General features: G+C 47.9%; 47 protein-coding genes and 4 pseudogenes (1 of these 51 only partly in view). 19 read left to right on the top strand and 32 right to left on the bottom strand.

Features of this window, described 5'->3' with window-relative positions; genetic code table 11:
• From rimO to IPG31_01615, 5 genes are all read left to right on the top strand, one after another.
• Positions 1–421, top strand: partial view of a 30S ribosomal protein S12 methylthiotransferase RimO gene (gene rimO, locus IPG31_01635; protein ID MBK6617103.1) — the 3' portion only. 938 nt of this gene lie to the left of the window's left edge; the window shows 421 of its 1359 coding nt (coding positions 939–1359); its start codon lies beyond the left edge, outside the window; it ends in the stop codon at positions 419–421.
• Between the two features lie 220 nt (positions 422–641).
• Positions 642–1073 (top strand): RNA polymerase-binding protein DksA, encoded by a 432-nt coding sequence (gene dksA / locus IPG31_01630; GenBank protein ID MBK6617102.1) that lies wholly within the window; start codon positions 642–644, stop codon positions 1071–1073.
• 224 nt (positions 1074–1297) lie between these two features.
• On the top strand, positions 1298–2680 hold the full coding sequence (gene cobA / locus IPG31_01625) for a uroporphyrinogen-III C-methyltransferase (protein ID MBK6617101.1): 1383 nt from the start codon (positions 1298–1300) through the stop codon (positions 2678–2680).
• A 300-nt stretch (positions 2681–2980) separates the two neighbouring features.
• A complete protein-coding gene (locus IPG31_01620) occupies positions 2981–3856 on the top strand; it encodes an HDOD domain-containing protein (protein MBK6617100.1) in 876 nt (291 codons plus the stop codon).
• The gene (locus IPG31_01615; GenBank protein MBK6617099.1) at positions 3843–5507 is read left to right on the top strand and encodes an adenylate/guanylate cyclase domain-containing protein; all 1665 of its coding nucleotides are present in this window, start codon (positions 3843–3845) and stop codon (positions 5505–5507) included. Before IPG31_01620 ends, IPG31_01615 begins: the two co-directional genes overlap by 14 nt.
• A 313-nt stretch (positions 5508–5820) precedes the next feature.
• Here IPG31_01615 and IPG31_01610 read toward each other — a convergent pair whose 3' ends face one another.
• Positions 5821–7185 carry an IS1182 family transposase gene (locus tag IPG31_01610; GenBank protein ID MBK6617098.1) on the bottom strand — a complete coding sequence of 455 codons (1365 nt, stop codon included), beginning with the start codon at positions 7183–7185 and terminating at the stop codon, positions 5821–5823.
• A 215-nt stretch (positions 7186–7400) separates the two neighbouring features.
• On the opposite strand from IPG31_01610, the gene IPG31_01605 reads away from it, so the two are divergent.
• Entirely contained in the window at positions 7401–7664 is a 264-nt protein-coding gene (locus IPG31_01605) for an AbrB/MazE/SpoVT family DNA-binding domain-containing protein (protein ID MBK6617097.1), read from the top strand.
• A complete protein-coding gene (locus tag IPG31_01600; GenBank protein ID MBK6617096.1) occupies positions 7651–7938 on the top strand; it encodes a hypothetical protein in 288 nt (95 codons plus the stop codon). Before IPG31_01605 ends, IPG31_01600 begins: the two co-directional genes overlap by 14 nt.
• Before the next feature lie 278 nt (positions 7939–8216).
• On the opposite strand, the gene IPG31_01595 is transcribed toward IPG31_01600, so the two are convergent.
• From IPG31_01595 to IPG31_01585, 3 genes are all read right to left on the bottom strand, one after another.
• Positions 8217–9359, bottom strand: coding sequence for a molecular chaperone DnaJ (locus IPG31_01595; protein ID MBK6617095.1), 1143 nt, complete (start codon positions 9357–9359; stop codon positions 8217–8219).
• A 308-nt stretch (positions 9360–9667) separates the two neighbouring features.
• Complete coding sequence (locus IPG31_01590; GenBank protein MBK6617094.1) at positions 9668–10993, bottom strand: PepSY domain-containing protein; 1326 nt, start codon at positions 10991–10993, stop codon at positions 9668–9670.
• An 83-nt stretch (positions 10994–11076) separates the two neighbouring features.
• Positions 11077–13353 carry a TonB-dependent receptor gene (locus tag IPG31_01585; protein ID MBK6617093.1) on the bottom strand — a complete coding sequence of 759 codons (2277 nt, stop codon included), beginning with the start codon at positions 13351–13353 and terminating at the stop codon, positions 11077–11079.
• A 16-nt stretch (positions 13354–13369) separates the two neighbouring features.
• Here IPG31_01585 and IPG31_01580 point away from each other — a divergent pair, with 16 nt between their 5' ends.
• Positions 13370–14350, top strand: coding sequence for an IS5 family transposase (locus tag IPG31_01580; protein ID MBK6617092.1), 981 nt, complete (start codon positions 13370–13372; stop codon positions 14348–14350).
• 80 nt (positions 14351–14430) lie between these two features.
• On the opposite strand, the gene IPG31_01575 is transcribed toward IPG31_01580, so the two are convergent.
• Complete coding sequence (locus tag IPG31_01575) at positions 14431–14718, bottom strand: hypothetical protein (protein MBK6617091.1); 288 nt, start codon at positions 14716–14718, stop codon at positions 14431–14433.
• Positions 14719–15036: 318 nt separating this feature from the next.
• Here IPG31_01575 and IPG31_01570 point away from each other — a divergent pair, with 318 nt between their 5' ends.
• Entirely contained in the window at positions 15037–15546 is a 510-nt protein-coding gene (locus IPG31_01570; protein ID MBK6617090.1) for a heme-binding protein, read from the top strand.
• A 2-nt stretch (positions 15547–15548) separates the two neighbouring features.
• Here IPG31_01570 and IPG31_01565 read toward each other — a convergent pair whose 3' ends face one another.
• Together IPG31_01565 and IPG31_01560 are read right to left on the bottom strand one after the other, a co-directional pair.
• Positions 15549–16451, bottom strand: coding sequence for a FecR domain-containing protein (locus IPG31_01565; GenBank protein MBK6617089.1), 903 nt, complete (start codon positions 16449–16451; stop codon positions 15549–15551).
• A gap of 22 nt (positions 16452–16473) precedes the next feature.
• The gene (locus IPG31_01560; GenBank protein ID MBK6617088.1) at positions 16474–17013 is read right to left on the bottom strand and encodes a sigma-70 family RNA polymerase sigma factor; all 540 of its coding nucleotides are present in this window, start codon (positions 17011–17013) and stop codon (positions 16474–16476) included.
• Positions 17014–17426: 413 nt separating this feature from the next.
• Between IPG31_01560 and IPG31_01555 the strand changes: the two genes are divergently transcribed.
• The 3 genes from IPG31_01555 (at position 17427) to IPG31_01545 (ending at position 21463) form a co-directional block, all read left to right on the top strand.
• Positions 17427–19007, top strand: coding sequence for a polysaccharide deacetylase family protein (locus tag IPG31_01555; protein MBK6617087.1), 1581 nt, complete (start codon positions 17427–17429; stop codon positions 19005–19007).
• 469 nt (positions 19008–19476) lie between these two features.
• Positions 19477–20982 carry an amidohydrolase gene (locus tag IPG31_01550; protein MBK6617086.1) on the top strand — a complete coding sequence of 502 codons (1506 nt, stop codon included), beginning with the start codon at positions 19477–19479 and terminating at the stop codon, positions 20980–20982.
• A gap of 184 nt (positions 20983–21166) precedes the next feature.
• Positions 21167–21463 (top strand): IS66 family insertion sequence element accessory protein TnpB, encoded by a 297-nt coding sequence (locus IPG31_01545; protein ID MBK6617085.1) that lies wholly within the window; start codon positions 21167–21169, stop codon positions 21461–21463.
• A 78-nt stretch (positions 21464–21541) separates the two neighbouring features.
• Here the strand turns inward: IPG31_01545 and IPG31_01540 are convergent.
• The 15 genes and pseudogenes from IPG31_01540 to IPG31_01470 all read right to left on the bottom strand — a co-directional run bounded on the left by IPG31_01540 (position 21542) and on the right by IPG31_01470 (position 35817).
• Positions 21542–23141 (bottom strand): annotated as a pseudogene (locus IPG31_01540) (IS66 family transposase).
• Between the two features lie 63 nt (positions 23142–23204).
• Positions 23205–23555, bottom strand: a complete 351-nt coding sequence (tnpB, locus tag IPG31_01535; GenBank protein MBK6617084.1) for an IS66 family insertion sequence element accessory protein TnpB — start codon at positions 23553–23555, stop codon at positions 23205–23207.
• On the bottom strand, positions 23543–23839 hold the full coding sequence (locus tag IPG31_01530; GenBank protein ID MBK6617083.1) for an IS66 family insertion sequence element accessory protein TnpB: 297 nt from the start codon (positions 23837–23839) through the stop codon (positions 23543–23545). Before IPG31_01530 ends, tnpB begins: the two co-directional genes overlap by 13 nt.
• Before the next feature lie 91 nt (positions 23840–23930).
• Positions 23931–25415 carry a glycerol kinase GlpK gene (glpK, locus tag IPG31_01525; protein MBK6617082.1) on the bottom strand — a complete coding sequence of 495 codons (1485 nt, stop codon included), beginning with the start codon at positions 25413–25415 and terminating at the stop codon, positions 23931–23933.
• 45 nt (positions 25416–25460) lie between these two features.
• Positions 25461–27308 (bottom strand): glutamine--fructose-6-phosphate transaminase (isomerizing), encoded by a 1848-nt coding sequence (gene glmS / locus IPG31_01520; GenBank protein MBK6617081.1) that lies wholly within the window; start codon positions 27306–27308, stop codon positions 25461–25463.
• A gap of 32 nt (positions 27309–27340) precedes the next feature.
• Entirely contained in the window at positions 27341–28714 is a 1374-nt protein-coding gene (gene glmU / locus IPG31_01515; GenBank protein MBK6617080.1) for a bifunctional UDP-N-acetylglucosamine diphosphorylase/glucosamine-1-phosphate N-acetyltransferase GlmU, read from the bottom strand.
• A gap of 215 nt (positions 28715–28929) precedes the next feature.
• Positions 28930–29352, bottom strand: a complete 423-nt coding sequence (locus IPG31_01510) for a F0F1 ATP synthase subunit epsilon (protein ID MBK6617079.1) — start codon at positions 29350–29352, stop codon at positions 28930–28932.
• A gap of 26 nt (positions 29353–29378) precedes the next feature.
• A complete protein-coding gene (gene atpD / locus IPG31_01505; GenBank protein ID MBK6617078.1) occupies positions 29379–30758 on the bottom strand; it encodes a F0F1 ATP synthase subunit beta in 1380 nt (459 codons plus the stop codon).
• A 29-nt stretch (positions 30759–30787) separates the two neighbouring features.
• A complete protein-coding gene (gene atpG / locus IPG31_01500; protein ID MBK6617077.1) occupies positions 30788–31666 on the bottom strand; it encodes a F0F1 ATP synthase subunit gamma in 879 nt (292 codons plus the stop codon).
• Positions 31667–31669: 3 nt separating this feature from the next.
• Positions 31670–33211 carry a F0F1 ATP synthase subunit alpha gene (locus IPG31_01495; protein MBK6617076.1) on the bottom strand — a complete coding sequence of 514 codons (1542 nt, stop codon included), beginning with the start codon at positions 33209–33211 and terminating at the stop codon, positions 31670–31672.
• A gap of 11 nt (positions 33212–33222) precedes the next feature.
• On the bottom strand, positions 33223–33759 hold the full coding sequence (locus tag IPG31_01490; protein ID MBK6617075.1) for a F0F1 ATP synthase subunit delta: 537 nt from the start codon (positions 33757–33759) through the stop codon (positions 33223–33225).
• Between the two features lie 2 nt (positions 33760–33761).
• On the bottom strand, positions 33762–34235 hold the full coding sequence (locus IPG31_01485; protein MBK6617074.1) for a F0F1 ATP synthase subunit B: 474 nt from the start codon (positions 34233–34235) through the stop codon (positions 33762–33764).
• Positions 34236–34273: 38 nt separating this feature from the next.
• Entirely contained in the window at positions 34274–34546 is a 273-nt protein-coding gene (atpE, locus tag IPG31_01480; GenBank protein ID MBK6617073.1) for a F0F1 ATP synthase subunit C, read from the bottom strand.
• Positions 34547–34598: 52 nt separating this feature from the next.
• Complete coding sequence (gene atpB, locus IPG31_01475; GenBank protein MBK6617072.1) at positions 34599–35408, bottom strand: F0F1 ATP synthase subunit A; 810 nt, start codon at positions 35406–35408, stop codon at positions 34599–34601.
• 7 nt (positions 35409–35415) lie between these two features.
• Positions 35416–35817 (bottom strand): ATP synthase subunit I, encoded by a 402-nt coding sequence (locus IPG31_01470; protein MBK6617071.1) that lies wholly within the window; start codon positions 35815–35817, stop codon positions 35416–35418.
• Positions 35818–36510: 693 nt separating this feature from the next.
• On the opposite strand from IPG31_01470, the pseudogene IPG31_01465 reads away from it, so the two are divergent.
• From IPG31_01465 to IPG31_01455, 3 genes and pseudogenes are all read left to right on the top strand, one after another.
• Positions 36511–36675, top strand: a pseudogene (locus IPG31_01465) (transposase).
• A 207-nt stretch (positions 36676–36882) separates the two neighbouring features.
• Positions 36883–38268: an aspartate aminotransferase family protein gene (locus tag IPG31_01460; protein MBK6617070.1), complete on the top strand. Its 1386-nt coding sequence runs from the start codon at positions 36883–36885 to the stop codon at positions 38266–38268.
• Positions 38269–38299: 31 nt separating this feature from the next.
• Positions 38300–38434 (top strand): annotated as a pseudogene (locus IPG31_01455) (IS3 family transposase).
• Here the strand turns inward: IPG31_01455 and IPG31_01450 are convergent.
• Positions 38423–38848, bottom strand: a pseudogene (locus tag IPG31_01450) (transposase). The pseudogenes IPG31_01455 and IPG31_01450 sit on opposite strands and share 12 nt — an antisense overlap.
• A 13-nt stretch (positions 38849–38861) precedes the next feature.
• Complete coding sequence (gene glgB, locus IPG31_01445; protein MBK6617069.1) at positions 38862–41069, bottom strand: 1,4-alpha-glucan branching protein GlgB; 2208 nt, start codon at positions 41067–41069, stop codon at positions 38862–38864.
• A gap of 108 nt (positions 41070–41177) precedes the next feature.
• Here glgB and glgC point away from each other — a divergent pair, with 108 nt between their 5' ends.
• From glgC to IPG31_01430, 3 genes are all read left to right on the top strand, one after another.
• Complete coding sequence (glgC, locus tag IPG31_01440; GenBank protein ID MBK6617068.1) at positions 41178–42473, top strand: glucose-1-phosphate adenylyltransferase; 1296 nt, start codon at positions 41178–41180, stop codon at positions 42471–42473.
• 79 nt (positions 42474–42552) lie between these two features.
• On the top strand, positions 42553–44274 hold the full coding sequence (locus IPG31_01435) for a glycoside hydrolase (GenBank protein ID MBK6617067.1): 1722 nt from the start codon (positions 42553–42555) through the stop codon (positions 44272–44274).
• 77 nt (positions 44275–44351) lie between these two features.
• Positions 44352–46379, top strand: coding sequence for a DUF1926 domain-containing protein (locus IPG31_01430; protein MBK6617066.1), 2028 nt, complete (start codon positions 44352–44354; stop codon positions 46377–46379).
• Positions 46380–46555: 176 nt separating this feature from the next.
• Here the strand turns inward: IPG31_01430 and IPG31_01425 are convergent, their stop codons facing one another.
• Genes IPG31_01425 through efp form a run of 3 tightly spaced genes read right to left on the bottom strand, consistent with a single transcriptional unit; the run spans position 46556 to position 52902 of the window.
• Entirely contained in the window at positions 46556–50560 is a 4005-nt protein-coding gene (locus IPG31_01425; GenBank protein ID MBK6617065.1) for a translocation/assembly module TamB domain-containing protein, read from the bottom strand.
• A gap of 1 nt (position 50561) precedes the next feature.
• A complete protein-coding gene (locus IPG31_01420) occupies positions 50562–52301 on the bottom strand; it encodes a BamA/TamA family outer membrane protein (protein ID MBK6617064.1) in 1740 nt (579 codons plus the stop codon).
• Positions 52302–52335: 34 nt separating this feature from the next.
• Positions 52336–52902, bottom strand: coding sequence for an elongation factor P (gene efp / locus IPG31_01415; GenBank protein ID MBK6617063.1), 567 nt, complete (start codon positions 52900–52902; stop codon positions 52336–52338).
• A 43-nt stretch (positions 52903–52945) separates the two neighbouring features.
• On the opposite strand from efp, the gene IPG31_01410 reads away from it, so the two are divergent.
• On the top strand, positions 52946–53614 hold the full coding sequence (locus IPG31_01410) for a uracil-DNA glycosylase (protein ID MBK6617062.1): 669 nt from the start codon (positions 52946–52948) through the stop codon (positions 53612–53614).
• 11 nt (positions 53615–53625) lie between these two features.
• Here the strand turns inward: IPG31_01410 and IPG31_01405 are convergent, their stop codons facing one another.
• From IPG31_01405 to IPG31_01385, 5 genes are all read right to left on the bottom strand, one after another.
• Complete coding sequence (locus tag IPG31_01405; protein MBK6617061.1) at positions 53626–54315, bottom strand: hypothetical protein; 690 nt, start codon at positions 54313–54315, stop codon at positions 53626–53628.
• Between the two features lie 57 nt (positions 54316–54372).
• A complete protein-coding gene (gene serS, locus IPG31_01400; protein ID MBK6617060.1) occupies positions 54373–55698 on the bottom strand; it encodes a serine--tRNA ligase in 1326 nt (441 codons plus the stop codon).
• A gap of 51 nt (positions 55699–55749) precedes the next feature.
• The gene (locus IPG31_01395) at positions 55750–56274 is read right to left on the bottom strand and encodes an adenine phosphoribosyltransferase (GenBank protein ID MBK6617059.1); all 525 of its coding nucleotides are present in this window, start codon (positions 56272–56274) and stop codon (positions 55750–55752) included.
• 97 nt (positions 56275–56371) lie between these two features.
• The gene (locus tag IPG31_01390) at positions 56372–56854 is read right to left on the bottom strand and encodes a YbhB/YbcL family Raf kinase inhibitor-like protein (protein MBK6617058.1); all 483 of its coding nucleotides are present in this window, start codon (positions 56852–56854) and stop codon (positions 56372–56374) included.
• Positions 56855–56991: 137 nt separating this feature from the next.
• Positions 56992–57630, bottom strand: coding sequence for a hypothetical protein (locus IPG31_01385; protein MBK6617057.1), 639 nt, complete (start codon positions 57628–57630; stop codon positions 56992–56994).
• Positions 57631–57671 lie beyond the last annotated feature (41 nt).

Genomic DNA, 57671 nt, shown 5'->3' with positions numbered 1-57671 from the left:
CTTTCCAGGAGAAACCGAATCAGAATTCAATGAATTGCTGGATTTTCTGACAGAAGCACAGCTTGACCGGGTTGGCGCATTTATGTATTCCCCAGTTGAAGGTGCAGCGGCTAACCACTTGCCAGATCATATTTCCCCGGAATTGCAGCAGGAACGGCTGGCATTGTTCATGCAGCATCAGGAAACAATCAGTCAACAACGACTGACCGCTAAAATTGGTAAGGTACTGCAAGTGTTGGTAGATTCAACTGACGAGCATGGTATGGCGACGGCCAGAAGTTACGCTGACGCGCCAGAAATTGATGGACTGGTTTATATTGACCAGGGACAGGCATTGAAAGCTGGAGATCAGATTGAAGTACGAATTGTCAAAGCGGATACACATGACCTGTGGGGCGAGCAAACGACGACTACGTGCTGAAGCCAGGTTAATCATGCTTTCATGACAATAGATACTTTGCGCTAACGCAGCAAAATCCGCTTGATATCGTCGCGTTTTTCTGGTATTGATCTCTACCTTTTATTTATTCATATGTTGATAACTTAACCTTGGCAGAATCAACTATTCTCACAGGGGATGCTGATTCCTGATCCAACAGGTTTCAAAGACCATTATTTCGTAAAATAGGAGACCCGTAGAAATGGGTACACAATTAGAGCCGTCAAAAAAAGTCACGATATCGTACCAACCCAAAAAAGGTGAAGAATATATGTCCCCGGAACAATTACTGCATTTTCGTCAGATTCTGGAGAAACAACGTGACCAGCTAAGCGAGGAAATTAATCGGGCTGTTCATGTCATGCAGGAAGATGCCACTATTTTCGCCGACCCAAATGACCGGGCCAGTCAGGAATCAGATATGACTCTTGAGCTGCGGAATCGTGACCGTGAGCGTAAATTGATCAAAAAAATTAATGAAACAATTGCTAAAATTGATGCAGATGAATATGGTTATTGTGAAAAATGCGGCGTGGACATTGGTTTGCAACGGCTTGAGGCCAGACCCACGGCTTCACTTTGCATTGATTGCAAAACTTTAGAGGAAATTCGCGAAAAGCAGATGGCAAAATAAACCCATACCTGCCTGCTTCAACCCGCAAGACGCAAGACGTTTAACTGGTTAATGTATAGTGATGGCTATCAGCCCGCTGCTTTTTCTGGTTGATACTTTGCCTGATCATCCTCGCTATATTTTTTCTGTACTCTGATAAATTTTCCCTCACCCCTATTAGAAATCGCTCCTGATAGGGATGAGGGGAAGATATTACGATCACAAGCAAACTTAAAGGATTCGCTATGAATTTTTTGCCCATCTTCATGGTGGTCAAAGACCGTCTGTGTCTGGTAATCGGCGGGGGGGAGGTTGCGCAACGGAAGGCGTCCGTGCTGGTGGATGCGGGGGCGGTGGTCAAGATGGTTGCGCCCGAGTTTTCAGCAGAATTGACAAGTCTAATGGGTATTGAGCGCGTAGCGCAGCGATTTCAACCCGGCCATCTGGATGGCGTCGTTCTGGTTATTGCTGCAACAGATGATCATATGGTTAACCGCGAAGTCTCGGAACTGGCGCGTGCACGAAATATTCCGGTGAATGTGGTTGACCATCCGGATTTATGCACCTTCATCATGCCGTCTATTCTGGATCGTTCACCGTTGATGGTGGCATTTTCCAGCGGCGGCGCTTCACCTGTATTAGCCCGAATGCTGCGCGGCAAGCTGGAAACTCTGATCCCACAGGGTTATAGTCGCCTGACTGTATTTTGCGCACGATTACGTCACGCGGTCAAAACGGGCATTACTGAACCGGCCATGCGGCGCATTTTCTGGGAAAACGTGCTGGAGGGTTCTATCGCCGAGAAAGTACTGGCAGGCGATGAGGTCGGTGCGGAAGCCATGCTGTTCGATCAGTTGAAAAATAGAGATAAACAGCCATGTGGTGAAGTGTATCTGGTAGGCGCGGGACCTGGTGATCCAGATCTGCTGACCTTCCGCGCCTTGCGTCTGATGCAGAAGGCAGACGTCGTGGTTTTTGATAATCTGGTATCCCAACCCATTATCGAAATGACACGGCGTGATGCGACACGTATCTATGTTGGAAAACAGCGCAACAATCATACCCTGCCACAGGAGGAAATCAATGTGCTACTGGTGCGACTGGCACGGGAAGGCAAGCGTGTACTTCGTCTCAAAGGAGGGGATCCATTCATCTTCGGACGCGGTGGCGAGGAAATCGAAACGCTTTCTGCGCATGGCATACCTTTCCAGATCGTACCCGGCATCACCGCCGCATCTGGTGTCGCCAGTTACGCAGGTATTCCACTGACACACCGTGATTACGCGCAGTCGTGCACTTTTGTCACCGGACACCTGAAGGATGGCACAACCCATCTCGATTGGGAAAGGCTCGCGCGCCCCAACCAGACCATCGTGTTCTACATGGGCCTGCATGGTCTTGAAACAATCTGCACCCAGCTTATTTCACATGGTCTGCCGGCAAGCACGCCGGCCGCAATTGTGCAGCAGGGAACCACTCAAAATCAGCGCACTTATACCGGTACATTGGCGACACTGCCCGAAATCGTGCAAATCGAAAAGCCCAACCCCCCCACCCTGATCATTGTCGGCGGAGTAGTCGCCCTCCGTGAGAAACTGAACTGGTTTCATCCGGAAAAGCCTGAATGAACCAACCGGGCAATGCGTTATTCCTGACCAGACTATGCATTAACCCAAGATATCGACACACCAGAGTTATTACCGGTTGACAGTCTGGCATCACTGTTCTGTTGTCATCCAGGCGTTCTCAAGCGTCACGTCCATTTGCCGTTATGTTATCTATCAAGCATTTCCAGAAGCAGCAGCAGGAACAAGAATCATCTGCTTGCTTTCTGGCTCTGGAAAAGTTGCCTGACGTTTAAACATACGTTTCATGCTGATTCAAATTCAGGCATGCAACGGCTGCCTGAATAGGGAAATGGCTCGATAATGATTGCTGCGGATATTCACGAAACCACACATACTCTGATTGATTTCAGGAATATAAAAACAACCCAACCTGAAATTATCGCCAGAATCATCGAAATAGACGAGACTTCACCCAATTGTTTCAGGGAGATGGATTTCCTGTTGCGCGCAGATCAGGCAGTAGCTTCATTTATTTTGCGTGTTGCCAATTCCCCAATCTATAACCGCAGTCAACCTATTCGCACGCTACCAATTGCAATCAGCCTGCTGGGCATCAATATCATTCGCTCACTGGTAATTCTGGCTTTCTCCCGCTCGGTATTTTCCAAAAGTAAAAATACCCTGGTGTGCAAGCACATTTGGCATCATTCATTGCTGACCGCAATCGCCAGTTACAACCTGTGTCTTGAACTGGGTGAAGCAGCACAATGCGAGGAAGCCTTTGTTGCAGGTCTGGTTCATGATATCGGCAAAGTACTGCTTTTCTCACATGCCCGCAAAGCGTATATGCAGGCTCTGGGTTATACACTGGAGCACAATTGTTCCAGTGTAGAGGCGGAGCAGCTATTTCTTGGCACTGACCATCGCCAAATCGGTTTACAGGCAGTACACGAATGGCGATTGCCAGCGCAATTCTCCCTTTATGTAGGCACCAATCTCGATCAACTCTCCAGTCAACAAGCCGAAAACAAGGTTTTGCTCTGCCTGGCGGTTGCCAATACCTATGTCAAGGGAATAGGAATTGGCGCAAATCCGCTGGAGCCGGAAATTTTGAAGGCGCATTTATCAGTTTATGGCCTGATGGAAGAATTAATTGATTCTCTACTTGAGACAACCTATCTACAAACGCTGATGGATAACGAAATTTTTCAGTATTGTGCACATGATCAACACTAAAACCAATGTGAAGGCTATTGATACCTCGTTAGATGAGGCGGATGAATCAATCTTTCCACCGATTGTCATCACGTCATTAAAGCAGAACATCTGGGTCACGCTTGAACAGAATATCGCCTATTCACTCCAGCAACTTAACTGCCCTCGCCTACTCGATTCCACTGTACTGTTACTACACAAACTGGTCACCAATCTGGTTAAAACCATGCACCAGCAGGTATTTCAGCAGGTTATCAAACGTGATCTTGGCATCGATGCTGATATACCAGATGAGCTGACCACATTACTGCAAAATGAACTGAATACACATGGCGACCGCAATCTTGAAAACATTTGTAGAGAAAATAACTTCCAGATTACCGTAACTTTTCCCAAAGCGGCTCATACCCTGGTATCCATCTCTTATCCAGCCTGTTGTGAGCAGGCGGCTTATCTGGATAAAAAGCTGGCTGAGGCCATTGGATTTGTCCTCACCAAACGCGCCTCTGGAGAGGCTGACTCAGCTTATGCAGTCGCTTGCCTGACGCGAAATGATTCGCTTGCGGCACAATCGTTACACGCTGTTCTGCCGGGTTATCCTGAATTACTCGATGCATCCAGTGAATTCGAGAAACTACAAACCATTTTTACCCGGCTAAGCTATGGTCTGATCATTTTTTCCAGCGCGGGTGAAGTGCTGTCAATTTCTCCCAGTTTGTTGCAAGCTTTAAAGCTGGAAACCACCTTTGCCGCTGTCGAAACTTTTGCTACAGTCATTCCTGCGCATTTCTACAATGATGTCATTTGGGGAAGCGTACTTGAATCGACCGATGGCACATTTGAGAATTACCGCGTTCGTATCAAGTTTTCATGCCAATCGGGTATTTTCTTTGTTATGTTTAATGTCAGCGGCTATCGCCACGCAGATTCATCGATTCGCAGTTTGTGGCAGATCGTCTCCCTGGAACAGAAATTCACAGACTCCCTTGCTGAAGGCTCAATATTGAACGAAGCACGGGTGCATAACATCACTCGCAACTATGTACCACAACTGGTCGAGCAAAAAGCTCGCGAAGTTATTCGTCTGGGTGGCAACGAGCTAACCAATGAGGAATGTTTTCTCGCTGTACTGTTTTGCGACATTGTTGGTTTTACGACCTATGTCGAAAACAATGAAAACGAGGAATCCGTCATTCACACCCTGAACTCTATCCTTGGCAGGATTTCCAAAATAACCAACCAGTTTGGTGGACATATTGACAAATTTATGGGGGACTGCGTAATGGCACTTTTCAGGAAACCTCGTAACGCAGTGCTGTGTGCACTGGAAATGCAGAAACACGCAGTGGATATCAATAACATGCGCATGAAAGCCGGTAAAGAATTACTGCTGCTGAGAGTTGGTATTCATTGGGGAAAGGTTGTCATTGGCAATGTTGGCACTCCCGGTCGGCTTGACTGGACAACGATCGGCGATGTAGTCAATACCGCTGCGCGTTTGGAAAAAATTTGCCAGCCCGGAGAAGTACTGATCAGCCAGGAACTCCATGACGCAATTGGCGCAGAAAACCATTCCGAAATTCAATATGGCAGTGTTTTTACCGTCAACCTCAGAGGAAAACGCCGGTTGCAAACGGTCTGCTATGCTCACCCAGCAACCGGCCACACCTAAAAAAGCGTGGAGCGATACGAAATATAAGGGCATCTCTAAAAAATCCAGATTTTGTCACAACACTTTGTTACTCACAAAAAATATTTACTTACATATCAGTTATATGCGGCGTCAACATTTTTTGTTCGCGCCTCGTTTTGTTTAAAACTTTGAATTTCTAGGAGTCTGTCGGATAGGATAAATTAGCGAGGCGTATGCAGAAAACGAGCTTCAATATTTAGTCGCTAAATGTTCTTTGCTGCACATTCGAGTAAAACCGAATATTTATTCACCATTGTTTTTCATTCAATTTCCAGCTGGTCAAAGATTTTCTTTATCCTTTGACCATTGTTGCTGCCATTGTATGTATTCGTTTGAAATTGTAAGCCATAGCAACCAGTTTCCATTCGCCCGTCGCAGCTTGAAATCCCCGCAACAGGAACTGGCGAAAGCCTAATACCTGTTTGATAATACCGAATACCGGTTCGACAGTGCTTTTACGCTTGCCATACAGTTCACGCCCGGATTGTGTTTTGAGTTGATACGCCATTCTTTCCAGGGGGTCGTCTGTCCGAGGTTCAGGAGCATCCGGCTGTAACCGTTGTGCTATGGGCAGATGATGCGCTTCACGTCCCAACGCAATGAGTGGAGTAATGCCATGCTCGGCACACGCCTTGACGTTATCCTGGCTAAAGTAGCCGTTATCGGCCAACAGTGCATCGGGCTTGCCGAATTGGTTTTCCAGCTTTTCCAATGTTTCAAGCATTGGCTTGACGCGTTGCTTGTCATTGGTTTCAGTGGTCAGGTCAGTGGCAACAATGAGCATGCTCTCGGTATCGACAGCAGACTGACTGTTATAGCCCTGTATGAAGCCATCGCCGCTGGGCATGATACGGGACTGTTCATCGGTGAGATTGATTTGATCTTTGGTCCTGGGGCCGGTTTCCGGCGCTTTGGGTTCCCGTCCGTGTGGTTTCTGTCCTGCTTTTCGCAGCGCTTCCCGGCGGGCGACTTTGTCTTCATAGTCTTTCTGTGCCTGACGGTCACGCGCCTGGACGCGCTCGTCTATCTTGGCTTTCGCTGCCGCCAAAGCTTCAAGACGCTGTTCACGGCGCGCAAGTTCTGCTGGCAGATCAAGGTCATTATCAGATTCCTGTTCATCCGTTTGCGCCGCTTTGTTCAATAAAAACTGTACTTCTTCGTGTAACTGCGCTTCGAGTTTCTCAATATGGCCATGCGATAAGGCTTTGTGCTTCGACGCATTCGCTTTTATTTTGGTGCCGTCCAGCGATATATTTCCCAGTTTGAACAGCTTCATCGCCTGTGCGATGACCAATACCTGTACAAACAAGTCTTCCAGTTCCACCAGAAATGTCTTGCGAAAATGGGCAATCGTGTCATGATCCGGATGTTGATTGGCCGCGAGAAATCGAAATGCAACTGAATCATGGGTCGCCTGCTCTATCTTGCGACTGGAAAATGTACCAGTGGCATAACCATACACCAATAGCGACAACATCATGGCCGGATGATACGCAGCAGACCCCTTGCCGGAGTAATGATTCGTCAAGCGAGTGAGATTCATCTTCTCGATGACCTCAACGATAAATCGCGCCAAATGATTCTCCGGCAACCATTCATCTATCGAGGGCGGTAGAAGATATAACTGATCACGATCACAGGTTTTGAATTTGCTCATGAGAGTTGGCTTAAGTTTATCTAAGGCAATATTTTAACATTTAACTCTGGGGACACCTTAAGTCCGACAGACTCCTAGAGACACCCATAAGAATATTCACAAAATGAACAAAAACATCCTGTTGCGATTTGCGCGGTTTCTTGAAAATGCGTTGACAATGATTGTTCTTGTTTCTAATATTCTTACTTATTTCTTACTATATGAAGGGAGTCTTTATGGAGAAAACAAGGCTTTCCAGCAAAGGGCAAGTGATTATCCCCAAGCATTTACGCTCGGCCTATCATTGGCAAGTGGGTCAAGAGCTGTCTGTGATCGATACGGGTGACGGCATTTTGTTTAAGGCGAAAACACCTTTCAGCGAAACGAATCTGGATGACGTGGCGGGTTGCCTGGCTTATCAGGGACAGGCTAAGTCACTTGATGAGATGGCACGTGCGATTAACCAAGGTCTGAAGGCGCAATTGGATGATTGCGATTGATACCGATGTCGTAGTCCGCTTATTGACGCGGGACGATGCGGCTCAGTATGAAAAGGCCTATCAGTTATTCGAGAAACAGAATGTATTTATCGGCGATACCGTCATTCTCGAAACCGAATGGGTGCTGCGGTTTGCGTTTAAGATAATCCAGGTTGCGCCACAGCCGGGAATACTGTTGATATTCCGCGCGATGCGCAAAAACCAGGCTACAGCTTCTTCGGCCAGTACGGTATTTTCTGCGGTAGAACGGGGTTTTCTGGCGGATTGTGGCTGATTCCCGATTGGTCGGTGATTTCGACTGGCGACAGAAAAGTACGCAATTCGTAAATATGCCGAAGATAGCCCTGATATTTAATAAGGCTATGTCATCGTTAGTTAGTGGTTGTCATGTAACCCAATGAATTTAAATAAAAATATCAATTATTGGTTTTTTGGCTAATGGCTTGTTTATAAATGATAAATAGTGTTTATTTGCAGTGACCAACAATTAACGATGACATAGCCTTTAATAAACTGTCGCTGTAATTGTCGCCGTAATTGCAACTGACATGCTTAACGAAACAGCGGAAACCTATTGAGAAGTGGGTCAAACTCGAATTCCGGCTCCGGCAAATGGAAGTTTTTCAGCCATACTTTAAGATTTCTCACATCCTGAAATACCTGTAAATCGTTTTGGATGCACTTAAGTTCTGCCTGCATGGCTTGAATGTCGTGTTTGAGCAGCGTCACAAGGCGATTTGGAGAGAGCGGCTCAAACGGTGAAAGCTGCAACATCATGCGGATTTGCTCTTCTTTAAGCATGACTTCATCTTGCAATTCTGCCAGTTGATCACTGAGGATTTTATTGTAATGTTTGAGCCGTTCGGTACTCAGGCTGCCGAGTTTATTCTGATCGATTTGCTCGACGGCGAGTTGTAATTCCAATAGTTTCAGCAAATCTTTATTGCTGTAAGCGACTGTAACTTGCTGCATGAGCTCGGTTTTGCGTTCACGCTCTACGGGATCCTGCTCACGGTCGGGGTGCAAGGCGCCGGTGAGCTGGCGGTAAACAGCCTGGATAGATTTGCTGACATTAGCAGCTTCTTCCGCTTCCCTGGCTTCTTTTGCCAATTGTTTGGCGGATTTTTTGCGTTGAGGGCGAGCGGCTGCGGCCGCTTCTGCTTCGGCCTCCAGCTGTTTGACTTTTGCAGCGAGACGTTCAGCGGTTGTCTGTGGATTTTGCAGGTCGATATCATCATCGTCTAAATCTACACCGAACTCTTTTTCAAACATGGATTTCATGAACTCGTTTGCCACGCCCTGTTCTTTTGCCGCTTCGTTATCGTAATCGCTTTCCGTGTATTGGTTATACATGGCTTTTAATTCGGCATTATCGTCACCGCATAGTAATTCTTCGCAGAGTTCCACGATGAGGTACGTGAGTTTTTCCTGTTGGATTTTGGTGAATTTATTGCTGGTAAATTGCTGATCCAGCAGTTGCACCATCGCCGTTTGCTGTTCTTTCATGCTTTGTTTTAACGGTGCCAGCTTCTCGATAGCGTCACGACGGCAACGCTCGAACATTTCCTGCCATTCCGCCAATAGTTGTTTTTGCGCATCGATTTTTTTGATCAGATTGTTGAATTTCTTTTGCGCAGGTGACAACACAGCTTGCGCAGGTGCTATTTTGATATGGACGATTTTTTTAGCGGACATAGGGCTTTCCTGACAGGCTTTTGCGGTTAGTGTGACATTAGATGGTTTACAGTAACAGTTTACTACATACAGAATATGCGTGACTTTGAGTGAGTAAACTGGAGATTTTGATATGAACAGCGGCGTACCATTTAGCATGACATCTGGATTGCAAGCGCCGTAGGGAATTATGGACGCAGCCTTCAAAACAAACGATGCAGCAAGACGTGAATTGCGCCTGCGAATTGATTATGCGAGTATCGGTTGCGCTGTACACAAAATTACTGACTTTAGTTATCCGATAACAATACGCACAAACTCCATCTTCATCAATTCTGAGAATGCCCAGAGCCACCAGCCATTTGTTTCCTAATGTCGCTTGGAGAAGCAGGATCCGCTTCTCTAAGTCGTCTTTTTGCGATTATTTGCTGTTGACCGAACCATGCCCGTCGTTTCTTCATCCAAATAAGGATACCGGTCACGGACAGCATAACGATGACCAGACCGAGCACGCAAACAAAAATCCGCCACGGCAGGCCAAATACGTTTGCCATATGCAGCGCATAGAGCCAATGAGTGACGGTATTGCCCGCATACCGTCCGGTTGGCAGCACAAGTAGCCTGAACTCACCGTTATCCGCATCGAAAAGCAGCATTGTTCTGCCTCGCCGGTCGAGAATATCACGCGAACTTCGCACGATATAATTGTATGCACCGCGATCTCGTTCGAGTCGTAATGCCACCACTTGTTCAACAGTAAAATCATGCAGTTTGGCCTGCTCTGCCATCAGTTTCTCGCTAATTTGCTGCGCTTCAGACCAACCCAGTCCGGGTTTATTGAGGGGCTGATCCAGTTTTGGTAATTCCGTCCATCGCTCTTTGTACTCAAACACCGCGCGTGTCGTCCAGGTATAAACCGTATCCCACAGGTTCATATAAACGCTGGACCAAGCAAACATTAACAGCGCTACCCACAACCACAAACCACTGGCGCGATGCAGGTCGAAGTTGAGTTTGTACGCGCTCGACCGCCCACGGATTTTCCAGGCAGGCAACCAGCGCTGCCACCAGTCAGGATCATTTGTTTTCGATAGGGGAAGACATGCTGTTGAAGGGTGTTTACGCCGTTGTGGCAATGTCAGGTAGAAGCCAATAAAACAATCGAATGTCCAGATCAGTGCGCAAATACCCAGCACCCACATGCCAAATGGACCCAGCGCCAGCTCATAATGCAGTTTGTAAATGAACGGCATCAGATTGATGATCCCTTCGGAAATTGCGCCGAACTGACGACGCGCGAGCTCCTCCCCGGTATACGGATCGACGATGATTTGATCGAATCCCAGTGCAGCAGTTTGCCCACTCCCATCTTGACGGAGACGAACACTCACCAATGTCGCGCCCTGATTGGCTTCCATCAGCACAGCATTGACCTGGGCATTGGGCATGCGCTGCTCTACCAGCTCGGCCAATGTGGCAGGGCCAAGTTTGGCTGGCAGAGTCTGCTTCGGATAAAACTGCGGATTAAGCATCCGTTCCAATTCAGGATAAAATGCAAGCAAACTTCCGGTAAATCCCACCACGATCAAAAAAATAGCCATGGCCAATCCGGCCCAGCGGTGCAGCCATACCCAAAAATTACGTCGCATTATCATCCTGTCCAACCCCTTTTGTTACATCGACACAACCCGAATGACATCACGTTATATCCGGGTTGCGCTGCCATCGAGAATTAAATTTAATACTGAAGCCGTATGGAGCCCATCACCATTAATGGTTCGGCAGGTAAATTTGTTCGACGGCTTCTTAAATAATAATATTTCTCATTATTTATATTGTTGAGGTTAAGCTGTGCGGTTAATAAGGTTTTGCCCAGTTTCTTTCTGTAGGCCGCCATCAAATCCAGTTGTGCATACGCCCCGTCAGAAAAACTGTTAGCGGCGTCGCCGAAACGGCGGCTGGCAACAAAAACCCCGCCACCTACAGTGAAACCTTTTAAGAATCCATAGTTGAAGTCATATTTCAACCACAGACTGCCCTGATGCTCAGGAACATAAGGCAATCGATTTCCAACATTGCCCGGGCTGGTTGGGTCATCGAGGACTTTGGTATGGGTATACGCATAAGTTCCGATCATGCTCAGACCTCGATAAATTTGCCCTTGCATGTCGAATTCGACCCCATTGCTTTTGCCACGAACAGGCACCGTTGACAATATGTTCTGACCATTTGGGTCGGTAAAGCGCTGGGTTTTTTGCAGATCAAAATAAGCTGCGTTGGCAATCAGTTTGCCGTCGAAGAATTGAGCTTTCACGCCACCCTCATACTGGGTTGCCGAATCAAACTTGAAAAGCCTTTCCTGGCCACTATCGTAAGCAAACGCAGGGCCAAAAGATTCGGAGAAATTACCGAATACCGATAACCAGCTTGCAGGTTCGTAGAGAATGCCGACTCTGGGACTGACAAAACCATCATTACGAGCATCTTTGTGATTGGGTGCCCACCAGCTCAGATTCTGTCTTCTATCCACCCAATCGTAACGGAATCCCCCCAGAATATGAAAGTTCCCCCCAAACGTTATCTGATCCTGTAGATAAATTGCCTTCGAGGTGCTATCGGTGCTGGCATGAAAACTGTCAGTTGGTAAATTGCTATATTGATCAATCGGTAAATTCGAACGGCGAGGATCAAACGTAAAAATATTGACGGTATCCGCTGCACCATTGGCAATATCATAATTGAAGTGAGCCGTGTAGTACTCTCCGCCAAATAACACTTTGTGCTGGATGCCATAGGTCTCAAAATCAAAGATCCCGTTCATCCAGGCAGTAAGGGTTTCTATTTTTTCAGGGCCAAACCAGAAAAAGCGATCAACGTCCCCGATTTGCCTGCCTGAATTCAGCGGATCCAGTCTTTCAACAACTCGGCCAGTATAGATGGAGTTCCATTGCTTGCTATTTTGCGAGGCAACTGTACCCGCATTGAACCGAATTTTATCGTTTAACCGATGGTCGATCCTGAAGTCAATCAAATGAGTGGTTTGCTTATCCTGCAATCCTCTATTGGTAAAGGTTCTCGAACGTGGAATATCTGCCAATCGGTTACCAAAGGCAGGAGTGCCGTAGTCATAACCACTCTTTTCATCAAAATACTCATATGACAGGATCAGTTTTGTATCAGCAGTTGGCTGCCAGCTTAAAGTAGGCGCAAAAAAGATGCGGTCACTACTGATCAGCTGACGGAACGAATCCGTATCCAGATAGGACAAATCCACACGATAATTTAACCCATGTTCCTTACTCAACGGGCCTGTTGCACTGGCTTCGGTACGGAAAAAATTGTACGAACCAAAACGTTGCTCCACAGAATAATGAGGCTCAGAACTCGGCTGCTTGGTAACCGTACTGATTATGCCACCCGGGTCACCAAAACCGTGCAGCATAGCGGAGGTTCCTTTTAACACCTCAACCCGTTCGACATTCGCCAGATCGAATTTAGTCGCCGGAATACGGATGCCATTACGGTAATTCAACGAGCTTTGCAAAAATCCTCGAACAATGAAGCTTTGCGCACCGCCACCAAAGCCATGGAAAGTCTGGACACCGCTGACATTTTTGATCACATCCTGAAGGCGATAGGCCTGCTGATCATGCATCACACTTTTCGGCACGACCTGGATGGATGCCGGTGTTTTCATGATCGGTGTATCAGTTTTATTGACTGCCGCAGCAGTGGGAAGGGTGTAGCTGGTGTTATAGGGAGAATTCTCTTCCATCATGCCGGTGATTGTCATTTCGGGTAACTTTACCGTTTCCGTATCACGGATAGCCTGACGATTGACGGGTAAAGACTCCAACACGAAGCGACCTGGGGTGGTTTCTGCCGCCATCAGCCCACTGCCGGCAAGCAGCTGCGTAAATGCCTGCTGCGGCGTGTAATAACCATTAAGGAACCTCTGATTAATTCCCCGCAAGTAATATAATTCTGCATCAAACTTTTTCGAGAAGCTATTCATGAAACCTTACCAACAGATGAGTTTTGCTGATGCCGAATACGCCAATAAGGGCAAAGTCACGCGCCGCGAGAAGTTTCTCGATCAACTTGACGGGTTATTGCCTTGGCAGGCTATGATTGATGTTATTGAACCACACTATGCGCCAGGCAATGGGCGTGGCCGCAAACCATTTGCCTTGGAATTGATGCTGCGCGCGCATGTTGCGCAAATTATCTACAACTATTCCGATCCGGGCATGGAAGATGCGCTGTATGAGATTGAATCACTGCGCCGTTTTTGCGGCATTCGTCTGGAAGCCGTGCCGGATGAAAGCACCATTTTGCAATTTCGGCATTTACTGGAAAAACACGGGTTAATGGATCAGATCTTCCAGGTCATCAACCAAACGCTGGGTGAGCGTGGGTTGTTCTTGAAAGCCGGCACCATCGTCGATGCCAGCCTGATTGCCGCGCCGACTTCAACCAAAAATAAGAGCCGGTCGCGTGATCCAGAAATGCATTCCAGCAAAAAGGGCAATCAATGGTTTTTCGGCAGCAAGTTTCATATCGGCGTCGATCATGAAACCGGGTTGGTGCATACGCTCAAAGTAACCTCGGGGCATGTCAGCGACGTTGCCGAAGCCGCCGCCCTGCTGCATGGCGAGGAACAGTTTGTTCATGGCGATGCCGGATATCAGGGGCTGGATAAACGCCCGGAGATGCCGGCGGAAAGCCCTCCAGCCTGCGTGATCGCGATGCGTCCGGGCAAACTGGCCAGGCTCACGAAAGACGATTCCGGGGCGGCTCAACTACTGCGCGGTGCCGCCCGTGAGCTGGCGAAACGCCGCGCCAAAGTCGAACACGTGTTTCGGGATATCAAAATCCGCTTTGGGTATGCTAAAAATCGCTATCGCGGCCTGGCCAAAAATGCGGCCCGTTTGACCTTCCTGACAGCCATTGCCAACGTCATCCGTGGTGATGCTTATGAACGTCGATGTCTTGTTGCGTCTGAAATTTGAAAACAAGCCAGTAAATGAGCTTGTTTCCAGAGAGGAACGGCTGTTTTCATAAAAATCAGCGTCACTATTTGAAGTAGTGGTCAGTTTTTGAGTGACTGCCGTTCAGAATGTTTGTTTTTCAGAGGTTCCTTAACCGATGCTCCTTGCTTGCCCGCGACCAGGCTGGCATCAACTCCGACCAGTACACCAGTCTGGGTGGCCAGTTGCGTCAACGCCGAACCCAATGGTTGCGCGGGAAGATTGATTTCGACATTTTGTGCTGATGCGGATTGCGCCCAGATGAACATAAAACACGCGATGGAAAAGAGCGCACTCAAAATACGACAAATGAGTGAGATAGTTTGCTGCGGAATATCTTTTGCTGTCATGGAATTCCTCTCAGGGAGATCATAATAGAAATAGGTGCTTCTACTATCCATGACACGCGAGAAGAGAAATCGGGTAGCGCTGGCAGCAATTTTTTTTGTGGTTTTCTGGTTTGCTGATGTGAGGCTGCAAATGATGACTTGGGTTTGACCTATGCGTTGACCTATATGCCTGGGCATAGCGCCGCGATACAGGCACAATTCACAAACAATTTTTAAGTTGCAGATGGGCTACTAACAATGCCAGAATAACCCGGCAAAAGTGAAGAAAAGATGATTGCGTGTGCAATTCCAAAATATCTTAAATATGGTTTGGAGGTAATGATGAAGATTAATCCCGTATTGGGTTTTAGTTTGATATGGGTTGCAGGAATCGCGGTAGCCGAACCCCTTCCTCGTGAAGCATTTTTACCGCTTGATTTAGCCTACAAGGCGGTACAAGTGGCAATCCATACCTGCCAGAAAAATGGATACCGGGTAAGCGTATCCGTGGTCGATCGTGCCGGTGTACTGCGAGCCATGGGGCGTGATGATGGCGCGGGGCCCCACACCGTTGACAGCAGTCGGAGAAAAGCCTACACCGCAGCCAGTATGCGCCGGACAACGAGCGAGCTGGCCGGGATGGTCAGCCAGAATCCCACTCTCAAAGGGTTGCACGATATGAATGAGCAGATTCTGATTCTTGGCGGAGGGTTACCCATTGAAATTGCGGGTGAAGTCGTTGGTGGCATTGGTGTCGGAGGTGCACCCGGCACGCAGCTCGATGATGCCTGCGCCCAGGCAGGTCTTCATGCCATTAACGCCACACCTGGCTCATCCAGACAGAAATAAACTCAAACTGGTCGTTTTCTGATCCATACCAGCCAGTCAAAAGGCTGCTGGATGTTGATTGGCAGTGCGTTTTCGAGAATCTCCAATACGGCAGGCAAATCGTTACTCGGCAGCACGCCGGTGAACAGCATTTGCTCGGTCTGTGAATCGATTTTTAGCCAGCCTTTGTGATAGCGTGCCAGCTCAGTAATCACATTCTCTAATGGCACATTTTCAAAGACGAGTTGTGCTTGTGCCCAGCTGGTAGCGTGCGTATCAGCGATTTCCACCGGGTAAATGCGCTTGCTGTCGAATTGGATAGACTGACCGGCTTCAAGCGTAACCCGTTCACCGGGTTTGGCATAGCTTGCGGTCGCAACTCGTGATTCCATGACAGTAACGCGACTGCCACGACTTGACTGTTCGACGCTATAGCGCGTACCCAATGCCTGGGCCGTACCATCACGGTTCTCGATGATAAATGGACGTGGGCTGAATGAATCGTCGACAGTCACTTCCGCGAGCAGCCGTCCACTGTGCAAAATGATGCGCCGCTGCTGTTTATCGAAGGCAATGTCAATTGCGCTGTTGCTGTCAAGCGTGACATGGCTTCCATCTGCCAGTTCGATACGACGAATCTCGCCGGTAGCGGTGCGTTCATCCGCCAGCCACTCGGAAAAGGGTAGCCAGCAAAGACTGCCGAGCAGCAGCAATACCCCCAGCTGGGCATAGGTTTGCGTGGGCGATTTTGGCTGAGATGGCGTCACGCCATTCCAAAGACTACTGACCTGCTCAAAAACCTGGCGATGCGCAGGGGATTGCGCCAGCCATTGCTCGAATGTCTCGCGCTGTTCATGGGTCGTCGATGTATCCGTCATCTGCACCACCCAATAGGCGGCCTGTTCATTCAACAGTTTCCCGTCCATACTGCCGTTCTGAACTCCATTTTTACGCATCGGCCAGCACTTTGATCTGATACAAACGGCTATGACAGTAAGCAAGCGACTTAATAAGATGCTGCTTAACCCGGCTTTCAGAAATCCCCATCATTTTTGCGATTTCGGCATAACGCATGCCGTCGACCCGCGCCAGCAGAAAAGCTTGCCGCGAGTGCGCATCAAGCTCTTCAATGAGCATCAGCAAGACCTGTTCCAGCAACTGGCGCACAGCGCAAACATGAGCGACATCCCCATTGGATTGATCACCAAGCAACGTGGATATACTGGCGAGTACCTCCGTTTCGACCCTACGCTTACGATAAAAATTGAGCATCAAACGATTAGCCGTCACCAACAAATAAGCGCGCGGCTCCCGCAGGCAGGGCAGCACTGGCAAGGATAACAACCGCACAAAGGTATCCTGCGAAAGATCCGCCGCCTGATGCGGGCAGCTCATCTTCTTCTTGAGCCAGGCATAAAGCCAACCATGATGTTCTCGATAAAGCACATCGATAAATGCAACAGCAGCAGTATCTGTAACAGGAGTCATGAATTGAATAATGGTTAGCGAAAGTCTAAAACCCGCAACCGGGAAACAAGTCATATGGGTGCAGTTCTGGTAATTATTACCGAATGATACAAAAGATGGAATGTGACAAATTGTCGCACCATTGTGAAACGTAACTGCCCTGCTTATCTGCAGCATCATTTATAGCAGCAGCCTGGCAGACCAAGTCACGCTGAAATTGAATCTATGTATCCATTGACGGAGAGTATTTCGCTAACTAGACTAGGTAGCCTGGGCCAATCTTAAGAGAAAGAGACGGTCTAATTATGCTCATGGTAAACATCCATGGAACCCAAACATAATTGTCGCTTTTTTGTCTACAGGCTACGGCCAAAGATTAGGATTCACAGCTCAACTTTTTTAAACTATGAACGATCTTATTTGAATACCAGCCTATGTCCAATGCTCGAAAAATTGTCGTTTTTACAGGTGATTTATCCCACGCGGTACGCAGAGGTATCGTCAATATCGATCAGGCAATATCTGATTTATCGTGGCTTGTTGTCGTTCATGCGCCGATCAAAACTCCAAAAATTTTATTGCGCAATCAATGGCGCAACTTACGCTATCACGGCTGGCGCTGGATTCTTTATCAAACACTGGATATTGTGCAACTTCTGTTGAACCGCAGCACTTCAGATATCGCCCCAGCTGCTCCCGGTTATCGCTACACGTTCGCGGCATTAAAGCAGCGCGCTAATGTACAGATTGTGACCGTCGATGACATTCACGCCGACAACAGCTTAAATATAGTTAGGGAATTCTCACCGGATCTGGGTTTGTCACTAGCGGCGCCGATCCTGAAAGGATCGTTGTTTAACATTCCAAGACTGGGCACCTTGAATTTGCATAAAGGCAAAGTACCTGATTTCAAAGGTATGCCGCCTGCGTTCTGGGAGCTACACCACGATGTGCCCAGCGTAGGCTGCACCGTACACTGGGTGGAAGCCAGACTGGATGCCGGTGCGGTGGTCAAGCAAGTCAGCGTGCCACGAGCACCTTATTCCACATTGAAAGGCCTGCAATTAACCCTGGATGAAACCGGCATCGAACTAATGAAACAATCCGTACAGGATGTCCTTAATGGTACCGCCGCCAGCACACCACAGGCTGCTGGTGGTCATACTTATAAAAAACCGACTTTAAGTCAGGTCGCTGCACTCAAACGCAAGCTCGCTCGACAGCAACAGCAAACACGGTTCAGCCCTAAGTTGATTGCTTTTATGGGTTACATTCTGTTAAACAAGCTGTTTCTACATAGATTGATGGCACCGCGTATCACCGTTCTGTTGTACCACCGAGTGACTGATGATGCCCGTGACAACCTGAGCGTAGGCATTGAACAATTCGACCGGCATATGGCATTGATCCGTAAATATTGCACAATTTTGTCTATCGAACAGATCGCCGCAACCAGTACCATCAGCCACAGTGCCAAACCATTGGTGTGCGTAACTTTTGATGACGGCTATCTGGATAACTTTGCCAACGCCGTGCCTATACTTACCAAACACGGTATTCCGGCTGCATTTTTCGTATCAACCGGCATGATCGATAACGATGGTATTTTTCCACATGATATTCGCCGTGGTAACGATAAAATCCCGGTAATGAACTGGTCGCAATTGCAGCAGATGCACGCCGAAGGCTTTGCTATCGGCTCGCATACTGTCAACCATATTGATTGCGCAAAGGAAACCGCAGAGCGGGTATGTGACGAGCTGCGTGTATCCAAAAACCGCTTACAACAACAACTCAAGCTACCGGAAGTGTTGTTTGCCTACCCATACGGTGGTCGTCAACACATGACTGCCGAGCGCCTGGAGCTGGTTAAGCAGGCCGGCTACAGCGCCTGCCTATCAGCATACGGTGGTATCAATGTGAGCAGCATGGATCGCTTCAATATTATGCGCAACGGCATCCATTACGAATTTTCTGATCTGGCTTTACTGTTTAAATGTCAAGGGCTGCGATGAGTTCAGCTAACCTGCTGCTGATCATCGTATGATTCACTATCTGGTGATTCCGGTGATTAGTGGCATAAAAAAATGAGGTTTATCTAATAAATTAAACTTTTTTTCTTACTGGATACAAAAACTGGCAGACGCCAATAACTCATGCAGTTTTACCGAATACGTACATAACCCTTCCAGTCAGCAATGCTGGTCTTCCATTTTCACGCTTGTGCATACCCATTTCCATAAATCACACCGCTGCACTTTGCAGCTTATCCAGATCACCCTGCCCCGCTATGCTTTGTTTGTATTCTGATGTGACAATTTGTCACATTTACAACTGAACTTACTAATTTTACAATTCCCGGCTACTCCAGAAAAAAGCGTAATCATGCATAGTTTTTATTGGTCAGCTTTCATTTTGATGGAGCAGGTTTTCGCTGTATCAATAAAATCCCCTATTAATATTTACAGATATGAGATAGTTAAAATGAAATTAAAAGGTTTTCTACTAAATGAGAAAAGATTATTGATCGTGCTAATTCTTTTATTCGGAGTTAGCCTCAATGTTGATGGGCACGGCGGCGAGGATCATTCCGGGTCTGCAGTTGTGCCTGGTCTTCCGGATTGTCAAATACTTACCGCCACACGGTTATTTGACGGCGTCAATTTTCCTCAGGATAACAAGGCTGTTCTTATCGAAGGAAATATGATTAAGCAAGTCGGTACGTTGGCAGAATTAAGTAGTCAATGCGCAAATCAATTGGATCTCGGTGATTCAACGATATTGCCTGGATTTATCGAACGTCACGGTCATATTACATTTCAGAGTGTCAACAAAAGTATTGTGCTGAAAAATGGCATCACGACAGTGCAGGATGTCGGCGGTCCATTGAAGGCCACGGAAGGCGGCGAAGGAACACTGCGATTATTGAGTGCAGGACCCATTATCCAAGCTGTTAATGGTTATCCACTTAATATTTTCGGCGGCGATAGCGGTCTCGATAAAATTGGTATTGCCGTTTCATCGGTAACCGAAGCTGAATCAGTCGTGCAGAAATTGGTGACAGGTGGCGCATCCGCTATCGTCATTTCGTTAGAACCCGGTGGTGAACCGGGCAGGCATTGGATGACCCATGGCAATCCGATTCCGGATACCCCTTGGCCAATACTGTCTGCAGAAATCACTCAAACGATCGTGACCAAAGCACACGCACTTGGAAAGCGTGTAATGGCATTTGTAGGCGAGGAAACCGGCTTAACCCGGGCTTTGGATGCCAATGTCGATGAATTGGTGCATATACCATGTGCTGAGATCAGCGATGAATTACTACAGCGAGTCGCGGATAACGGCGTAACGGTTGTTACCACGCTCGACACTCATTCAACGTGTGAGCATATATTTGCCAATGCGGCTGGATTGGGTATGAAAGGTGCCCAAGTAGTTTATGGTTCCGAAATCGCACATGATGATGTTCCCTGGGGAATTAATGGGCAGGAGTTGCACACCATGCTACAAGCGCTGAGCGGTGAATCAATCGATTTCACGGATGTTGTCAATATTCTTAAAGCTGCAACGTCAAAATCTGCGGAAGATCTGGGCATTCCGGGTTTAGGCACATTGACAGCGGATGCACCGGCAGATTTGATTGCTGTTCGCGGCAACCCGTTTGAAAAATTCAAGATCCTGGAATACCCGGATTTGGTTTTGTCCGGTGGACGCGCAGTTGTTAACAACTACATCAATCATTATTCTGAGGAAAAGATTAACTGCTTTTTTAATTGGGCGGAAGAGCAATATTCCGGATTCTTGGCACCTGCGGGCACAACCACCGAAACCTTCGGTATTTACAGCTATCGCTATTATCCGAATACCAAGGCTTATTTGGGCGTTTCCTCGGCTGACCACCATCTGTATTACATGAATGAAGAAGATGGCTTACTGCACGATCAGGGTTTGTTGGTTAATTGGCTGCCAGTATCTAAATGTAATTAGCAGGGCAATCCGATATCAGAATTACATACACTATGAGCCGGCACACTCCAAGTCTCAGGTCATACCCGACAAGTATTGAAATTTTATATAGGGTAGAACAATCGTAACCGTCCAACGCTCCCATCTACGCAATCACAATTTTCTGGATTATTCTCCTCTGCATTACCTTACAGGAGGATAAGCCATGGCATTACAGGATGATAAGCAAAAGCATATCAGCAACTGGCAGGCGAGCGGTTTGTCGCAGGCAGCCTATTGTCGGGCGCGGGGGTTGAATGCGAAGACGTTTGGGAATTGGTTGCGCGCTCACCGGCGCGGGCGCGATGATATCAAGCTGCCAGCCTTGATTCCGGTTGCGATCAAGCCGACAGCAGCGTCAGTAGAAGTATTGCAGCTTCGCTGTCGCGGTACGCATGTGCTGGAATTACCACTGAGCGTTTCCCCGCGATGGTTGGGAGAATTGCTGTCATGTCTGGGTTGATTGCGCACGCGGGTAAAATCTGGCTGGCGGTCGATCCGGTGGATATGCGTCGCGGCAGTAACCGTCCAGCGCTCCCATCTATCTTTCCTGCTGTTTAAGTGATTGAATGAACGCTGGTGTAAGCGGCAGCAATTCATCGATGCGGTTATTGGGCCAGGTGGGTAGTTTGGCGAGTGTGTCTGCAAGCCATGCGGCGGGATCGAGTTTGTTGAGTTGCGCGGTACCGAACAAGGTTTGAATGGCAGCGGCGCGTTGACCGGCACGTTCCGATCCGGTGAATAGCCAATTCTTTTTACCGATTGCGATCGGGCGGATGGTGTTCTCCACCGGGTTGTTGTCGATCGGAAGAAAGCCGGTTTGTGCGTAGCGGATGAGGCTTGGCCAGCGTCTGAGGGTATAGTCGAGTGCTTTGGCGGAGCCGCCGCCATTTGCGGTCTGGCTACGGGTTTGCATCAGCCAGTCATGCAATGCATGCAGTGCGGGCAGGCTTCTGTCTGCCCGCAGTTGCAGGCGATCTTCGATGCTCAGGTCTTTGCCTTCTGCTTCGATTGCGTATAAGACGCTGATGCGCTGTATCGCTGCCAATGCCATCGTGCTGGCATTGGCCTGGTGCAGGTCGAAGAATTTGCGTCGCGCATGCGCCCAGCACGCCAATTCGACACAAGGCGATGTGGCTGTGGAAAAAAGTGCTTTATACCCAGCATAGTCATCGACCATCAGGTGTCCTTGCCAATTTTGCAGAAAGTGCCGCGCATGCTGACCGCTACGGCCGGCTTGATAGTCGAAGACGATGATACGCGGCCCGGGCTCAAGATCATTGCTGCGGTAGGCCCACAGGTAGGCTTTACGGGTTTTGCCGCGACCGGGTTCCAATTGTGCAACTGGTGTTTCATCGGCATGCAGCGTGTTGCCCTGCAGTAGATGCCAGGTTAGGCGATCGACCAATGGTTGCAGGGCTACGCCGGTACGGCCTACCCATTCGGCCAGGGTGGAACGGGGCAGCGTGACCTGGTCACGGGCAGCAATCTGCTCCAGGCGATAAAGTGGCAGGTGATTCAGGTATTTGTTTGTCATCACCCAGGCAAGCAAGCCCGGGGCGGCCATGCCGCCATCGATGACTGCCGGTGGCACGGGTTCTGCCGTGATGGTTTCACAGGATTTGCAGGCGTACTGTGGGCGAATGTGGCGATGAACGAAGAATCTGGCGGGTTCCACGTCAAGCTGCTCGGTGATGTCTTCTCTGATGTTCGTCAGATCGCAGCCGCATCGGTCACATTGGCAGGATGCGGGTTCATGCCGGTGTTCGATGCGCGGCAGGTGATCTGGCAGCGGCTGACGACCGGCGCGGGTACGCGGCACTTTGGTGGTATTGGGGGTGGTGTGCTGTTGATCTGTTCGATTTCAGCCTCAATGGCCGTGATATCGGTCAGCGCCGATTCTTCAAACAAAGAAAGCTGCCTGGGTGACAAGGCAGACAACGCTTCATTTTTCCTGCCAATCGGATACGGCGCAGATGCGCCAATTCCAGGGTGAGCGCCTGAATCTTGAGTTCCAGCGCATAAACCGTCTGCTGTGTTTGCTGGGTCAGATCAAGCTGAAATGCCTGAACCAGATTGACCACCTGTTGTTTGGTGGCCGTATCGAGGTTAAGTTGATCCAGTTGCGCCAGTGAATTCATGAGACGAATTATACCACGAACTCACAATCAACCGACTGTTAATAAACAACTATTGCATATTTTCTACACCTGAAAATGCCATTGTGGCAGCGCCGATAAACGCCGCCAGTCTACGCCGGCAATCAACCATTCCCACTGCGATAGCGCTAACTCGACACACGCCGCATCCTGCCTCGGCCAGACAAACCGCCCCTGATGCAGGCGGCGCTGACATAACCACACCCCCGTGCCATCCCACAGCAAGACCTTGATGCGATTGCCCGCGCGATTGCAGAATATGAACGCCGAACCCGCGCAGGGCGGGTGACCCAATACCTGCTGCACAATCATCGATAAGCCATCCATGCCGCGACGCATATCCACCGGGTCGACCGCCAGCCAGATCTTACCCGCGTGCGCAATCAACCCAGACATGACAGCAATTCTCCCAGCCATCGCGGGGAAACGCTCAGTGGTAATTCCAGCACATGCGTACCGCGACAGCGAAGCTGCAATACTTCCACTGACGCCGCTGTCGGCTTGATCGTAACCGGAATCAAGGCTGGCAGCTTGATATCATCGCGCCCACGCCGGTGAGCGCGCAACCAATTCCCAAACGTCTTCGCATTCAACCCGAGCGCCCGGCAATAGGCTGCCTGCGACAAACCGCTCGTTTGCCAGTTGCTGATATGCTTTTGCTTATCATCCTGTAATGCCATGGCTTATCCTCCTGTAAGGTAATGCAGAGGAGAATAATCCAGAAAATTGTGATTGCGTAGATGGGAGCGTTGGACGGTTACGAACAATCGACTATAAAAGCTTTTTAACCGCAGCGCGCCAGCCGTTATAACGCCGCTCCCGTTCATCTTCCAGCATCGTGGGCCGAAACACCTGCTCACAATGCCAATTTTTTTGCATGACTTCAAGTCCCGGCAGCAGACCGGCGGTTATGCCGGCAAGACAGGCTGCACCCAGTACGGTGGCTTCCGTCATGGCTGGTACTTCCACTGGTCGGCCGAGCATGTCCGCAAGAAACTGGCACATGAATTGGTTGGCAACCAGTCCTCCATCAATACGAATAACGGAAGCGACATACCCGCTATCCGCTTCTATGGCCATGATCAGATCACGGGTCTGGAAACCCTGTGTTTCCAGTGCGGCACGAGTGATATGCGCCTTGGTCGTTTCAAGCGTCAGACCATCAATCATGCCGCGTACATCCGATCGCCAGTGTGGTGCACCGAGGCCGGTAAAAGCCGGCACGAAATAGACCTGGTTACTGTCCGGCACACTCAGGGCAAGTGCTTCGCTCATGGCACTATCTGAAAAAAATGTGAGATTATCACGCAGCCACTGGATTGCTGCGCCTGCCACAAAAATGGAACCTTCGATAGCATAAGTCACTTTTCCAGCGAGCCGGTAGGCAGGGGTAGTCAGCAACCGATGTTTGGATGCTCTGAATTCCTGCCCGATGTTCATTAATACGAAACAACCGGTGCCATAGGTGGATTTAACCATGCCAGGTGCAATGCATCCCTGCCCGATCAATGCCGCGTGCTGGTCACCTGCCACACCACCTATCGGAATTTCCCTGCCAAATAATGCTCTGTCAGTCACTCCAAATTCAGCAGCGTTATCCTTAACCTGGGGCAAAATGGCACTTGGAATGTCAAACAGGTCGAGCAGCTCTTCATCCCATTGCTGGATAAGAATATTAAATAACAGAGTGCGTGCGGCGTTGGTGGCGTCTGTAGCATGAACCTTCCCACCGGTAAGATGCCATAACAGATAGCAATCTATCGTGCCGAAGGCTAATTCACCATTTCTGGCCCGATCGCGTACACCTTCGATATGATTGAGTATCCAGGCAATTTTCCCTGCCGAGAAATAAGAATCCAGTAGCAAACCGGTTTTGGCTGCCACCAACGGCTCGCATCCCCGTTGTTTTAGCTGCTCGTAAAAACCGGCAGTGCGGCGATCCTGCCACACGATTGCAGGGTAAACCGGTTTTCCGGTTTCGCGATCCCAGATGATGCTGGTCTCACGCTGATTGGTAATTCCAATGGATGCTACGGATAACGCACCTTCCTGCACCTCATCAAGCACTTTGCGGCAAACTTCGAGCGTATCGTGCCAGATGGTCTCCGGTTTTTGCTCTACCCACCCCTTTTGGGGATATTGCAATACTAATTCTTTCTGGCAGGCCGCAAGCTTATTGAGATTTGAAGTGAATAATACGGCCCGAGTACTGCTGGTTCCCTGGTCAATTGCCAGAATAGTCGATCTACTGTTCATTGAGCGCCGATTCGCTGCAATTCATACCAGGAAGAACCCGTCAGCTTACTCAACCGTTACAGATTTTGCTAGATTTCTGGGTTTATCAACATCAGTTCCCTTTTGTAGGGCGACATGATATGCCAGCAACTGCAGTGGAATTGTATGCAAAATAGGGCTTAATACGCCACGATGTTCCGCCAGTCGGATGATATGCACACCTTCACTTTCCTCAATGTGGGAATCCGCATCGGCAAAGACATACAATTGCCCCCCCCTTGTACGCACTTCTTCCAGATTGGATTTCAACTTCTCCAGCAAAATATCATTGGGTGCAATAACCACTACCGGCATTTCACTATCTACCAGCGCGAGCGGACCATGTTTGAGTTCGCCAGCGGCATAGGCTTCAGCGTGGATATAGGATATTTCCTTGAGTTTGAGTGCACCTTCCATGGCAATCGGATAGTGCATCCCGCGACCCAGAAACAAGGCGTGCTGTTTCTGGGAAAAATCACCAGCCCATTGCTGAATCTGTTTTTCTGTCTCCAGCGCATGCTGAATGGCAACCGGCAAATGCCGTAATTCGGCAATCAGCTTTTGTTCCGTTTCGATTGGCAGTTTACCGCGCAGTTTTGCAAAAACTGCAGTCATGAGTAGTAATACTGCAAGCTGGGTCGTAAATGCTTTGGTTGAGGCAACTCCGATCTCGGGACCGGCTCGAGTAAGAAAGCGCAAGTCGGTCTGGCGTATCAGCGCGCTCTCTGGAACATTACACACTGCAAGACTGTGCGCATGACCGAGCGATTTTGCGTAATTCAGTGCTGCCAATGTATCTGCGGTTTCTCCAGACTGAGAGATACCAATGACGAGAGTATCGGGATAATCGATGGGGTCTCGGTAACGATACTCACTGGCAATTTCGACTTGACAGGGCAATTTCGCAATCGATTCCAGCCAGTATTTGGCGACCAACCCAGCATGAAAACTGGTACCGCATGCCAGTATCAGAATGCCTCGAGTCTTGGCAAAAATATCGACTGCCTGGTTACCAAATAACAGTGGCGAAATGGATTGCGCACCCAGAACCATTTCCAGAGTATTGGCAACAGCTGCAGGTTGCTCAAAAATCTCCTTCTGCATGAAATGTGCATAAGACCCAAGCTCAACCGCGTCTCTCGTGAAATTGATTTCATGAATGGCACGCGTAACAGGCTGCCTACCCTTACCATCAAGATTATTCGTAATCTGATAACGGTCTTGATACAGTTCGGCGACATCGCCTTCTTCCAAATAAATAATACGCTTGGTAATCTGGATCAGCGCGGAAACATCTGAAGCAGCGAAGAAACCGTCATCACTTAAACCCAGCAGCAACGGCGCACCATTCCTCGCCACAATCAACCGTTCAGGATATTGTTCTTCCATCACCGCGATAGCGTAGGCGCCTTTCAATTCTTTGATGGCTTCAGATACAGCCTGTAACAAATCCCCGTCAGCGTGCAGGTAATGTGAAATTAAATGCGCGATGACTTCAGTATCAGTATCCGACAGAAATTCAAATCCGGACTGCTGCAGGTGCCGACGCAAGCTGTCATGATTCTCGATAATACCATTGTGCACAACCGCAATTTTTCTTTTGTCACCTGACAGATGGGGATGAGCATTACGTTCGCTGGGTGCGCCATGTGTCGCCCAGCGAGTATGGGCAATTCCACTCAAACCGGAAGTATTTTGCTGAAATACCAGTCTCCCCAATTCAGCAACACGCTCAGTTGTTCGCAACCGATGCAGCCGTCCATTAGCAACTACGATACCAGCTGAATCATAACCGCGATACTCCAGTCTGGACAGCCCTTCCAACAAAAATGGAACCACATTGTTTCGAGAAACTGCACCAACAATTCCGCACATAGTCAACCTCTCGTAAATTTTTCTACAGTACTTCAGTTATGATCTTTTTGAGGGCGCTTCCAGCTTCCAATACTAGTTTGTCGCGAACGTGACAAGGTAAGCTGCTCTGCCGGGGCATCGCGTGTAATCGTCGATCCAGCACCAATGGTTGCACCCTTAGCGACTCTTACCGGTGCAATCAACTGACAATCAGAACCGATAAAAACATCATCTTCGATGATAGTACGATGTTTATGCGCACCATCATAATTGCAAGTGATCGTACCCGCACCCACATTCACATCTTTACCGATCTGACTATCTCCGATATAGCTGAGATGATTGACTTTGCTACCAGCAGATATCTGGCTATTTTTAATTTCCACAAAGTTGCCAATATGTACCGCCTGATCCAGATGAGTACCGGGACGGATGCGCGCGTAAGGACCAATTCGGCATTTTTGTCCGATCGTAGCATTTTCTATCAATGTAAATGCAGAAACGACTGTTCCAGCGGCAATGGTAGCGTTACGTATTACGCAGTTTCCCTGTATCTTGACGTCATCACCGAGCTGAACATTACCCTCAAATAGACAATTGATATCGATCTCGACATCTTTACCACAACTAAGCTCTCCCCTGATGTCTATTCTTGCAGGATCAGCCAACATCACGCCCTGCAACATCAGTTCATTTGCATAATTGCGCTGATAAATACGCTCAAGCTCAGCAAGCTGGAGCTTATTATTCACACCGCTTGGCTCCCAGCTATTCAATGGGGAAGCAGACATGACACGAACCCCATCTTTGACAGCCATAGCAACAATATCAGTCAGATAATATTCACCCTGAGTATTCACATTATCCAGTCTGGCAAGCCAGCTGGAAAGAAATTTATTGGGAAACAACATGATTCCGGTGTTGATTTCGTTGATGCCACGCTGAGCTGAGGTAGCATCCTTATCTTCAACAATAGCTTCTATATCACCCGTTTTACAATCACGCACAATACGACCATAACCAGACGGATTGTCCAGTTTCATAGTCAACAAAACCAGGCAATTTTCATGTGCTTCCCTGACAAGTAACTCGAGTGTTTCCGATCGCACCAGTGGAACATCACCAAATAGGACCAATGTGGCGCCATCGGCGTGCAGCGCAGGTAACGCCTGCTTCAAGGCATGCCCAGTACCCAGCTGCTGCGCCTGCTCGACCCAAATAAGACCAGGATCATTAATCACTGACCGTACTGAATCACCCCCATGACCATAAACAATACATATTTGACCAGGTAAAAGACGTCGTGCAGTATCGAGCACATGTAACAAAAGTGGTTTACCAGCAAGTTTATGTAATACTTTCGGCAATGCCGAGCACATTCGTTTACCTGTGCCAGCAGCTAGAATAACCACGTCAAGTCCGGTCACGAACAGAACTCCTTTTACTAAAATCTAAAGACACATTCAACCCAAAAAAACTGCAATGAAATTGTTTTTCTGTTTTTAAATAACGGCACTCTATCCAGAAAATCAAGTATCAATCAAAGTAGAAACAATATACTAGCGTAAAGCAGATACAAAAAAAGGCGAACGAATCGCCTTTTTTATCACTTAATTTAATTGAAATTACTTACCAGAGAAAGTCAGTGACTCCGTTTACGTAATTTTTTAATTGCTGCCAGTTGAGCAGTTGCTTCCATCAACTCAGCCTGGGCACGCGCATACTCAAACTCTGAAGATTTATTTTTCATAGCTTCTTCAGCCAGACGCTTTGACTCCAAAGCCTTTGATTCATCAAGATCTTTACCACGCAAAGCTGTGTCAGCCAGTATTGTGACTACATCAGGCTGAATTTCAAGCATTCCACCAGAGACATAAACCTCTTCGTCCTCTTTTAGTGGTGCCTTAATACGAACTACTCCGGATTTAATACGGGTAAGCATCGGCGTATGCTGGGGATAAACACCCACTTCACCCATTATCGCAGGTGCAGTTATAAATTCAGCAGGACCAGAATAGATTGAATCTTCCGCGCTGACAATATCCAGATGAAATACAGTACCCATTAGCACTCCTAAATAATTTTGATCAATTATTGAATGCTTTTAGCCTTTTCCAGCACTTCTTCAATTCCCCCAACCATATAGAAAGCTTGCTCAGGAATATCGTCATACTCACCGTCTACAATTCCTTTAAAGCCTTTAATGGTATCTTTCAGTGATACATATTTTCCAGGAGATCCGGTAAAAACTTCGGCCACAAAGAAAGGTTGTGACAAGAATCTCTGTATTTTGCGAGCGCGGCTGACGGAGAGTTTATCTTCTGGAGAAAGCTCATCCATACCCAGAATGGCAATAATATCGCGTAATTCTTTATAGCGTTGCAAGGTTTGCTGAACGCCACGAGCAGTCTGATAATGATCTTCGCCCACAACCAATGGATCAAGTTGACGAGACGTAGAATCTAAAGGATCAACAGCAGGATATATACCAAGTGACGCAATATCCCTTGACAACACCACAGTTGCATCCAAATGTCCAAAAGTAGTAGCTGGTGAGGGATCGGTCAAGTCATCTGCCGGAACATAAACAGCTTGTATCGAAGTAATTGACCCAGTTTTAGACGATGAAATACGCTCTTGCAAGCGCCCCATTTCTTCTGCCAGCGTTGGCTGATAACCAACCGCTGATGGCATCCTACCGAGTAATGCCGACACTTCTGTTCCAGCAAGGGTGTAACGATAAATATTATCAACAAAAAATAACACATCGCGACCCTCATCCCTGAATGCCTCCGCCATCGTCAAACCAGTTAATGCAACCCGTAGACGATTACCCGGTGGTTCATTCATCTGACCATAAACCAAAGCAACTTTATCCAACACATTGGAGTCTTTCATTTCATGATAGAAATCATTACCTTCTCGCGTACGCTCGCCCACACCTGCAAACACGGAGTAGCCACTGTGCTCAATTGCGATATTTCGTATCAGCTCCATCATATTTACGGTTTTGCCAACACCTGCACCACCAAAGAGACCGACTTTACCACCTTTAGCAAAAGGACAAATAAGGTCGATCACTTTGATGCCCGTTTCAAGTAATTCTGTAGATGCCGATAACTCGTCAAACGGTGGCGCAGTTCGATGGATTGGCTGCAGGGTATCTGATCCAATCTCCCCCATCTCATCAATCGGACGACCTAGAACATCAACAATGCGACCAAGAGTTTTAATACCAACGGGAACCGATATCTGTTTTTCTGTATTCGTCACCATCATGCCACGGCGCAATCCATCGGAAGTTCCCAGCGCAATTGTCCTAACAATACCGTCACCTAACTGTTGTTGAACTTCAAGAGTTAGCTCTGTTCCCTCCATCGTGAGAGCATCATAAACTTTTGGAATTTCTTCACGTGAAAACTCCACATCAACTACAGCCCCAATACACTGAACGATTTTACCTTGACTCATTATTTTGTTCCCTGAATACAAAAAATATGTTAAACAGCCGCCGCACCACCAACAATTTCAGATAATTCTTTTGTAATCGCAGCTTGACGAGTTTTATTATAAATAAGAGTCAATTCATCAATAAGATTACCAGCATTATCCGAAGCTGCTTTCATTGCCACCATTCGTGCCGATTGCTCAGAGGCCATATTTTCTGCAACCGCCTGATAAACGATTGTCTCAATGTATCTAACCATAATATCGTCAATTACCAACTTAGCCTCAGGCTCATAAATATAATCCCACGGTGCACGTTTCTTTTCCATTTCATTTCCCCTGATACGCTCATCCGTCAATGGCAATAATTGCTCCATGACTGATTCCTGTTTCATAGTATTAACGAAACGATTATAGAATATAAATACCTTATCAAATTTTCCCTCAGTATAAGCATCCAGGACTACTTTAATTGCGCCAATCAATTTCTCCATACTAGGAGCATCACCCAAACCGGTAATTTGTGACACAACATTGACGCCCAAGCGACTCATAAATCCCAAACCTTTATTGCCGACACAACAAGCCTCAGTTTCCAATCCATTGGACTGCCATTGCCTGACCTCATTCAGCACCTTCCGCAGCACGTTGGTATTCAATCCACCGCAGAGTCCTTTATCGGAGGTAACTACAATTACACCTATCTTTTTTGTATTCTCATGATTTAACAGAAAAGGGTGGCGATATTCAACACTGGCACGACTCATATGCGCAGCAACATTTCGTATTTTCTCGCCGTAAGGTCGAGCTTTTCTCATACGATCCTGAGCTTTACGCATTTTTGAAGCGGCAACCATTTCCATGGCACGCGTAATCTTCTGTGTATTTTTTACGCTGTGGATTTTATTTCGAATATCTCGACTACTTGCCATAAATTAATAGGCTCCATTTTGCTTAAATTGAATAATAGCAGCCTCGAGAGCCTTTTCTGTTTCTTCATCAAGATTTTTGGAGGATTCAATTTTCTCTAGCACTAGGGGATGATGACTAACTATATAACCTTTAAGTGCACCTTCAAAGGCTAAGGCACGATTAAGTTCAACATCATCAAAGTAACCCTTATTAAGCGCAAAAAGGGTTACTGCCATTTCAGATACCTTTTGTGTAGAATACTGATTTTGCTTCATGAGTTCAGTTGCCATCTTGCCACGCTCCAATTGCTTGCGTGTTGCCTCATCAAGATCTGAAGCAAACTGAGAAAAAGCAGCCAGCTCTCGGTATTGAGCCAGCGCTAATCGAATACCGCCACCAAGTTTCTTTATGACTTTAGTTTGAGCTGCGCCCCCAACACGCGAAACAGAAATACCCGCATTAATCGCTGGTCGTATACCCGCATTAAATAAATCAGTTTCCAAGAAAATCTGACCATCAGTAATAGAAATTACATTGGTTGGAACAAAAGCAGTAACGTCGCCAGCTTGCGTTTCAATAATTGGTAATGCAGTCAGTGATCCCGTTTTTCCTTTGACTTTTCCATTGGTCGCATTTTCCACATAGGCCTCATTAACCCTAGCAGCCCGTTCCAACAAGCGTGAATGCAGATAAAACACATCTCCCGGATAAGCCTCACGACCAGGTGGGCGGCGCAATAGCAATGAGATCTGTCTATATGCCCACGCTTGTTTAGTTAAATCATCATAAACAATCAATGCATCCTGACCCTTATCACGAAAATATTCCCCCATAGTACAGCCGGAATAGGGCGCAATAAATTGCATGGCTGCTGATTCAGAAGCCGTTGCTGCGACAACAATGGTGTATGCCATCGCTCCCACCTCTTCCAACTTCCGCACCACACTTGCAATTGACGAAGCTTTTTGACCGATTGCCACATAGATACAAACCATATTCTCATTCTTCTGATTGATGATTGTATCAATTGCGACCGCTGTTTTACCGGTTTGGCGATCTCCAATAATTAATTCTCTTTGCCCCCTCCCCACCGGAACCATGGCATCAATGGATTTCAAACCAGTTTGTACTGGCTGATCAACAGATTTCCGCCAAATCACGCCTGGCGCAATCTTTTCTATGGGCTCCATTCCCTCCGCTGCGATTGGACCTTTTCCATCTATAGGCTGGCCTAGTGCATTCACTACTCTACCCAGCAATGCTTCGCCTACCGGAACCTCTAAAATCCTTCCGGTACACTTGACAATTTCCCCTTCCTTAAGATGCTCATACGCACCCAGAATAACTGCACCGACGGAATCTCGCTCAAGATTGAGAGCGAGACCAAACGTATTACCCGGAAACTCAAGCATCTCGCCTTGCATCACATCGGACAAACCGTGTACACGAACGATACCGTCCGTGACTGATACAATCGTACCCTGCGTACGAAATTCCGAGGTAACTGCAAGACCCTCTATCTTATTTCTGATTAATTCACTTATTTCTGATGGATTCAACTGCATTCTATTAACTCCTAGCTTTTGAGGACAGCTGTCATTGCAGCCAATTTACCAGATACAGAGCTATCTATTACCTGATCACCTATTTCTATTTTTACGCCACCAATCAAGTCAGCATCCACAGCGCTGGTCACATTAACTTTACGTTGAAATTTGGTTCGTAGCACCGAAACAAGTTTTTCTTCCTGATCAGGCTTGAGGGGAAAAGCTGAAATTATTTTTGCCTCAAGTATATTTTCATGCCGTGCTCTAAGCTGTTCATAAAGTGCTTTTAGCTGAGGAAAAATTTGCAAACGCTTATTATCCGCCATTACGGTAATTAAATTTTTAGCCTGCTTATTTAAGCTCCCCGAACACGAGTCAATAATAACTTCACTCAGTTTGTCTGCTGGTATACGTGGATTATTAAGAATAGCACTTATCTGTTTATCAGAAATTACTAACAAAATCACATCCAACATTTCCGACCATACCGACAACTCTTTTTCCTCTCTTGCCAATTTAAAAACCGCTTCGGCATAAGGTCTAGCAATTGTAATTGCTTCCGCCATAGTTATTTTAGCTCTGTTTGGAGTGATGTCAGCAAATCTGCATGCGCTTTAAGATCTATTTCTCTACGAAGAATTTTAGACGCCCCCTGCACAGCTAAACTCGAAACCTGTTGACGCAATACCTCACGCGCACTAAAAATTTCATGTTCAATTTCAGCCTTTGCACCAGCAACAATCTTTTTTCCTTCTTCCCTCGCCGTGAGCTTTGCCTCTTCAATGATGTCAGATGCTCTTTTTTCAGCCTGGATAACTATCTCATTAGCACGCTGCTTCGCATCTTTCAATGTATCGGATGACCGCTGGCTAGCAAGCTCCAACTCTTTTTTTCCACGCTCGCCAGCAGCCAACCCATCCGCAATCTGCTTCTGCCTATCTTCAATAGCACGCAGCAGTGGCGGCCAGACAAACTTTACGGTAAACCAGATAAAAACCGAGAAAGCAATCGCTTGCGAGACTAGTGTGAAATTTATATTCATGTCTATTTACTCACTCGCCATGTAGAATGAATCCAATCTTATTGAATAACAGCCAGCAACGGATTACCAAAAGCAAACAACATCGCAAGGCCAACTGCAATAATGAAAGAGGCATCTGTCAGACCTAGCAGCAAGAAAACCTTACCTTGCAAGGTCGGAATCATTTCTGGCTGACGCGCAGCTCCCTCAAGAAACCGACTACACATAATCCCCACTCCGATACACGCACCAGCGGAACCCAACCCAATCATTAAACCAATGCCAATACCTGTATATGCTTGAATCATTGCTAAAAATTGCAAATTGTCCATTATGTTCTTCCCTTTATTTATTTCAAGTTAAAAAAACTACTGCTTAATTATTTCAATGAGACTCTTGAGCCATAGACAGATAGACTACTGTTAGCATCATGAAAATGAACGCCTGCAAGGTAACAATCAGTATATGAAAAATCGCCCAACCCGCGCCAAGAATAGCTCCAAAAACCGCTCCTGCCGCACCAGTTGCCGCCCACATTCCGAGCAACAAAAATATAATCTCACCCGCATAAATATTCCCAAAAAGCCGTAGCGAGTGCGAAAGAGGTTTAGATACGTATTCGATAAGATTAAACAACAAGTTGAGTGGCCACAATAGTGGGTTTTTTCCAAATGGGCTAAATATAAGTTCACCGAGCCAGCCCCCCAAACCTTTAACCTTGATTCCGAAGTATATTGTCAGTATCCATATTGACAAAGCCAACGCAAAAGTTGTATTGACGTCTGTCGTTGGCACGCTACGCCAATTATGCAATCCAAATACATTCTCGTATATTGCCGCCATGATATCTATGGGCAACAAATCCATGGCATTTAGCACCAGCACCCATACAAATACCGTCAAAGCCGCAGGTGCAACAAATGAATGTCGATTTCCATGAAACGTATTTTTTACCTGATCATCCACAAACTCTATCAGGAGCTCCACAAAAGCCTGCTTTTTGTCAGGAACGCCACTGGTAGCGGTTCTAACGACCATCCAAATCGCACCCAAACTCAACACTCCCAGCAGAACAGACATTACAAGAGTATCAACGTGCAAGACCCAGAATGGCCCCTCTCCAATACCTGTCGTTAGGTTAGTCAGATGGTGCTGGATATAAGATGTTGGAGTCAATTCAGTTTCAGATGCCATTTTTTCTTTACTTATCGTTTTGCATATTGTTGTTTAACATGGTCCTTGATGGCACGAACAAAGCCATACTGGACAATATCACTGCACCCATAAATGAGCAGATAAATATAACCGGTTTAACACTCTGATAATTCGCAAATACCGCCCAGAGCGCCACGATAATTATTAAAATCTTTAGCAACTCAGCCCGCAGGGCGGTTCGCAGAGTGCCACTAGCAGAAAATCCCTTGTGTCTCGATACCACGATGGCATAAACCGATGCGGCTCCGGCGCTTATTAGAGCACCCAAAAATCCTGAAATCGCTCCGTGCATGCCAACAGTCACACCAAATATAACCAAAACTATCACTGAGAATATTAATTGCCAGCGTATGACTGTACGTAACTGCACGTTCTTAATTAATGCCATTTAGCCGAATCTCATGACTTGATAATTTTTACTTATTTTTGAGTCTTTTTCCTGTGAGCTGCTATATTGACCATAGCCTCTTTAACGGCTGCTGATTTTATCTTGATCAAACACGATAGTCAATGACTTGTGTTGACACTGTAGAGAACAAATAGACTGTTCGGGTTTGTAGCACACGATCTGTCCGGATTATCTTTAGCCCAATGAGGGTTTGAAATGAAACGGACAGAATGGCTACAGAAGACACGAAAGATGAGGCTTGAGGAAGCTTATAAAGGCTGGAGAAGTGGAGGTTTTATACAGGAAGAAGCGGCTATGGGTGCTATTGTGGAGTATGTGATCGTACATTTCTGCGCTACCTGGGCAGATACAACGAAGGGGGACTGGATGCACTGCTGGATAAGCGCCTGACTCAGACTTCGCGTCGTTGTGCGCCCATTGATGAGGTGATGCGGTTAACGGAGCAATATCAAAGTCGGTCGACAGGGGTTTAAGTGTGGTCATTTTTACTCCAAAAATATATAAGCAGTTTCCTACCAAATGACCATTTACACAAAATTATTTATACCCCCATCGCGCTTAAATTATCCCAATTATCCGACATAAATAGTCATTATCCCATCTAGCTTTTAAACGCTTGATTTTGAAGCAAACTTTGGATATTTTTTCGGCCTTAATCAGATTCAGAGCGATATGCCGAAATTTTTATTCCTCATTTGGTGTTCTATGTCCTACGCTCAAACTATCCGACTTTGCCTGTCAAGCGGGATTACCCATTTGCTCACCGCCGTGCCCTTGCGCGCTCACGCCACTTTCGTCGAATTACTGTGCGGCTGTTTGATTTCTCCAGAAGGTTGGGGGCTGGATGCCTAAAATTGAGTTATATTTAACCGCTTAATTTTAAATCAGGCACGCTCAAAATTGGAGCCGGGTCTGTCTCCTCTGTAATCGCGTCTGGGAGCGCCACATGGCCCAATATACCGATAGCGGCCATACATCAGATTCAGGTAGAATAACTCTCATTTATCAGCACTACAGCAGCACCCTCCTCAGGAACCCTCACTCATGAAAATTCGTGATCTGTTACAACAACGTGGCAAGGAAAATTTTTCCCTGCATGATCATTTTTTGAACAGTCAGATGGTCAATGTTCTTAAAACCATCGGTTTTGATCGGCACTATGTAAAAGCCCAAGGTGCTTATCTCTATGATGAAAATGGCAATCGTTACCTGGACCTGCTGAGTGGATTTGGTGTATTCGCATTAGGCCGGAACCATCCAGAAATAGTTGGCACATTAAGGGATGTGCTAGCCGAGGATTTACCTAACCTTGTACAGCTGGATGTCTCTCTTCTGGCTGGCCTGCTGGCAGAAAAACTGGTCGCACTCACTCCCGAAAGTCTAAGCCGTGTATTTTTTGCTAATTCCGGCACTGAAACTATCGAAGCTGCAATCAAATTCAGCCGCTATGCCACCCAGAAATCCAAAATTATCTTCTGTCACGGTTGTTACCACGGATTGAGTCTGGGTTCGCTCTCTGCTACAGGAGATGATCACTACAAAAAAGGATTCGGCCCCATGGTACCGGACTTTGTTGAAATTCCATTTAACGACCTTGCCGCACTGGAACAAGCTTTATCACAAGGAGATGTTGCCGCTTTTATTACCGAACCGGTACAAGGCCATGGCGTATGGATTCCGGACGAAAATTATCTTCCCGAGGCAGCCAGATTGACACAAAAATATGGCGCACTGTTCATCGCCGATGAAATACAGACAGGATTAGGACGCACCGGAAAATGGTGGGCTGTCGAACACTGGGGTGTCGAGCCGGACATACTTTGCATGGCAAAGGCGTTGTCTGGTGGTTTTATACCGGTTGGAGCACTGGTATGCAAAGAATGGATATTTAACCGGGTTTTTAACCGGATGGATCGTGCCGTCGTGCATGGCAGCACCTTCGGTAAAAATAACTTGGCAATGGCGGCCGGGCTTGCCACTCTGGAAGTATTGGAATCAGAAAACCTGATTGAACATGCAGCCCGCACAGGAAAAATGATTGTGGATATACTCCGACCACTGATCGACAAACATGAATGCTTTACTGAAATCCGCGGCCTGGGAATGATGATTGCGTTACAGTTTACTGAACCTCGCAGCTTGTCACTGAAACTTTCCTGGAAAATGCTGGAAGCTGCCAACAAAGGGTTGTTTTCACAAATGATTACCGTACCACTATTTCAGAAACACAAAATATTGTCGCAGGTAGCCGGTCATGGCATGAATATCGTCAAGTTTATTCCCCCGCTTATTCTGACAGAAGATGATGTACGGTGGTTAACGGTTGCTGTCAGCGACGTTATTGCGGATGCCCATCGCGGACCCGCTGCTGTCTGGGATCTCGGAAAAACCCTGGCAACCCAGGCCGTACGCATGAAGACTGGAATTTAGTGAGAGATTTTCGATGCCCCAAGTAATTCTACTTTGTCAGTATGGCAAGCCGGACATCTTCAATACTGACCAAGGGTGCCAATTCACCAGCTTGGAATTCACTGGGCTGCTGAAGGATAACGGTATCCAGATCAGTATGGACGGCAAAGGTAGCTGGCGCGGCAATCAGGCTGGCATCGACGATGGTGCCGGCTTTCAAGAACAACCCACGCTCACCCAGCGTTTGGTTGATGACCTGGAAGATTTGATCCATCAACCCGTGTTTTTCCAGTAAATGCCGAAATTGCAAAATAGTGCTTTCATCCGGCACGGCTTCCAGACGAATGCCGCAAAAGCGGCGCAGTGATTCAATCTCATACAGCGCATCTTCCATGCCCGGATCGGAATAGTTGTAGATAATTTGCGCAACATGCGCGCGCAGCATCGATTCCAGGGCAAATGGTTTGCGGCCACGCCCATTGCCTGGCGCATAGCGTGGTTCAATAACATCAATCATAGTCTGCCAAAGCAATAACCCGTCAAGTTGATCGAGAAACTTCTCGCGGCGCGTGACTTTGCAATTATATTGCTTGCGGGGAATTAATCAGAGGTTCCTAAACGGGTTGAAGCACAATTCCTGCCAGGGGGGGTAAGGTAATTTCTATGGAATCGTTACGTCCGGACCAAGGTATGGGATCTGAAGTGATGATACCGTGATTGCCGACATTACTGCCATCGTAATAGACTGAATCGCTATTGAATATCTCCTGATATTGACCTGCCAAGGGCACACCGGCGCGGTAAGTACGCTGCGGTACCGGTGTAAAATTCAATATTACCAGCAGAAAAGAGCCATCTTCTGCCTGGCGCTGGAAGCAAATCACAGAGTGATCAGCATCGTGACAATCAATCCAGTCGAAACCCTTCTGGAAGAAATCCAGCTGGTGTAATGCTGGCAAGGTCAGATACAGCCGATTCAGGTCTCGCAACAAGGTCTGCACACCTTTATGACTACTCAGCTCGAGCAAATACCAATCTAGTTGATCGCATACCTGCCATTCCCGGCCCTGTCCAAATTCGTTACCCATGAAATTCATTTTTTTTCCAGGACAGGTCATTTGATAGGTAAATAACAAACGCAAGTTGGCGAATTTCTGCCAGGCATCTCCCGGCATTTTATCGAGCAAGGATCCTTTGCCGTGCACAACCTCGTCGTGCGACAAGGGCAGAATAAAGTTTTCCGTATAAGCATAGAGCTGGCTAAAAGTCAGGTTGCTATGATGATAGCGTCGGTAGAGGGGATCATGTTTCATATAGCGCAGCGTGTCGTTCATCCAGCCCATGTTCCACTTAATCGAAAACCCCAGTCCACCCAAGTGAACCGGGCGTGATACCGCCGGCCAAGCAGTGGATTCTTCCGCCAGAGTCAATGCACCAGGAAAAACCCCGTGCACCATGATATTGAGTTCACGCAAAAATTCGATGGCCTCGAGATTTTCACGACCTCCGGAACGATTCGGCAACCATTCTCCCGGTTTGCGCGAGTAATCAAGATAAAGCATCGATGCGACCGCATCGACACGCAAACCATCAAAATGAAACTCTGCCAGCCAGTAGTGAGCGCTTGATAACAGAAAAGATTTCACTTCGTTGCGCCCATAATTGAAGATACAAGTTCCCCAATCCTGGTGGTAGCCTAATCTCGGATCTTCATGTTCATAGAGAGCCGTGCCATCGAAACGCGCCAGGGCAAAATCATCATTCGGAAAATGTGCTGGCACCCAGTCGAGAATGACGCCAATCCCGGCTTGATGACACGTATCTACAAAATATTTGCAATCATCTGGCCAGCCAAAACGGCTGGTTACTGCAAAATAACCAGTTGTTTGATATCCCCATGATTCATCCAGCGGGTGCTCCGAGACAGGCATCAACTCAATATGGGTATATCCCATTTCCAGCAGATAAGGCACTAATTGTACGGCCAACTCCCGGTAAGACAGGAAGGCGCCGTCAGCGTGTCTTTTCCATGATCCGGGGTGAAGTTCATAAATATTGACAGGCGCATGCTGCCAGTCCCAATCTGCGCGTTGCGTCATCCAGTCACTATCCTGCCAGTCAAAATGATCCTTGACAGGTGGTACTCGTGCCGCGTTATTCGGACGCAATTCATAATGATTCGCATAGGGGTCAGTTTTTAACAGGATCTCACCAGTGAAACGGTTACGGATCTCATACTTATACAAGCTGCTTTCCGCCATATCCGGAATAAATAACTCCCATACACCACTTTGCGCATGCGAAATCATGGGATTGACTCTACCATCCCACTGATTGAAATCCCCAACCACGCTCACTCGCTCGGCATTAGGTGCCCATACCGAGAAACGTACCCCCTGGATACCATGATTTCTGGCACGATGTGCGCCCAGCATCACATAAGCCTGATGCAGACGACCTTCGTTGAACAAGTACAAATCATGACCAGATATTTGTAACGAAAATGCATAGGGATCATGGCGCTCTTCAATCTCGCGTGTCGATGTATCTTCCAGACGAAGTAAATAAGGGAACACAGGATTGTTCCCAGTCCACTCGAAAATTCCAGTTCCGTCAATATGCCGCATGGGTTCAAACCCGAGCGAAGTCTGCAACCAAGCATGTGTTGCGTGAGGCTGGTAAATCCTGATCAGCTTGCCGTGAACATGCTCGTGCATTCCCAGATACAGTCGCGGGTTATACAATCTGGCAGCCAGCAGTAACGCGCGCAAATCATTATCTGGAGAAGACAAGTTGGCAGGGAGTGTTTTTCTGATTGACATACGCTTGATTATAACCCTACATAACATGCCAATACAGCCAGAAATGACAGCTGGAAATGACTATGGAAATAACGTAAGATGACTTGACTACTAACCAGGTGAGCGATTATGGACACTCCACAAGCCGAACCATTCAACCATCACCCACGTTTTGTCAGCAAACTTACGCGTAATACTCTGGCGTTGATACTGGCGGGCGGCAGGGGCACGCGGCTGAAAAATCTCACGGACTGGCGCGCTAAACCAGCCGTTCCGTTTGGGGGCAAATTCCGTATTATCGATTTCGCACTGTCCAATTGCGTCAATTCGGGAGTGCGTCGTATCGGCGTAGTGACGCAATACAAGGCGCAGAGCCTGATCCGCCATATTCAACGTGGCTGGAGTTTTCTTGATGGGCGTTTCAAGGAATTTATCGAGTTACTGCCTGCCCAGCAGCGTACTGAAGAAACCTGGTACCAGGGTACGGCGGATGCGGTTTTCCAGAATCTGGACATATTACGCAGCCACGACCCTCAATATGTGCTCATTCTTGGCGGCGACCATATTTACAAGATGGACTATGGTCGTCTACTGGCTGATCATGCAGAAACACAGGCAGATCTGACCGTTGCCTGCATCGAGGTACCCGTCAGTGAGGCCAGTGCATTTGGCGTCATGGCGGTTGATAGCGCCTGGCGCATTATTGACTTCAGCGAGAAGCCAGAGAATCCCTCGCCGATTCCCGGGCAGCCGGATAAAGCGCTCGTTAGCATGGGGATCTATGTATTTAACGCCAGGTTTTTGTACGACCATCTCATTCAGGATCACGATGCCAACGCATCATCTCATGACTTCGGCAGGGATATCATTCCACGGCTAGTCGAAAGTGCGCAGGTTTACGCGCATCGTTTCCAGCGCAGCTGCGTCAGCACTACGCCAGACGCGCCTTACTGGCGGGATGTTGGCACCGTCAATGCCTACTGGGAAGCTAATATCGACCTCACGACCATCACGCCTGATCTGAACCTCTACGATGAGGACTGGCCAATCTGGACTTACCAGGAACAACTGCCTCCAGCCAAGTTTGTATTTGATGACAACGACCGTCGCGGCCAGGCACTGGATTCCATGGTTTCTGGCGGATGCATCATCAGTGGCTCAACGGTTCGCCGCTCGCTGCTCTTTTCTAATGTTCAGGTCAGAAGTTTTAGCGCCATTGAAGATTGTGTCATCTTGCCCAATGTTGATATCGGTCGTCACGCCCGTCTCCGGCGAGTGGTAATTGAAAAAAACTGCATTATCCCAGAAGGACTGGTCGCAGGGTTTGATGCGGATGAGGACAAAAAACGTTTTCTTGTTACCCAGGAAGGCGTGGCATTGATCACGCCCGAAATGCTCGGGCAGAGTTACCATTATGTTCGCTGACCAGTATTTCAGTGGCCATGCCGAGGTATCTAACCAACCGTTTTATTTTTAACCCTTGAACTTCATTGATCACCCTGCCATGAATCATCACTCGTCTACGCTCGATCTGGTCATACTCTGGCACATGCACCAGCCGGATTACCGCGATAGCGAAACGAGAGAATTTATCCTTCCCTGGGTATATCTACATGCCATCAAGGATTACACCGATATGGCGCATCATCTGGAAATGCACCCCGGTATCCGGTTGGTAATTAATTTTGTACCCGTATTGCTGGACCAGCTGGAAGATTATCGCCAGCAATTTGCCGAATCTACAATACGTGACCCGCTATTGCGATTGCTAGCCACACCAGATTTAAACCAGATCTCCATGGAAGACCGCACATTGATTCTTAAAAGCTGTTTTCTGAGCAATCACGAAACCATGCTCAAGCCCTACCCGGCCTACCAGGTATTGCGCAATCTTTATATTGACATGCAGGCACTGGGTGACAAGGAAATGATATATGTTTCCGGTCAATATCTGGCCGATCTGTTGATGTGGTATCACTTGGCGTGGACAGGTGAAAGTGTACGCCGTGCCAACAAGAATGTGATCGAGCTCATGTCAAAGGGTAGACAATTCAGTTTTGAGGATAGACTCAGCCTGTTCAACCTTTTTGGTGAATTGATCAGCAATCTCATCCCTCGTTATCACAAACTGGCAGCATCTGGACAGATCGAGCTTTCCACTACGCCACACCATCATCCGCTGGCACCGTTACTGATTGACTTCAATTCCGCACGCGACAGCCTGCCAGAATCGGTGTTACCTGCCAATATCGACTACCCTGGTGGTCGTGAACGGGTAGCGTTCCATGTAAAATCAGCTGTGGCGAGCCATAGTAAACGTTTCAATATCAAGCCGACAGGTGTCTGGCCAGCTGAAGGCGCGGTATCGGATGTTTTTATACAAACCCTGATTGAAAATAACATGGATTGGTTTGCCAGTGGGCAAGGAGTATTGGCTAACAGTTTGCAAAAATCATATCCCAACCAGCCCCTGCCGGATCATAGCACTTATCTGTACCAGCCCTATCGCTTCGATACCGGAAACGGCAGTACGCTATGTTTTTTCCGGGATGACCAACTATCTGATCTGATTGGCTTCGAATATGCGAAGTGGTTTGGGCGTGATGCTGCCGAAAATTTTATTGACCGGCTTGAACATATCCGGCATACAACAGATAACACTATCAGTCCTGTCGTCAGTGTCATTCTCGATGGAGAAAATGCCTGGGAATCCTACCCTTACAATGGCTATTATTTTCTGAATGATCTTTACGAACTGCTGGAGCAACACAGCACGATTCAAACATTCACCTTTCAGAGTTATATCGATAAGCTGAAAAAAAATAAAACTTCTATCAAACCATTGCCCACTCTATGTGCAGGTAGTTGGGTATACGGCAACTTCTCCACCTGGATTGGCGATCCAGATAAAAATGCTGCATGGAGCCTGCTCTGCGCTGCCAAACGTACCTACGATCTTGTGATACAGAGCCAACGACTGACCAAAAAAGAGAAAGAAGCAGCCAGTCTGCAACTTGCCTCTTGTGAAAGCTCCGACTGGTTCTGGTGGTTTGGTGATTATAATTCACCTACTGCAGTGGAAAGTTTTGACCAACTTTTCCGTAAAAATTTGATTAATCTCTACCAGCTTCTCAAAATTCCTGCGCCAGCCAATCTGCTGGAACCCATCAGCCATGGCAGCGAGACCGCCAGCGGTGCATCCGGAACGATGCGGCGCGCTTTCTGAGGTAATAGCCTGGTCATGAAATTACAGCATGATGAGGCCAGAACGCAACGATTGATTTACAAACCTGGAATAAAATGATGACCCAGCCTGTCTCTTTGCTCTTTGGTGTCCATGCGCACCAGCCAATTGGCAACTTTCCCGAAGTGGTTAAGGATGCACACGAGCGCTGTTATCGCCCATTCATCGAGACATTGTTCCGTTACCCTGAGTTTCACTTTGCGGTGCATTTTTCTGGCTGGCTGCTGGACTTTCTGCTGGAGCATTACCCGCAAGATATGGCCATGCTGAAAGAAATGGTCAAGCGTGGACAAGTCGAACTTTTTGGTGCAGGCGATACTGAGCCGGTGCTTGCTGTTATACCGGAGCAAGATCGTATTGGCCAGATCAAAACATTTTCATCCAAGCTCAAGAAAAATCTGGGAGAGAAACCGCAAGGCGCGTGGTTAACCGAACGTGTCTGGGAAGCAACTGTTGTTCCATCGCTGGTATCTTGTGATATTCGTTATGTCATAGTGGACGATTATCATTTTATCTGCGCAGGCAAGGATCCAGCAGAACTTGATGGCTATTTTTCTACCGAGGAAGACCGGCGCACGCTCGATCTATTTCCCATTTCAGAACAGCTGCGTTACAAACTACCCTTTTCTCCGGCACATGACGCTATTGCCTATCTGGCTTCACTAGCTGATCAGCAGCAGCCAAATCGACAATCAGCTGCCATTTATTTTGATGACATCGAAAAATTTGGTATCTGGCCTGAAACCTATCACTGGGTTTATACACAAGGCTGGCTCGAACAATTTATACAAGGCGTACTCGCGTCATCCCAGATTAAGACTCAGCATTTCCGCGACTATCATTCCCATGAAAAAACACGTGGCATTGTCTATTTACCCACCACTTCCTACATGGAAATGAGCGAATGGGCATTGCCGGCCACGCCAGCCCATACTTATGCAGATCTGGTGCAGCGTGCCAAGTCAGAAGGCTGGTATGAACGCAGCAAATCATTTTTGCGCGGCGGCATCTGGAAAAACTTTTTCTCACGCTACCCTGAATCAAACTGGATGCATAAGCGCATGCTTGGGTTATCTGCGCGTTATGCAGCCTTACCGGCAAAACAGCGTACCCGTGCCATGCAGCAATGCCTGTATGCTTCACAAGCCAATGACGCTTACTGGCACGGCTTGTTTGGGGGGCTGTACCTCCCACATCTGCGGCGTGCCATCTACAACAATCTGATAGAACTGGAAGCGCTGCTGGATCAATGTCAGCCTCGTCCAACTCATTACGAGGAAGATACTGATCTGGATGGAATCAATGAAATATACATAAGAAACAGTCAGTTACAGGCTGTTATCAAGCTGAATGGCTCCGCCAGCCTCTGTGAATTGGACGCTTATGCTCTCAAACATAATTTTGCCGATACACTGACCCGTCAGACTGAGCACTACCACCGCAAAATTCAACCGGAGCTTCAACAGGAATCCAATCACCATCAACCAGGGATTGCCTCGGCACATGACCGGATCAGTTTTAAACATGTCATCAATCAGGTAGACCTGCAACCCGATGCGCACGCACAGCACCTTTTTATCGATCATCTAAATGGCAACTTGCTGACTTACCTGCCACTCCCTTCTGATGACGATAAAATTATCAGTTTTCAATCTACCCATGGTCAAATTCTGATCAATAAACAAATACGTCTGAAGCAGAATCAATTGATTGTCACTTACAGAACCGATGGTGACAGGGATGATAGGGAAAATTTGCACATGCAGACGGAAATCAACCTCGCCATGCCAAGCTGTGATGGACCGGGTGGACGCTATCGTCAACAAAAAAGAAATCTTGCCGGTTTCGGGTTGCCACTTGAAATGAATGGCCTCGAATCGATTACACTTGAGGACGACACGCTGAAAGGTAGCGTCATTCTTCAGACTTCACCAGCAGTTGTATTTCAGGCGCACCCTCATTTTTCCGTTTCTCAATCCGAGGGGGGGTTCGAAAAAATCATGCAAGCGGTGAAAATTACGCTCATCTGGACTTTTGTTACCAGTCAACAGCAAATTTGCCTGCAATTTAACCCAGATCCCCATTAAGTACATTTTCTGACGCAATTGATACCAGGGTGTCTCTAAAAATTCAGGGTGTTAAGCAAAACGAGGTAAGAACAAAAAATATTTGACTCGGCAGGAGATTGATAGACAATGAAACATTTTTTTGAATCGCAACATATTGTAACGAGTCACAAAATGTAGATTTGTAGAAATGTCCATTAATCAAAACCCAGGTTGTAAAAGAGGTCTATCGCGCTATCTTCACCAGCACGCGTAACGAGAGTAATGCTGGGGAACAGGGTATAGGTGAGTTTGGCAACACCAGTAGAAGCGTTGGTTAGGCCGCGTTCATAGCTCAGATAGGCGCGAGAGGAGAGACGTTTACCGACTGTGCCGATCTGGTCGGCAAGCGAACTGCCGCCTTCGCGCCGCCGGATTGAAATATCATCGAAACCCAGTCCTCTGGTAACTTTGTCGAGCATACTTTCATCAGATTGTCCCCCAAGAATAGAGCTGGCGGCGCTGAGCAACATGCCGCCGTCAAAACCACCAGCATCCGGTGCGCGCCCCAGAATCAGCCATGATAGTTTTTCAGAATCCGGAACATTGGGCTCCGAGACCAGTTTAATTTTGGGATTACGCACGGTGCCAGCCACTTCCACACCTGCCTCGACCTGCAGACTGCTACGTGCTGTTGAGTTGTTCCGGGTATTATCCTGATGCGGCAGTTGATCAAAAAATTCAGATCGCTCGACTGCCGGACTGCCAGGCAGTAAATTGCTACGCACAGCAAGAATATTGAGCCCCGGGTTGTCAAGCGGACCATCGAAATTGACAATACCGCGTTTGACGAATAGTTTCTGGCCATAGGCTTCAAAGCGGGTATCGCGGGTAGTAATGCTGCCGATGGCGCTCAGCGGCTGACCCGGTCTGCCACGCAGCCGTAATTGCCCGGCCAGCCGTCCTTCCAGCCCGGAGGTGCGCAGATAAAAGTGATCCCCCAAATCAAGCATGGCATCAACATTAACTGCAAAAGCAGGCGATTTGGACGAGTGTTCAGTTTCACCGATGATCATAACGTCATCATCAAGTGTTGGCCGCCCGGCAACAGGCTGTTTCAGGAAACCGACCTCGGTTAGAATTGTTCCCGTGACGGCAAGTGCGCGCTCCCGGAAATCGATGCGGTTATCGCCAGAGACAACGATCCAGCGATCAGGTTGTTGAATCAGCGGCAAAAAATCAAATATTACGCGTAGCTTGCCCAGCTGATGACGCAGATTGTAGTTGCCATTCATATCGATCTGCCCGCTTTGACGCGCCAGTTCCAGTCCTTTAAGCAGTCGGTCTTTCGATGGCTTTTCCAATGGAGCGACAAAAGACAACGTATCCAGCACGAAGTTATCCCGATCTAAGCGTGCTATTAGTTTGCCATCCTGCAGTTGCAAGCCCTCATCAAGTAGAGCAAAAGCAAGCGCCTGCCCCTGAATCTCCCCCTGCAACCGGGGTATTTCAAGGGTACCTGTGAGCGTTGCGTTACCGACAAGCTTACCGCTGCTGAGAATATTTTCATTAATTGCCGGGCCTATCCACGATAAATCGGGTAGATTGAACTGCAAACTGCCATTCAGCTGGGCATCGGGTTTGATTTGCCAGGTGTGATCCATACGCTGCAGCGGAATCCTGGCGCTGGCCAGTGTCTTGCCGATATGCGTGCCTTCAACGTCGAGATTAACGTTGACAATATTTTCTTCGGCCAGCAATTCGAGTGACAGCGCTTGCAAACCAAGCGCAAATGGGGTATCGAGTGGCAGTACCCAGTCACCATGGGTACGTCGAAGCAGAATATTTCCGCGCAATTGCCGATTGGCGGCAAGCTGCCAATGCCCCCCTACTGTCAATGGTTCGCTGGTTTCTCCGGCCGCCACGACCGCTGGTAATGTGATTTGCTCAAACGTGCCCTGTGTCACCCAGTTTTCAGGTGTCCAGCTGATCTGCTGAATATCGATGTTACCCGATGCCACTGCAAGACGGGTATGCCCCAATGTAAATTGCTCCGCACTAAGCGCCACGGCTGGCTGCGTGATGAGTCTAACTGGCATGGCACCCGTCAGCACAAGCTGCTCAATGGCACCGCGCCATTGAAAAGCAGCATGATTCTTCACATTCTTGACTAGCCCGCCGCTTGTATTGAATTGTAGCTGCCTCGTCTGATCGATATCGGCCTTTAATGACACCTGATGCCGGGATTCCGTACCTGTGACGCTGAGGATCAGTTTGTGAAAATAGGATTGCGAATCCGCGTGGTATTTCCCGGCCTGCAGATCCAGCGCAATGGTTTCACCCTGCCAACTGCCTTTTACTTTAATACTGGCAAGTTGATGTTTATTAAGATAAGAAAATTGTGTTGAGCTGGCTTCAAATATGATGTCAGGCTGATCCAGCCGTCCAGCAAACGTAAGGTGGGCGTTAAGGTCACCCTGCAAATTCTGACCCGCCTGTACCAAATGGGGAGCAGAGAGAGTGAGCCGCAACCGATCACCGGCTTGGCCCAGCTGACCACTGACCTGCAGCAGATTATCGCCAAGGCGTAACTCGGCATCCGCAGCGAGATGCCTTAACTGATTAATCTGGCTAAGTGTAATGACACCCTTACCCATCACCGGCTGTTTATCAAAATGGCTGGGCGTGATGGTATAGTCGATTTTTCCTGCTGGTTGAGGTATCAGGTGGCCATTCAGTTGAAAATTAGCATTCAGATTGGAATGCGGTACATCAATCAGTGCCGACAGGTCGAACTGTTTGAGCATACCCTCAAAAGTGAAGGGCTGATCAGCATCCAACTGTAAATAGCCACGACCGGAAACGCGGGCATTTCCATGAGATAAATCGAGCGATTCGATGGTAATGGTATGGTTACACTGGGATAACATGGCATCAAAAGCAAGCTTTGAAGACTTGTCATGCAGCTGGATCCTGCCCTGCCGCACAGTCTGGTCTCCCTGTAATTCGATCTGCCCTGACAAATTTTCCGGTTGCAGACGCGTATCAAGCAACGCAGGGTTAAGTTGATGAATTTTGAGATCAGCCCAGCCAGAGGCATCACCGATATGCCACTGTATCTCGCCGGCAAGATGAGCGATTGCCTGCTTTGAGCCAGCAGCCAGCCCTATCGCCATATCGTCGAGCACAAGGGTTTCTTCCTTCAGTGAAAGCCTTGTCCGGACATCTTGCAGTGGCAGCCCGCCCCGGTCGAGCGGTTGAGGCTGTGTATTGTGTATTTCGAGATGTCCTTGTAGCACACCCTGCTCAGTCTGCTGTAGCTTCGTGGTCAGACTAAGGCGTGCCGAGGGAAAGCCAGCAGAGAGGCGCTGCGGATCAAGATTATCCAGCTCAAGATTGAGTGCAGTGAGGGGCTGAATGTCAAAAGGTTGCAGAGCGATCATGCCGTGTCCTCGCAGTTCGCCTGCCTGAATTGCCAGTACCGCGCGTGTCTGCTTTAAATCACCTTTTACATGGAGGGAAATGTAACTGGATACCGGATAGTCGACTGCGAGTGCGGCTGGCCAATCATGTAAGACGATCAGACTGGACAGGTCGAATGGCGCATGCGTGGCGATCTGTAGCCTGCCCACGAGCTTGCCCTGTTCGAGGGTGAGCGAAAAAACGGGAAATTGGTACAGCGTGTCGCTACCAATCAGACGTAACACAAGCTGCTGTGCGCTGAAATCAGGGGTATCAATGCCAAGGGTAAATGTGCGTAACGAACGAATCCCTAATTGGTTGATAACGACATTAATGGGTAGCTGCAATGTGTCCGGCAGGCTGAGCGGAGCATCCGATGGCGCACTGGAAAATTCGACGGTATCCATGGTGAATGCTTCGATCAGCAAGGTCCTGTTGAGCAGGTCGCGTGGACGCCAGTCAATCGCCAGTTTTTCGATCTTGACGACATATTCCTCATCCTGATAAATCACTCGACCAATTCGTAAGGATGGCAGACTACCCGTTACATCAGTAAAGACCAGCGCATCGTCGCTTGCCCTGGAAACTGTCGTCAGCAACCACTGCAGACCAGCAGTAGTCGTAGTCAGCCAGTAAACGCCACCGGTCGCCATAAAAAATACTGGCAACAGGATGGCCAATATCCAGGTTTTGAAAGCAGCATAACGACCGGCAGGCTGCGAAGTTGCCGCAATACGAGCGGATGAACTGGTTTCATTCATATCAAAAAGTGACTGCAATCGAAAAATGCACCCGCAAAGTACCCGTATCATGCCGCCTGGCGAGATCGAGCGCAAAGGGCCCTGCAGGACTACGCCAGCGTACTCCTGCGCCATAACCTGGATTCAGTTTGAGTCTGCGTGGATTATCGGCAGCATCACCGGCATCGGCAAATACGGCGGCTCCCCAGTTTTCAGTCAACCAACGAATGTATTCGACCGTTCCGGTTACCATGGTACGCCCACCCACGATCGCATCACCTTCACGAACCCCAAGACTCAGAAAATCATGCCCCCGGATTGACTGAATACCACCGGCACGGAACAGATACTCCTGCGGAATGCCGCTACGCGAAGCAGCAAAGGTATAGCCTGTTTCAGCACGGACATACAACACATCACGATCACCGATTGGCCACCAGTGCATATGACGAGCATAACCGCGCAGAAAGTCACGATCGGATAAAACGTAGCTTGAGCCACCACCCAATCGGATATCAGAAACATGCCCTTTTCTGATGTACACCGGATTATCAATATCCAGATAACGCCACCAAAGATCCAGAGTCAGCGCTTTGACAATGGCACTGGGTGCGCCATCGGGTTGTCGGTTTTCCCGTTGCCAGTTAATTCCATACTGTAATGTTGAATTGGCCGTGATCCGGATTCTGGAAAAATCCGCGCGCTGACTGAAAGTCTGCAAGTTTTTAATATCGGTATGCACAGCTCTGGCGCCGAAGGTGTAGCGATACTGATCGGCGTCCGGCAGCGTGTCCACTCGGGTTGAGAAGGTTTGCTGTTTTTGCTCCAATCTCAGTAGACTGGTAAATTGCCAGGCGCGTTGCAGAAAATTGAAGTCACGATAATTGATTTCACTACGCGCACCGTTGTTTGAACTGTAACCAAGACCGATACCGATACGCTTACTTTTTGCTTCGGTCAACACAACCGAAACCGGTACGGCTGGTGCGAGTGCAGGATCGGTATCGATACTGACATCCACACTGTTAAACAATGAATTGTTTTGCAGCATGGCCTGGAAAGCAAGCAACTGATCGCGGTTATAGGGGTCTCCTTGCCGGAAACCAGCACGCTGTTGCAGTAAGGTGAGTGGATAGCGCGCCAATCCCTTAACCTGCAATTCTCCAAAATGGAATGCTGGGCCGGAATCAATCACGATTTTCAGTTCTGCCCGCGCTTCGTCTGGATTAATTCTTGCCTCGCTCGATTCGATGCGGGCAGCGGCATAATCCTGCGCCATGACGCTGGCAAGCAAAGCTGATTTGGCATCTTCCCAGCGGGAATTCTTAAATATTCTGCCTGTAGTCAGCGGCCATGTGGCCAGCAATTGATCTCTACGCACCTGGTTCCCGGATGTTTCATCAGCAATCGCTCCCTTGAATTCCAGTAAAAAAGCAGCAACACGAGTACGCGGCCCGAGTATGATTTTGAGGTGGTAGTGGAGACTTGCAGCTGCTGGTTCAAAATGAATTTCTGGCGTGAAGTAGCCCTCTGTACGCAAAAGCTCAGCGATTTCCCGAGTAATTCGCCGCTGGAAACTTGCGCGCCTGGCTTCGCTCACAAAAGGTTTGGCAGGAAATTCGATATATTGCTCGATCAGTTTCCGGATCACATGGGGCGCATCAATCGTGATGATTAATTTGTTGGCAGCTTTATCGGGTTTAGGATTGGAAGCGGACGTAGCGGCAAAAGTAGCCAGACTGCAAGCCCAGACCGCTAACATAGTTATCACAGTCCAGGCTGGTATCGCAAATAGCTTACATGCGTTCGATATACTCACCTGTATCGGTATTGATTTTAATTTTTTCTCCCTGCGTAACAAAGGTTGGCACCATCACAACCAACCCAGTCTCAACCGTAGCGGGCTTGAAGGAGCTGGTAGCGGTTCCGCCTTTGATGCTGGGTTCAGTTTCAGTCACGGTCAGAACCACATTGGGTGGCAATTTGACACCGATCGGTCGTTCATGGTGGAAATTAATCTGCAGATCGGAGTTGGGCAACAGATAATCGCTCTGCCCTTCCAGAAAATCCTGCGGCAGGCTGAGCTGCTCATAGGTTTGTTGATCCATAAAAACATACTCACTATCTTCCTGATAAAGATAGGTCATATCACGCGGCTCAACCAGCGTGCGCTCAATTTTTTCATCACTACGGATACGCTGGTTGATCTTGGTACCAGCTTCAATATCCTTCATCTCTACCTGCATAAATGCACCACCACGTCCACCGACATGAACGTGATAACATTTGCTCACGCGCCAGATATGCTTATCCCACTCGATCAGATCTCCCACACGGATTTCAGTTGCCGGAATCTTGGCCATGGTTGTTAGTCCGAATTAAACGCCTATTTTACAATAAACTACTATGCCTGAATCTTCGACGTTTGAACCAGACTGCCGCCGTTGCACACGTCTGGCGCAATACCTTGATGAAGTAAAGACCGCCTATCCAGATTACCACGCGCGACCCGTACCTCCTTTTGGCGCGACTCCAGCGAGATTGCTGATTGTCGGGCTTGCACCAGGGTTACATGGTGCAAGCCGTACCGGTCGGCCTTTTACCGGTGATTTTGCGGGTGTGCTCCTCTACCGGACTTTACATAAATTTGCATGGGCCAACCATCATGAATCGATCGCACTGGATGATGGGTTGATTTTGTCAGACTGTCGTATTACCAATGCAGTTAAATGCCTACCACCCGCAAACAAGCCAGAAACCAGTGAAATCCGGCAATGCAATCAATTTTTGAAAAATGAGTTGGCTCAATTCGTGGAACAAGGTGGCAAGGCAATATTAGCGCTAGGTGGCGTCGCGCATCGTGCCATCGTGATGGCGCTGGAGCTTAAATCAGTAAATTTCCCGTTCAGCCACGGCGCAGCACACGAGCTCGACATCAATCTGCGGCTGTACGACAGTTATCATTGCAGTCGTTACAATACGCAAACCAAGAGACTCACTACAGAAATGTTCGAGCACATATTTGCGCGTATCGGCGCAGATTTAGGCTGGAAACCCGCTAAAACTAATTTCTAATCTGACAGATATTACTTGTCATCATGCTGTCTGATGCGATCCGCAATACCGGTAAGCACGCCGCTGGATATTTTGTGCAACATATCTGCTGTCATTTGCGTCAGTTGCAAGCCTGCTTCGACCTGCGCGCGCCCGGTTGAGGCAACTTGATGCGCCAGAACTGCCAGAGTGTCTTTCAGTTGGGCGCCAACGGCTGTTCCATTACGCACCGCATGTGTATGGACATCCTGTAATGTCTCTGCAATTAATCCCTGCGCTGCTTTGGCGGCATGACTTAAAGTTTCCAGAAAAAGAGTTTCCAAGCTTTCCAGGTCAGCCTGTGTTTTGGTTAACTCCCCTTGCGAGAATTGCCTGGCTTTACTGGCCGCTTCTTCCAGTGCCAGTTTTGAAGCACTTGCTAGCTGGGCAAACGCGGTATCCAGCCCGGCAACTGCCTGAACAATCTGGGTCTGCGCAGCATGGGATTGCTCGGTAGCATGCGCTAGCGCATGTTGCGAACCCTCATGCGCGCCTTCCATGACAGCGGTCGCAATTTTCTTTAATGACTCCATATCCAGACCGTGGGTATGCATCGCCTCAAGGGTCAGTTCTCTAATCTTTTTCTCAATATCCCCACCCTGCGCAACTGCTTCACGTATTTCTTCAGCAAAGCGGTTGATATCACTCTTGGACTGGGTGGTATTGTGGGTTTCGTTCTGCATGTCAGTGTCCTCCGCTGGTAGTCTATCTAAAAATATAGCGTGACAACATTGTGCGCTTCATGGAGCAAGCCGGTCAAGGCCATTCATATAAGTGCGCAAGATTTCCGGGATCGTGACACTACCGTCCACATTCTGATAATTTTCCAGAATGGCGACCAAGGTACGTCCCACCGCCAGGCCAGATCCATTCAGGGTATGCAGAAGCTCCGGTTTACCTTGTTTGCCGCGAAAACGCGCTTGCATCCGTCTGGCCTGAAATGCTTCACAGTTACTGCATGAAGAAATTTCCCGGTATGTATTTTGGGCAGGCAGCCAGACTTCGATATCATAGGTTTTGGCAGCAGCAAATCCCATATCGCCACTACACAGCAACATGACCCGATAAGGTAACACCAATTTTTGCAGAATTTTTTCAGCATGACTGACCAGTGACTCCAGTGCGTGATAGGAATCTTCTGGCTGAGTAACTTGTACGAGCTCTACTTTATCAAACTGGTGCTGACGGATAAGCCCACGCGTATCTTTTCCGTAGCTGCCAGCTTCAGAACGGAAGCAAGGAGTGTGCGCAACCAGTTTGATTGGAAGATTTTCGAGTGGAACAATCTCGTCGCGCACCATATTGGTCAAAGGGACTTCAGCAGTAGGGATCAGATGTAATTCAGACGTCTCCCCTTGATTTGCAATATGGGTTCCGGTGTCTCCTGTATCATGCACATTCGTCCGAACAGAAAAGATATCCGCCTTGAATTTTGGAAGTTGACCCGTGCCACGCAAACAGGCGGAGTTAACCAGATAAGGAGCATAAATCTCCTGATAACCATGTTCCTGAGTGTGTGTATCCAACATGAATTGGGCAAGTGCGCGGTGTAGGCGGGCAATACCTCCTTTGAGCAGGCTGAAACGGGCACCACTAAGCTTGGACGCGGTTTCAAAATCGAGCAGACCCAGTTGCTCACCCACCGCGACATGATCTTTGACCGGAAATGTATAGGTTGCTGGTATTCCCCAGCGCCGCAATTCGACATTGTCAGCCTCACTTTTCCCAAACGGCACACTCTCATGAGGCAGATTGGGGATTTCCATCAACAACTGCTGAAATTCAGTCTGCACCTCGTCAAGTTGCGATTCCGCCTGCTTCAACTCATCACCAAGCGTCGCGACCTCGGCCATGATGGAAACAATATCTTCTCCCCGTTGCTTGGCAATTCCAATTTGTTTGGATGAAGCATTCCGCTTTGCCTGCAATGTCTGTACTTGAGTCTGTATCGATTTACGCCTGGTTTCGAGCGTTTCAAAAGCGGTTGTTGGAAGCGCATATCCTCTACGCGCCAGATGAGCAGTAATCGTTTCCAGATCATTACGCAGTAGTTGAATATCTAGCATGACATTTTAAATTTATCTTTAATTATCCCTGCGAATGACAGGAAATCGGGATTATTCCTCAAAAGTGCACAGGGAATGAAGTTTATATCCCTGTTTTTGCAACCGCTCTGCACCACCAACAACTGGTAAATTAATGACAGCACAGCACTCTACCACCTCCGCCTTCATATCCAACATCAGTTTCAGAGCCGCCTCCATCGTGCCGCCAGTGGCAATCAAGTCATCTATCAACAAGACCTTATCGTTTTCATTGATTGCATCAATATGAATTTCTACCCGATCATGTCCATACTCAAGCTGGTAGTCACAACCAATCGTTGCCGCAGGCAATTTTCCCTGCTTACGAACTGGAACAAAGCCTGCACCCAAGGCATAAGCGACAGGCGCCGCAACAATAAATCCTCGTGATTCAATACCGACAACCTTGTCTATATTCTCACTACGGTAGCGATCAACAATTTTCTCAATCATGACTCGCAATCCGGTCGGGTCTTTTAGTAGCGTAGTGATATCCCGAAACATGATTCCCTCTCTGGGATAGTGAGGGATAGTACGAATCAACGATTTAATAGGCATAAATAGACAGAAAATAGAGCGAAAAAATTTTGCAGGTGTGCTGCAGAATGCTGTCGACCACTCGGGTTAGAAAAAACAAAATATAAAGATAGCAATTTCAACAATTTACAGGGCGGATGTACAGGCCAACCAACTCAGCCCGATCAATGATATGACCGCGCATAGCCTCTTCCAGCATTGCTTTGGTTGGCTGTTTCAGATCAGGCAGAACAATATCGAGCGCATAAAGTTTGTGAAAATAACGATGCATTCCAATCGGTGGACAAGGACCACCATACCCTGCCCGATTCCAGTTGTTGAGCCCCTGTAGTGTGCCAGCAGGTAAATCATTGGCCATGACATTTTCAGGTAACCCACGGGTTGCTGGTGGAAGGTTGTACAGTATCCAATGTACCCAGGTCATCTTCGGTGCAGCAGGATCGGGCGCATCCGGATCATCAACGATCAAAACCAGACTGAGAGCTTTATCTGGAATGTTTATCCAGTTCAGCCCTGGAGACAAATCATGATTATCGCAAGTATGCCGTGCCGGTATCAGCCCGTTGTGCGCAAAAGAAGGCGAGGACAGAGTAAAAATCATCATTTTTTCCTTGATTTCCTCAATGCGTGAACGACGCTGCTGATACCGACAGGATGCCGCTTCCGCACAGCCAGAAAAGTTTTATTATCTGGCCGCCGGTTACTGATGAAATTCACTGCTAATAAAAGATACAAAAATCAGGTTTGGGATTCTTTGGCAAGATCCTTGTCACTATTTTTCTTGCGCATGAGGAAAAAAGCGACTCCGCCTCCCGCTGCAGCAATCAGAAAGATAATCTCCAGCATGCCTAATCCACCACCATGACCACCATGACCCCCACTGCCCCCTACATGAACCGGGACACGCACAGCGGTTTTTACATTGCCCGCACCATCATCGGTTTCCAGCAGGATGGAGTATTGACCGAGTTCATCAAATTCGGTTGAAACAACAATAATTCCAGACAGATACTGCTCAGCAGGCATGTAAAGTAATTCATGTTCACCGTGATCCATACCTTCATGCGCATCCATTACCAGGCGAACCGCAATCGGAATCTCGCGTGTATCGAGATCTGAGATTTCGATTGTCACGTTGACTTTTCCGACACCAGGAACATGATCACAAAAGGAATGCATCGGCGGAATATCTTCTTTGGGAACTTCGTATATGCTGACTGTAACGGGAAAATCTCCTGAATTGATGACGCATCCTCCCGCGCCATGATGACCCTCATGCGCGAGCATCAACTGTGCAGACAGAGGCAGTGATAGCAACAACATAAATGCCGTAACGAATAACCCCGTAAAAAATTTGTTTTGTAATTTTTTTCTCATAAATTCCCCGCCTTTTCCAAAAAAATATTAATTTGTAGTTA

The sequence above is a fragment of the Nitrosomonas sp. genome (genome assembly GCA_016703745.1).
In the GTDB taxonomy this organism is placed as follows: domain Bacteria; phylum Pseudomonadota; class Gammaproteobacteria; order Burkholderiales; family Nitrosomonadaceae; genus Nitrosomonas.
Note: the sequence above shows the minus strand (reverse complement) of the source record. Positions and strands in the feature narration are given on the sequence as shown.

Bases quoted from the DNA above. Each gene is read 5' to 3' on its own strand.
- tnpB (MBK6617084.1), bottom strand. From the start codon at position 23,555: ATGTCTGGGTTGATTGCGCACGCGGGTAAGATCTGGCTGGCGGTCGAC.
- IPG31_01575 (MBK6617091.1), bottom strand. From the start codon at position 14,718: ATGACAGCAAAAGATATTCCGCAGCAAACTATCTCACTCATTTGTCGT.
- IPG31_01485 (MBK6617074.1), bottom strand. From the start codon at position 34,235: ATGAATATAAATTTCACACTAGTCTCGCAAGCGATTGCTTTCTCGGTT.
- IPG31_01605 (MBK6617097.1), top strand. From the start codon at position 7,401: ATGGAGAAAACAAGGCTTTCCAGCAAAGGGCAAGTGATTATCCCCAAG.
- IPG31_01615 (MBK6617099.1), top strand. From the start codon at position 3,843: ATGATCAACACTAAAACCAATGTGAAGGCTATTGATACCTCGTTAGAT.
- IPG31_01570 (MBK6617090.1), top strand. From the start codon at position 15,037: ATGATGAAGATTAATCCCGTATTGGGTTTTAGTTTGATATGGGTTGCA.
- IPG31_01470 (MBK6617071.1), bottom strand. From the start codon at position 35,817: ATGGCATTAATTAAGAACGTGCAGTTACGTACAGTCATACGCTGGCAA.
- glmS (MBK6617081.1), bottom strand. From the start codon at position 27,308: ATGTGCGGAATTGTTGGTGCAGTTTCTCGAAACAATGTGGTTCCATTT.
- IPG31_01510 (MBK6617079.1), bottom strand. From the start codon at position 29,352: ATGGGTACTGTATTTCATCTGGATATTGTCAGCGCGGAAGATTCAATC.
- IPG31_01435 (MBK6617067.1), top strand. From the start codon at position 42,553: ATGAATCATCACTCGTCTACGCTCGATCTGGTCATACTCTGGCACATG.
- IPG31_01390 (MBK6617058.1), bottom strand. From the start codon at position 56,854: ATGATTTTTACTCTGTCCTCGCCTTCTTTTGCGCACAACGGGCTGATA.
- efp (MBK6617063.1), bottom strand. From the start codon at position 52,902: ATGGCCAAGATTCCGGCAACTGAAATCCGTGTGGGAGATCTGATCGAG.
- IPG31_01620 (MBK6617100.1), top strand. From the start codon at position 2,981: ATGATTGCTGCGGATATTCACGAAACCACACATACTCTGATTGATTTC.
- IPG31_01495 (MBK6617076.1), bottom strand. From the start codon at position 33,211: ATGCAGTTGAATCCATCAGAAATAAGTGAATTAATCAGAAATAAGATA.
- IPG31_01610 (MBK6617098.1), bottom strand. From the start codon at position 7,185: ATGAGCAAATTCAAAACCTGTGATCGTGATCAGTTATATCTTCTACCG.
- IPG31_01405 (MBK6617061.1), bottom strand. From the start codon at position 54,315: ATGCAGAACGAAACCCACAATACCACCCAGTCCAAGAGTGATATCAAC.
- IPG31_01460 (MBK6617070.1), top strand. From the start codon at position 36,883: ATGAAAATTCGTGATCTGTTACAACAACGTGGCAAGGAAAATTTTTCC.
- glgC (MBK6617068.1), top strand. From the start codon at position 41,178: ATGGACACTCCACAAGCCGAACCATTCAACCATCACCCACGTTTTGTC.
- cobA (MBK6617101.1), top strand. From the start codon at position 1,298: ATGAATTTTTTGCCCATCTTCATGGTGGTCAAAGACCGTCTGTGTCTG.
- IPG31_01555 (MBK6617087.1), top strand. From the start codon at position 17,427: ATGTCCAATGCTCGAAAAATTGTCGTTTTTACAGGTGATTTATCCCAC.
- atpG (MBK6617077.1), bottom strand. From the start codon at position 31,666: ATGGCAAGTAGTCGAGATATTCGAAATAAAATCCACAGCGTAAAAAAT.
- dksA (MBK6617102.1), top strand. From the start codon at position 642: ATGGGTACACAATTAGAGCCGTCAAAAAAAGTCACGATATCGTACCAA.
- IPG31_01590 (MBK6617094.1), bottom strand. From the start codon at position 10,993: ATGATAATGCGACGTAATTTTTGGGTATGGCTGCACCGCTGGGCCGGA.
- IPG31_01560 (MBK6617088.1), bottom strand. From the start codon at position 17,013: ATGACTCCTGTTACAGATACTGCTGCTGTTGCATTTATCGATGTGCTT.
- atpD (MBK6617078.1), bottom strand. From the start codon at position 30,758: ATGAGTCAAGGTAAAATCGTTCAGTGTATTGGGGCTGTAGTTGATGTG.
- IPG31_01420 (MBK6617064.1), bottom strand. From the start codon at position 52,301: ATGTTAGCGGTCTGGGCTTGCAGTCTGGCTACTTTTGCCGCTACGTCC.
- glpK (MBK6617082.1), bottom strand. From the start codon at position 25,415: ATGAACAGTAGATCGACTATTCTGGCAATTGACCAGGGAACCAGCAGT.
- IPG31_01430 (MBK6617066.1), top strand. From the start codon at position 44,352: ATGACCCAGCCTGTCTCTTTGCTCTTTGGTGTCCATGCGCACCAGCCA.
- IPG31_01545 (MBK6617085.1), top strand. From the start codon at position 21,167: ATGGCATTACAGGATGATAAGCAAAAGCATATCAGCAACTGGCAGGCG.
- IPG31_01395 (MBK6617059.1), bottom strand. From the start codon at position 56,274: ATGCCTATTAAATCGTTGATTCGTACTATCCCTCACTATCCCAGAGAG.
- IPG31_01585 (MBK6617093.1), bottom strand. From the start codon at position 13,353: ATGAATAGCTTCTCGAAAAAGTTTGATGCAGAATTATATTACTTGCGG.
- IPG31_01565 (MBK6617089.1), bottom strand. From the start codon at position 16,451: ATGGACGGGAAACTGTTGAATGAACAGGCCGCCTATTGGGTGGTGCAG.
- IPG31_01385 (MBK6617057.1), bottom strand. From the start codon at position 57,630: ATGAGAAAAAAATTACAAAACAAATTTTTTACGGGGTTATTCGTTACG.
- IPG31_01425 (MBK6617065.1), bottom strand. From the start codon at position 50,560: ATGAATGAAACCAGTTCATCCGCTCGTATTGCGGCAACTTCGCAGCCT.
- IPG31_01550 (MBK6617086.1), top strand. From the start codon at position 19,477: ATGAAATTAAAAGGTTTTCTACTAAATGAGAAAAGATTATTGATCGTG.
- IPG31_01410 (MBK6617062.1), top strand. From the start codon at position 52,946: ATGCCTGAATCTTCGACGTTTGAACCAGACTGCCGCCGTTGCACACGT.
- IPG31_01580 (MBK6617092.1), top strand. From the start codon at position 13,370: ATGAGTTTTGCTGATGCCGAATACGCCAATAAGGGCAAAGTCACGCGC.
- IPG31_01530 (MBK6617083.1), bottom strand. From the start codon at position 23,839: ATGGCATTACAGGATGATAAGCAAAAGCATATCAGCAACTGGCAAACG.
- atpE (MBK6617073.1), bottom strand. From the start codon at position 34,546: ATGGACAATTTGCAATTTTTAGCAATGATTCAAGCATATACAGGTATT.
- IPG31_01600 (MBK6617096.1), top strand. From the start codon at position 7,651: ATGATTGCGATTGATACCGATGTCGTAGTCCGCTTATTGACGCGGGAC.
- atpB (MBK6617072.1), bottom strand. From the start codon at position 35,408: ATGGCATCTGAAACTGAATTGACTCCAACATCTTATATCCAGCACCAT.
- IPG31_01595 (MBK6617095.1), bottom strand. From the start codon at position 9,359: ATGTCCGCTAAAAAAATCGTCCATATCAAAATAGCACCTGCGCAAGCT.
- IPG31_01490 (MBK6617075.1), bottom strand. From the start codon at position 33,759: ATGGCGGAAGCAATTACAATTGCTAGACCTTATGCCGAAGCGGTTTTT.
- serS (MBK6617060.1), bottom strand. From the start codon at position 55,698: ATGCTAGATATTCAACTACTGCGTAATGATCTGGAAACGATTACTGCT.
- glgB (MBK6617069.1), bottom strand. From the start codon at position 41,069: ATGTCAATCAGAAAAACACTCCCTGCCAACTTGTCTTCTCCAGATAAT.